This window comes from Duganella callida, assembly GCF_004614165.1.
Lineage (GTDB): Bacteria > Pseudomonadota > Gammaproteobacteria > Burkholderiales > Burkholderiaceae_D > Rugamonas > Rugamonas callida.
On record NZ_SPVG01000181.1, the window covers coordinates 1 to 43964 of the forward strand.

The 43964-nt window shown below is 63.6% G+C and carries 41 protein-coding genes; 19 read left to right on the top strand and 22 right to left on the bottom strand.

What is annotated here, in order from left to right; all coding sequences use genetic code 11:
• Both fliF and fliE read right to left on the bottom strand, forming a co-directional pair.
• Positions 1-1549 (bottom strand): flagellar basal-body MS-ring/collar protein FliF (gene fliF / locus E4L98_RS17905; RefSeq protein WP_135202910.1); only part of this gene is annotated, 1549 nt, incomplete at its 3' end.
• A gap of 21 nt (positions 1550-1570) precedes the next feature.
• Positions 1571-1918: a flagellar hook-basal body complex protein FliE gene (gene fliE, locus E4L98_RS17910; RefSeq protein WP_135202911.1), complete on the bottom strand. Its 348-nt coding sequence runs from the start codon at positions 1916-1918 to the stop codon at positions 1571-1573.
• Positions 1919-2517: 599 nt separating this feature from the next.
• Here fliE and E4L98_RS17915 point away from each other — a divergent pair.
• Genes E4L98_RS17915 through flhA form a run of 7 tightly spaced genes read left to right on the top strand, consistent with a single transcriptional unit; the run spans position 2518 to position 8834 of the window.
• Entirely contained in the window at positions 2518-3402 is an 885-nt protein-coding gene (locus E4L98_RS17915; RefSeq protein ID WP_135202912.1) for a FliM/FliN family flagellar motor switch protein, read from the top strand.
• A gap of 2 nt (positions 3403-3404) precedes the next feature.
• Positions 3405-3779, top strand: a complete 375-nt coding sequence (locus tag E4L98_RS17920; RefSeq protein WP_205746766.1) for a FliM/FliN family flagellar motor switch protein — start codon at positions 3405-3407, stop codon at positions 3777-3779.
• Positions 3776-4549: a flagellar type III secretion system pore protein FliP gene (gene fliP / locus E4L98_RS17925; protein WP_135202914.1), complete on the top strand. Its 774-nt coding sequence runs from the start codon at positions 3776-3778 to the stop codon at positions 4547-4549. Before E4L98_RS17920 ends, fliP begins: the two co-directional genes overlap by 4 nt.
• A gap of 9 nt (positions 4550-4558) precedes the next feature.
• Positions 4559-4831, top strand: a complete 273-nt coding sequence (fliQ, locus tag E4L98_RS17930; RefSeq protein WP_135202915.1) for a flagellar biosynthesis protein FliQ — start codon at positions 4559-4561, stop codon at positions 4829-4831.
• Positions 4832-4838: 7 nt separating this feature from the next.
• The gene (locus E4L98_RS17935) at positions 4839-5621 is read left to right on the top strand and encodes a flagellar biosynthetic protein FliR (protein WP_135202916.1); all 783 of its coding nucleotides are present in this window, start codon (positions 4839-4841) and stop codon (positions 5619-5621) included.
• Entirely contained in the window at positions 5614-6750 is a 1137-nt protein-coding gene (locus tag E4L98_RS17940) for an EscU/YscU/HrcU family type III secretion system export apparatus switch protein (protein WP_135202917.1), read from the top strand. The genes E4L98_RS17935 and E4L98_RS17940 overlap by 8 nt, the downstream gene beginning before the upstream one ends.
• Entirely contained in the window at positions 6747-8834 is a 2088-nt protein-coding gene (flhA, locus tag E4L98_RS17945) for a flagellar biosynthesis protein FlhA (RefSeq protein ID WP_135202918.1), read from the top strand. The genes E4L98_RS17940 and flhA overlap by 4 nt, the downstream gene beginning before the upstream one ends.
• 63 nt (positions 8835-8897) lie before the next feature.
• On the opposite strand, the gene E4L98_RS17950 is transcribed toward flhA, so the two are convergent.
• From E4L98_RS17950 to E4L98_RS17970, 5 genes are all read right to left on the bottom strand, one after another.
• Complete coding sequence (locus E4L98_RS17950; protein WP_135202919.1) at positions 8898-9659, bottom strand: class I SAM-dependent methyltransferase; 762 nt, start codon at positions 9657-9659, stop codon at positions 8898-8900.
• Positions 9656-11839, bottom strand: a complete 2184-nt coding sequence (locus tag E4L98_RS17955) for a tetratricopeptide repeat protein (RefSeq protein WP_135202920.1) — start codon at positions 11837-11839, stop codon at positions 9656-9658. The genes E4L98_RS17950 and E4L98_RS17955 overlap by 4 nt, the downstream gene beginning before the upstream one ends.
• Before the next feature lie 60 nt (positions 11840-11899).
• A complete protein-coding gene (locus tag E4L98_RS17960) occupies positions 11900-12853 on the bottom strand; it encodes a hypothetical protein (RefSeq protein ID WP_135202921.1) in 954 nt (317 codons plus the stop codon).
• A 99-nt stretch (positions 12854-12952) separates the two neighbouring features.
• Positions 12953-13849, bottom strand: a complete 897-nt coding sequence (locus E4L98_RS17965; protein ID WP_135202922.1) for a flagellin N-terminal helical domain-containing protein — start codon at positions 13847-13849, stop codon at positions 12953-12955.
• A gap of 243 nt (positions 13850-14092) precedes the next feature.
• Complete coding sequence (locus E4L98_RS17970; protein WP_205746767.1) at positions 14093-15769, bottom strand: electron transfer flavoprotein-ubiquinone oxidoreductase; 1677 nt, start codon at positions 15767-15769, stop codon at positions 14093-14095.
• Positions 15770-15945: 176 nt separating this feature from the next.
• Here E4L98_RS17970 and E4L98_RS17975 point away from each other — a divergent pair, with 176 nt between their 5' ends.
• The gene (locus E4L98_RS17975) at positions 15946-16722 is read left to right on the top strand and encodes an SDR family oxidoreductase (RefSeq protein WP_135202923.1); all 777 of its coding nucleotides are present in this window, start codon (positions 15946-15948) and stop codon (positions 16720-16722) included.
• Here E4L98_RS17975 and E4L98_RS17980 read toward each other — a convergent pair.
• A complete protein-coding gene (locus E4L98_RS17980) occupies positions 16719-17279 on the bottom strand; it encodes a PAS and helix-turn-helix domain-containing protein (RefSeq protein WP_135202924.1) in 561 nt (186 codons plus the stop codon). The two genes, E4L98_RS17975 and E4L98_RS17980, sit on opposite strands and share 4 nt — an antisense overlap.
• Positions 17280-17403: 124 nt before the next feature.
• On the opposite strand from E4L98_RS17980, the gene E4L98_RS17985 reads away from it, so the two are divergent.
• The 3 genes from E4L98_RS17985 to E4L98_RS30775 all read left to right on the top strand — a co-directional run bounded on the left by E4L98_RS17985 (position 17404) and on the right by E4L98_RS30775 (position 19626).
• Entirely contained in the window at positions 17404-18105 is a 702-nt protein-coding gene (locus tag E4L98_RS17985; protein WP_135202925.1) for a CoA transferase subunit A, read from the top strand.
• Positions 18106-18122: 17 nt separating this feature from the next.
• On the top strand, positions 18123-18773 hold the full coding sequence (locus tag E4L98_RS17990) for a CoA transferase subunit B (RefSeq protein ID WP_135202926.1): 651 nt from the start codon (positions 18123-18125) through the stop codon (positions 18771-18773).
• Positions 18774-18954: 181 nt separating this feature from the next.
• On the top strand, positions 18955-19626 hold the full coding sequence (locus E4L98_RS30775) for a PEPxxWA-CTERM sorting domain-containing protein (RefSeq protein ID WP_229257440.1): 672 nt from the start codon (positions 18955-18957) through the stop codon (positions 19624-19626).
• Here the strand turns inward: E4L98_RS30775 and E4L98_RS18000 are convergent, their stop codons facing one another.
• From E4L98_RS18000 to tssK, 11 genes are all read right to left on the bottom strand, one after another.
• Complete coding sequence (locus E4L98_RS18000; RefSeq protein WP_135202927.1) at positions 19627-21453, bottom strand: HAD-IIIC family phosphatase; 1827 nt, start codon at positions 21451-21453, stop codon at positions 19627-19629.
• A gap of 64 nt (positions 21454-21517) precedes the next feature.
• Positions 21518-22555, bottom strand: coding sequence for an HAF repeat-containing protein (locus E4L98_RS18005; protein WP_135202928.1), 1038 nt, complete (start codon positions 22553-22555; stop codon positions 21518-21520).
• A gap of 248 nt (positions 22556-22803) precedes the next feature.
• Positions 22804-23085 (bottom strand): hypothetical protein, encoded by a 282-nt coding sequence (locus tag E4L98_RS18010; protein ID WP_135202929.1) that lies wholly within the window; start codon positions 23083-23085, stop codon positions 22804-22806.
• Between the two features lie 35 nt (positions 23086-23120).
• Positions 23121-24008 carry a hypothetical protein gene (locus tag E4L98_RS18015; RefSeq protein ID WP_135202930.1) on the bottom strand — a complete coding sequence of 296 codons (888 nt, stop codon included), beginning with the start codon at positions 24006-24008 and terminating at the stop codon, positions 23121-23123.
• 94 nt (positions 24009-24102) lie between these two features.
• Complete coding sequence (locus E4L98_RS18020; protein ID WP_135202931.1) at positions 24103-24501, bottom strand: hypothetical protein; 399 nt, start codon at positions 24499-24501, stop codon at positions 24103-24105.
• A 2-nt stretch (positions 24502-24503) separates the two neighbouring features.
• Positions 24504-25127: a lysozyme inhibitor LprI family protein gene (locus E4L98_RS18025; protein WP_135202932.1), complete on the bottom strand. Its 624-nt coding sequence runs from the start codon at positions 25125-25127 to the stop codon at positions 24504-24506.
• A 70-nt stretch (positions 25128-25197) separates the two neighbouring features.
• On the bottom strand, positions 25198-25701 hold the full coding sequence (locus E4L98_RS18030) for a hypothetical protein (protein WP_135202933.1): 504 nt from the start codon (positions 25699-25701) through the stop codon (positions 25198-25200).
• Between the two features lies 1 nt (position 25702).
• Complete coding sequence (locus tag E4L98_RS18035; protein WP_135202934.1) at positions 25703-26563, bottom strand: hypothetical protein; 861 nt, start codon at positions 26561-26563, stop codon at positions 25703-25705.
• Positions 26560-29346, bottom strand: a complete 2787-nt coding sequence (locus E4L98_RS18040; RefSeq protein WP_135202935.1) for a type VI secretion system Vgr family protein — start codon at positions 29344-29346, stop codon at positions 26560-26562. The genes E4L98_RS18035 and E4L98_RS18040 overlap by 4 nt, the downstream gene beginning before the upstream one ends.
• The gene (icmH, locus tag E4L98_RS18045) at positions 29346-30110 is read right to left on the bottom strand and encodes a type IVB secretion system protein IcmH/DotU (RefSeq protein WP_135202936.1); all 765 of its coding nucleotides are present in this window, start codon (positions 30108-30110) and stop codon (positions 29346-29348) included. Before icmH ends, E4L98_RS18040 begins: the two co-directional genes overlap by 1 nt.
• Positions 30111-30118: 8 nt before the next feature.
• Positions 30119-31456: a type VI secretion system baseplate subunit TssK gene (gene tssK, locus E4L98_RS18050; RefSeq protein WP_135202937.1), complete on the bottom strand. Its 1338-nt coding sequence runs from the start codon at positions 31454-31456 to the stop codon at positions 30119-30121.
• A 201-nt stretch (positions 31457-31657) separates the two neighbouring features.
• On the opposite strand from tssK, the gene E4L98_RS18055 reads away from it, so the two are divergent.
• The 8 genes from E4L98_RS18055 to tssH are packed head-to-tail and all read left to right on the top strand — an operon-like array spanning position 31658 to position 40910.
• Complete coding sequence (locus E4L98_RS18055) at positions 31658-32260, top strand: tetratricopeptide repeat protein (protein WP_229257441.1); 603 nt, start codon at positions 31658-31660, stop codon at positions 32258-32260.
• Positions 32261-32270: 10 nt separating this feature from the next.
• Complete coding sequence (tssB, locus tag E4L98_RS18060) at positions 32271-32783, top strand: type VI secretion system contractile sheath small subunit (RefSeq protein WP_135202938.1); 513 nt, start codon at positions 32271-32273, stop codon at positions 32781-32783.
• Position 32784: 1 nt separating this feature from the next.
• Positions 32785-34266: a type VI secretion system contractile sheath large subunit gene (gene tssC / locus E4L98_RS18065; protein ID WP_135202939.1), complete on the top strand. Its 1482-nt coding sequence runs from the start codon at positions 32785-32787 to the stop codon at positions 34264-34266.
• Between the two features lie 36 nt (positions 34267-34302).
• Positions 34303-34794 (top strand): Hcp family type VI secretion system effector, encoded by a 492-nt coding sequence (locus tag E4L98_RS18070; protein WP_135202940.1) that lies wholly within the window; start codon positions 34303-34305, stop codon positions 34792-34794.
• 6 nt (positions 34795-34800) lie between these two features.
• Positions 34801-35289, top strand: a complete 489-nt coding sequence (gene tssE, locus E4L98_RS18075) for a type VI secretion system baseplate subunit TssE (protein WP_135202941.1) — start codon at positions 34801-34803, stop codon at positions 35287-35289.
• A 2-nt stretch (positions 35290-35291) separates the two neighbouring features.
• Positions 35292-37136 carry a type VI secretion system baseplate subunit TssF gene (gene tssF, locus E4L98_RS18080; protein ID WP_135202942.1) on the top strand — a complete coding sequence of 615 codons (1845 nt, stop codon included), beginning with the start codon at positions 35292-35294 and terminating at the stop codon, positions 37134-37136.
• Complete coding sequence (tssG, locus tag E4L98_RS18085; protein WP_135202943.1) at positions 37100-38185, top strand: type VI secretion system baseplate subunit TssG; 1086 nt, start codon at positions 37100-37102, stop codon at positions 38183-38185. Before tssF ends, tssG begins: the two co-directional genes overlap by 37 nt.
• A gap of 13 nt (positions 38186-38198) precedes the next feature.
• Complete coding sequence (gene tssH / locus E4L98_RS18090) at positions 38199-40910, top strand: type VI secretion system ATPase TssH (RefSeq protein WP_135202944.1); 2712 nt, start codon at positions 38199-38201, stop codon at positions 40908-40910.
• Positions 40911-41002: 92 nt separating this feature from the next.
• Here tssH and tssA read toward each other — a convergent pair whose 3' ends face one another.
• From tssA to tagF, 3 genes are read right to left on the bottom strand one after another with little or no spacing between them, the layout of a single operon-like run.
• Positions 41003-42091 (bottom strand): type VI secretion system protein TssA, encoded by a 1089-nt coding sequence (gene tssA / locus E4L98_RS18095; RefSeq protein WP_135202945.1) that lies wholly within the window; start codon positions 42089-42091, stop codon positions 41003-41005.
• Between the two features lie 24 nt (positions 42092-42115).
• Positions 42116-42880 (bottom strand): OmpA family protein, encoded by a 765-nt coding sequence (locus E4L98_RS18100; protein ID WP_135202946.1) that lies wholly within the window; start codon positions 42878-42880, stop codon positions 42116-42118.
• A 3-nt stretch (positions 42881-42883) separates the two neighbouring features.
• Positions 42884-43870, bottom strand: a complete 987-nt coding sequence (gene tagF / locus E4L98_RS18105) for a type VI secretion system-associated protein TagF (RefSeq protein WP_135202947.1) — start codon at positions 43868-43870, stop codon at positions 42884-42886.
• Positions 43871-43964: the final 94 nt, after the last annotated feature.

A 43964-nucleotide genomic window follows, 5' to 3' on the forward strand; every position in this document is an offset into this window, starting at 1 on the left:
CGCCCTGACCGTCGCGGGCGGCCGCTTCCTTGGCTTCGCGCGCGGCGGCCACGGCGGCCTGCTCGGCGGCGCGGCGTTCGGCGGCGATACGCTGGGCTTCCTGCGGATCCGGGGTGAAGCGCATGGTCAGCAGGCGCATCAGCGGACGCAGGATCAGCAGGTAGCCGAACAGCACTGCCAGGCCATAGATCACGTACTTGCTGATGTCGACGATATTGTCGCGCTCTTCCCACCAGGCCACCGGCGCGGCCTTCGGCGGGAAGTTCATGGCCGACACCACCAGCTGGTCGCCGCGTTCGGCGTTGATGCCCAGGCCGTTGCGCAGGATCTTGTCGATGTTGGCGATCTCGGCGGCGCTCCAGCCGGTCTTGGGCGTCGGCGCGGCGGCCTGGGCCAGCACCACGGCCACGCTCAGCTTTTCCAGCTGGCCGCGGCTGCGCTTGGTCTGGACGATGCTGCGGTCATACGCGTACTGGCGCGAGGTGGCGTTCTTGCGCGCGCTGCCGTCGGGCTGGCTGGCGTTCGGATCGGTGGCGCCGCCGGCGGTCTGCTGGGTGGCGGCGGCCGGGTTGGCGTTGGCCGGCGGCGGCCGGTTCGACAGCGTGCCCGGCACGCCCATCACCATGCGGTTGCGGTCCTGTTCCTCGCGCATGGCTTCGCTGGTGACTTTCGGATCGGCGCCGTATTTCTCGACGGTTTCCTCGACGCGGTCGTTGTTGACCGCGGCCGCCACCGACATGCGGAAATTGTCGTCGCCGATGACCGGACCGAGCAGGCCCTTGATGTTGGTCTTGACTTCTTCCTGGTAGCGCTTGCTCGCGTCGTTGCCGCTGGTGCCGGCGTCGAAGCCGTCGGCCAGGTCGATGTGCGCGGACAGCAGGTTGCCGGCCTGGTCGACCAGGCTGACGCGCTGCGGCGCCAGGCTGGCGACGCTGCCGGCCACCATGTTGACGACGGCGGCGATCGCTTCCGGCGTCAGCGTGGCGCCCGGCTTGAGCTGCACCACCACCGAGGCCGACGACTTGTCGCCGTCGGCCGAGACGAACGAGGTCGACTTGGCGATCGACAGGTGCACGCGCGCATGCGCGATCGCGTCCAGCGTCATGATCGATTGCGCCAGCTCGCCCTCGAGGCCGCGGCGGAAGCGCACGTCCTGCACGAACTGCGACACGCCCAGCGGGTCGTTCTTGTCCATCAGCTCCAGGCCGGCCGGCAGCTGCGCGGTCACGCCCTTGGCGGCCAGCAGCATGCGCACCTTGCCCAGCATCGAATCGGGCACCAGCACCTGGCCGCTGTCGGGGTGGATGCGGTAGGGGATGTGGTCGGCGTCGAGCACGGTCATCATGTCGGGCGCCGAGACTTTCTCGCGCGCGCCGAACACCGGCTTGTAGCTGGCCTGACTGTTCCACATGTACAGCATAACCAGCGCGGTCAGGCCGATCGCCAGGATCAGCAGCGGGTACAGGGTTTTCAGCAGATTGGGGGATAGCGCCAAAGCGCCCGGGTTCGAACGCCAGCGCTCGAAGGCGGACTTGATGGTATTTATCACGTTGTGTGCTTTCGCGTGGGCTTACAGCGGTAATTTGATCAGTTCGTCGAGGCCGCCCATCACCTTGTTGCGGACCTGCATCAACATCGAGAAGGACAGGCCGGCCTCCTGGCTGGCCAGCATGGCGCCGACCAGGTCGTCGCTCTTGCCGCTGTCGACGTCGGCCATTTTCTGGCCGGCCGCGGCATCCTGGGTATTCACGCCGTCGAGCGCGCTCTGCATGGCCTGGGCGAAGGAGAAGCCGGGCTGGGCGTCCTGCGCGCCGAACTGCTGGGCCGCCGTGATGCCACCGCCGTTGCTCAGGTTTTGCGCCGCGTTGGTCAGCGCGGCCAGGTCGGCCTGTATCAGGCTGGAGAATCCGTTGCTCATCTTGCTACCCCCGTTTTGCAGCGTTTGATACTGCGTTGAATCCAGATGATTACCTTAGCGAGATTGCCCGAAAGCAGCAAGTCTCCCGAAGGAATATGTGGCGACTTATACTCAAGGTGACAAAATTTCGTTGCTCTGTGTCACAGTCTTGTCAAAAAAATAGTGTAACGCTGTCAGACTGGCACCGACGCCGGACACCGTTTCTGGCGCCTTATTTGTTACGCAATATTTTCTTCATGTAAATTTTCTGCAGTGTGTCGCGGCGCTACGTGAAACTACGTTTTTTTAAAGCAAATGTCGTTATGAATCATTCACTAAGCGCAGTTTGTTAAGGTGTGTTGCAGAGCAATGTAGTGACTAGTGCGAGGCCTCTAAGCTTACCTCCTAGCAACATTATTGTAAAGTGGAATTTACCGTAGGAAAAATGCGGCGCCAAATATTGTGTATTAGCAATAATGTGAATTTTGAGGTATGCTGCTACCGGCATCATCCTACTTTACGTTAGGATTGCAAACCAAACCTGTAAATTGCGCTGGATGGAAGCTGCCGGATGGTGCGATGATGGAGGAGTGGGAAGAATTATCCGACCTGGCCTATACATGACGACGACAAAACAGACGCAACATCAAGTTCTGGATCCGAGCCTGCTCGGCCGTCCGGTGCATCTGCTGCATATCTTTGCGGCACAGTTGCGCGACGATCTGGCGCAGACCATGCGCCTGAATGTCAACCGCCGCTACTGGGGCGGCTTCCAGGTGGACGAGGTCGGCTTCAGCCGGCTCGAGGGCAATGAGATCCGCAGCCGCTGGCTGAGCTTTGCCGCGCCGGCCGGCCAGATCGCCTTTTCGCTCGAGCGCAAGGTGCTGCTCAGCGTGCTGAACTACCGCTACGGCAGCGGCGCCAAGAGCGAGGCCAAGGCCGACGGCACGGCCGCCATCGATGAAAGCACGGTGCGCGTCACCGCCACCGAGGAGCGCCTGGCTGTGGTGCTCGGGCAACAGCTGACCGGGGCGCTGGTCGGCCGCATCGAAGCCAATCTGCCGCGCAGCGACCGCGCGCCCGATGCGCCGGCCGAGGCCGACGCCGACGTCAAGGCGGTACCCGGCTCGCATCCGCCCAAGGGCACCTGGGCCATCACCGTCACCGTCAGCGAGGCGGCCGGCGGCGCGCCGGGGCGCTTCTGGTTCGCGCTCGACAAGAACCTGATGACCGACGTGCTGCGCGGCCTGCTGCGCGACCGCGACAACGGCAAGAAGCCCAAGCCGGCCGCGCCGCTGGCGCAGCGCCTGCAGGTGGGCCTGGTGGGCCGCCTGGCCAGCAAGGAAGTCTCGCTGGGCAGCCTGTACGATCTGCAGGTGGGGGACGTGATCCCGATCAGCCTGGCCCGAGCCGACGTCTTGCTCGAAGATTCGCGCCTGTTTACGGCCGCCGTGACCGAGCACAAAGGCAAACTGTGTTTAACCTCTTTTGAAGACGCCGAATAATGATGAACATGAACGTAGCCAACCCTAGCGACGCCTTGCTGGACGACTTGTCGGAAGAAATGATCATCGATCAGCCCGGCAACGAACTGGCCGAGGTGCCGGCCGTCGCGCCGCGCCGCGACCTGCCGGCGATGATGCGCAAGATCCCGGTCACGCTGACGCTGGAAGTGGGTTCGGCCCGGATCTCGCTGCAGGACCTGATGAACATCGGTCCCGACAGCGTGGTCGAACTGGACGTGCTGGCCGGCGAGCCGCTGGTCATCAAGGTCAACGGCACCGCCATCGGCCGCGCCGAAGTGGTGGTGGCCGGCGAGAACTATGGCCTCAAAGTGATCGACCTCGACGGCCTGAATCTCGACAACATGATGACTCCATGACCTGCCGCGTGACTGCGCAGCGGCGCCGCCGGTGGGCCGGCGCGGCCGCGGCGGCGGTGGTGCTGGGCATGGCGGGCTGGTGCGCGCCGGCCCAGGCGGTCGACCTGCTGGCCAATGTGGTGCCGGGGGCCAAGACCGAACTGACGGTCAAGATGCAAATCCTGATCATCATGACCTTGCTGGGCTTGCTCCCGGTGATGGTCATGATGATGACCAGTTTTACCCGCTTCGTGATCGTGCTGTCGCTGCTGCGCCAGGCGCTGGGTCTGCAGCAGGGCCTGCCCAACCGCATCATCACCGGCGTGGCGCTGATCCTGACGCTGCTGGTGATGCGCCCGATCGGCGAGCAGATCTGGACCGAGGCCTTCGTGCCCTACGACCAGGACAAGATCGGCCTGGACACCGCCCTGCAGATCGCGCAGAAGCCGGTGTCGCGCTTCATGCTGGCGCAGACCAGCAAGGCGGCGCTGCAGCAGATCGCCCACCTGGCCGGCGAGGATACCATCGCCAAGGCGGAAGACCACGCGTTCACCGTCAAGCTGGCGGCGTTCGTGCTGTCCGAACTGAAGACCGCGTTCCAGATCGGCTGCATGCTGTTCATCCCGTTCCTGGTGATCGACCTGGTGGTGTCGTCGGTGCTGATGGCGATGGGCATGATGATGCTGTCGCCGCTGGTGATTTCGCTGCCGTTCAAGCTGCTGCTGTTCGTGCTGGTGGACGGCTGGACCCTGACCGTGAACACGCTCGTGACGAGCATCCAAGCGTATTAGGAGCTGCGTATGCTGACCCCGGAAGTTGCCGTCGACCTGGTGGTCGAATCGCTGCACATCGTCATGCTGCTGGTGGTGATCCTGGTGGTGCCGGGCCTGATCACGGGCCTGCTGGTGGCGCTGTTCCAGGCCGCCACCCAGATCAACGAGCAGACGCTGAGCTTCCTGCCCAGGCTGCTGGTGACCTTGCTGGCCATCATCCTGGCCGGGCGCTGGATGTCCACCTACCTGATGGACTTCTGCGTCTCCATCTTCACCCGCGCCGCCACCCTGGTCGGCTGAGCCGCGCATGGAACAGGTCTTCGCCCAGCTGCTGCCGATGCTGACCGCCCTGTGGTGGCCGTTCTGCCGCATCCTGGCGATGTTGATCGGCGCGCCGGTGCTGGGCGAGGCGGTGACGCCGGTGACGGTGCGCATCCTGCTGGCGCTGGTGCTGGCGGTGGTGATGCTGCCGGTGACCGGTGCCGGCGCGCCGATCGACCCGTTCTCGCTGCACGGCGCGGTGGCGACCATGGAGCAAGGGCTGATCGGTTTCGTGCTGGGCCTGGCTTTCCACTTCAGCATGGCGGTGATCGGCGTGCTCGGCTACCTGGTGTCGTCGCAGATGGGCATGTCGATGGCGGTGATGAACGACCCGCTCAACGGCCAGTCGTCGGACGTCACTTCCGGGCTGCTGTCGGCGCTGGCCATCATCGTGTTCTTTGCCATCGACGGCCACCTGGTGATGACCAACGTGATCGCGCAGAGCTTCAAGGCCTGGCCGCTGGGCGCCGGCTTCGGGCCGCTGCTGATGCAGACCGTGGCCTACAATGTCGCCTGGATCTTCTCGGCGGCCATGCTGCTGGCGATCCCGGTGGTGTTTTCCACGCTGGTGGTGCAGATCGGCTTCGGCTTCCTCAACCGCGTGGCGCCGGCGCTGAATCTGTTCGCGCTGGGCTTTTCCGTGATCACCATCTTCGGCCTGATGATGCTGGCCGAGCTGGTGCGCTTCATCCCCGAGCATTACGCGCGCATGACCAATATGGTGCTGGACATGATACGCCAGCAGATGCAGGTGGCCCTCCATGGCTGACGACAGCAGCGGCGACAAAACAGAAAAGGCTTCACAGCAGAAGCTGAAGAAATCCCGCGAGGAAGGGCAGGTGGTCCGTTCGCGCGATCTGTCGACCGCGCTCGGCATCCTGGTCAGCCTCAAGCTGTTCGTCTACCTGCTGCCCGGCTACATGGACGAGTTCAACGAAATCTTTCACCAGAGCTTTGCGCCGCTGGACAGCGAGGGCGCGATCGACAACACCATGTCCACCGTGTTCAGCAGTTCGATGTGGCTGCTGATCAAGATGTTGCTGCCGCTGTTCGTGGTGCCGTTCTGCATCATGCTGGGCGCCATGATCCCGGGCGGCTGGGTGATGAGCACCAAGAACTGGGAACCGAAGTTCTCGCGCATGAACCCGGTGTCCAACATCGGCCGCCTGTTCAGCGCCAAGCACGGCACCGAGCTGCTGATCTCGATCGGCAAGGCCGGCGTGCTGATCGCCGTGCTGATCCACGTGGCCCGCGCCGGCGTCGGCCCCTACAACCAGCTGCAGCACATGCCGCTCGGCCAGGCCGTCGCCGGCGGCGCGGCGCTGATGCTGGACGGCCTGATGTCGCTGGTGGCGGTGTTCGTCATGTTCGCCCTGATCGACGTGCCGGCACAGGCGTATTTCTTCGCCAAGAGCCAGCGCATGAGCAAGCAGGATCTGAAGGAAGAGCACAAGTCGACCGAGGGCCGGCCCGAGGTGAAGGGCCGCATCCGCCAGCTGCAGCGCGCCATGGCGCGGCGCAGCGCGCGCAAGACGGTGCCCAGCGCCGACGTGGTGATCGTCAACCCCGAGCACTACGCGGTGGCGCTCAAGTACGACACCAACAAGGCCGAGGCGCCGTACGTGGTGGCCAAGGGCCTGGACGAGATGGCGCTGTACATCCGCCAGCTGGCCGTCGAATTCAGGATCGAAGTGATGGAGCTGCCGCCGCTGGCGCGCGCCATCTATAACACCAGCCAGGTCAACCAGCAGATCCCGGTGCAGCTGTACCAGGCCGTGTCGCAGGTGCTGAACTATGTGCTGCAGTTGCAAGCTTTCCGTGCCGGCCGCCGCAACGCCGCGCCGGACCGTCCAAACCAGGTAGAAGTGCCCACATCCATGAGCGAGGTTAAGCAGTGAATTTCATACAGACGCTGATTGCGGAGGCGCGTCGCCACAAGTTTGCCACCCCGGCCTTCCTGCTGGTGATCCTGGCGATGATCATCCTGCCGCTGCCGCCGTTGCTGCTGGACGTGATGTTCACGTTCAACATCGTGCTGGCGCTGATCGTGATCCTGGTGTCGGTGTCGGCGCGGCGACCGCTGGATTTCTCGGTGTTCCCGACGGTGATCCTGGCCACCACCATGCTGCGGCTGACCTTGAACGTCGCCTCGACCCGGGTGGTGCTGCTGCACGGCCATGAGGGCACGGCCGCGGCCGGCCACGTGATCGAGGCGTTCGGCCGGGTGGTCATCGGCGGCAATTACGTGGTCGGCATCGTGGTGTTCGTGATCCTGATGATCATCAACTTCATGGTGGTGACCAAGGGCGCCGAGCGGATTTCCGAAGTGTCGGCGCGCTTCACGCTGGACGCGCTGCCCGGCAAGCAGATGGCCATCGACGCCGACCTCAACGCCGGCCTGATCAATCAGGAAAAAGCCCAGCAGCGGCGCCAGGACGTGGCCACCGAGGCCGATTTCTACGGCGCCATGGACGGTGCCTCCAAGTTCGTGCGCGGCGACGCCATCGCCTCGATCCTGATCCTGATCATCAACATGGTCGGCGGCGTGGCGATCGGCTCGCTGATGAACGACATGTCGTTCGGCGACGCCTTCAAGCAGTACGCGCTGCTGACCATCGGTGACGGCCTGGTGGCGCAGATCCCGGCGCTGCTGCTGTCGGCCGCGGCGGCGATCCTGGTGACCCGTATCTCGGATTCGGGTGATTTCGAACAACAGGTGAGCAGCCAGCTGCTGGCGTCGCCGCAGGTGATCCTGAGCGCGGCCGGCGTGATGCTGATCATGGCGCTGGTGCCGGGCATGCCGTGGCAGATGTTCGGCACCTTCGCGGTGGTGCTGGCCTACGTCGGCTGGAAGCAGCTGAACCGGGTGGTCAAGCCCGACACCAGCAACCTCGACGCCATCGAAGCGGCGCTGCGCGACGAGCGCGCGCCCGAGCTCGACTGGCACAGCCTGCCGGCCGTGCAGCCGCTGCAGGTGGCGGTCGGCTACAAGCTGGTCAATTTGATCGACAAGGCGCACGGCGAACCGCTGACCAAGCGCATCCGCGGCGTACGCCAGAGCCTGTCCGAATCGATGGGCCTGCTGTTGCCGCCGATCTCGGTGCGCGACGACCTCGGCCTCAAACCCTCGCAGTACTCGGTGCTATTGTCGGGCAACGTGGTGGCGCAGGCGGAAGTGTTTGCCGACCGGCTGATGGCGATTCCGTCGCCCAACGTGTACGGCCAGGTGGACGGCATCCCCGGCATCGAACCGGCCTACGGCATGCCGGTGACCTGGATCGAAACCAGCGAGAAAGCCAACGCGCTGGGGCTGGGCTACCAGGTGGTGGAGGCGCCGAGCGTGGTGGCCACGCATTTGTCCAAGCTGATCCGCGAATACCTGCCGGAACTGTTCCGCCACGAAGACGTACCGGCGCTGATGGACCGGCTGACGGCGATGGCGCCCAAGCTGGCGGGTACGCTGGAAAAGGCGCTGACGCACACGCAGATCCTGCGCGTGATGCGGGTACTGCTGGCGGAAAACGTCTCGCTGAAAGACATCGTGCCGATCGCCACCACGCTGGTGGACAGCTCGGAAACCACCAAGGACCCGATCCTGCTGGCGGCGGAAGTGCGCTGCGCGCTGCGGCGCCAGATCGTCACCGGCCTGTTCGGACAGAAGACCGAGATGCAGGCGTTCAACCTCGGCGGCGACCTGGAGAACATGCTGCTGAGCTCACTGAACCAGGCGCGTCAGAGCGGCAAGGTGGTGCTGGACAACTACCCGATCGACCCGCATTTGCTGGCGCAGTTGCAGGTCAACATGCCGGTGGCGCGCGAGCAGATGAAGCAGCAGGCGACGCCGCCGCTGCTGCTGGTGCTGCCGCAGATCCGGCCGCTGCTGGCGCGCTACGCGCGCCTGTTCGCGCCGGGCCTGCACGTGCTGTCCTACAACGAAATCCCGGAAAACCGCGAAGTCAGCATCATCGGCACTGTCGGCTAACAGCGGGGACAGACCACGATTTTGGAATATTTCAAAATCGTGGTCTGTCCCCGATTCGGGGTTTTAAGCGCCGGTTAGCTTTGTCGCCCACGGCGGCAGGCGGTTGAACAGGCAGTGGGTGACGTTGTTGAAGCTGCCGAACTGCAGGCCGTGCCGTTCGGCCAGCACGATCAGGCTCTGTTTCGAGAACAGGCTGATGTGGCCATTGCGCGGCGCGGCGTACCACCAGGTGAGCCGGCGGTTCGGCTCGATATGCCCGTCCGACAGCAGGGTCGAGAAGATCACCACGCACTCGTCCGCCATCAGGGCGGTGATGTTCTGCATCAGCTCGGCCGGATCCGGCACGTGCTCGAACACTTCAAACGCGCTGATCAGGTTGAAGCGGCCCAGCTCGTCGAGCCGCTGGCCGTTGCGCGGGAACGGGTCGTAGGAGCTGGAGTCCCAGCCGTGCAGGCGCAGCGTTTGCGACAGCAGCCCGCTGCCGCCGCCATAGTCGAGGTGGCGGATCGCCGCCTTGCCGTCGCCAAACAGCCGTTGCAGGAAGTCGGCATTGGCCAGCGGCCGCTTGCTCACGTAGTCGGGGTCGATGTCGATGTAGCGCTGGTTGTAGATGTGCTGTTGAAATTCCTGGTCGCTCCAGCCGCACAGCTCGGGCGCCAGCGTGAACGCGCACGCCGGGCAGCGGTGATAATACACCGCTCGCCCCGACAGCGGCAGGAAATAGCGGCGCGCTTCCTCGCAACTCTTGTTGAAGTCGACCACGTCGTGGATCACGGTCGCGGCGCCGCAGACGGGGCAGGGATGGGCGACGGCCGGCGCGTTCATGCCAGCGCCCGCAAGCCGGCCTGCACGGCCGCGACCACCGGCGCCCAGTCGCCGATCTGTTGTTGGCGCAGCAGCGTGGCGCTTGGATACCACGGACTGCCGGCCCCATGCTCGAACCAGCGCCATTCGAACGGGGTCGGCAACATGATCCAGACCGGCTTGCCCAGCGCCCCCGCCAGGTGCGCGACGCTGGTGTCGACGGTGATCACCACGTCCATCAGGTCGCACAGCGCGGCGGTGTCGCTGAAGTCGCGCAGCAGGTGGCTGACCTGGCGCACCGGCAGCGTGTCGAGCAGCGCCTGGTCCTCGGGCCGGACTTCCTGTTGCAGGCAGATGAATTCGCAGGATTGCGCGAACACCGGCGCCAGGGTGGCCAGCGGCAGGCTGCGGTTGTGATCATTGCCGTGGGCGGCGCGGCCGCTCCAGACCACGCCGATACGCGCGCTGCTCTTCGGGCCGAGCAGTTGCTGCCATTGCGCCCGTTTGGCGGCGTCGCTGCGCAGATAGGCACCGGCGGCCGGGATGCTGTCGACGCGCGTGCCGAAGGCCAGCGGCAGGCTCAACATCGGGAGGTGGAAGTCGTAGGCGGGCAGGGCGCCGCCCTTGACGATGACCTGGTCGGCGTCGGCCATGCTGGTCATCAGCTGCGCCAGCGCCTCCTGTACTTCGAGGATCACGCGCGCGCCGCGTTGCCTGGCCAGCGTCGCATAGCGGCAGAACTGGATGGTGTCGCCCAGTCCCTGTTCGGCGTGCAGCAGCAGGGTTTTGCCCTGCAGCGGTTCGTTGCCGGTCCACTGCGGCTGCCGATAGCGGCCGGCATAGGGTGTCAGCGCCAGCTGGCCGACTTTCCAGCGCGCTTCGTAGCGTTGCCAGCCGCGTTCATAGTCGCCGCGCGCCAGCAGCAGCAGGGCACTGTTCCAGTTGGCCAGCGGCGAGTTGGGCGCGATGGCCAGCGCGCGCTCGAAGCTGGCCATGGCCTGGTCGCGCAGGCCCAGCCCCTGCAGCACGGTGCCCAGATTGACATGCGCCAGCGGATTGTCGGGCGCCAGTCGCGTCAGTTTTTCGAAGGCGATGCGGGCCTGCTCGACCTGCTGGTCGAGGTCGGCGTACGGGCTCTGCTCCGGCGCCTGCCGGTGCGCGCCGCGCTCCATTTTCAGCGCCAGCGCCCGCCGCAGGCTGGCCAGCACCTGCTCGTGCTGGCGGGTGTTGGCCAGCGCGTCGGCGTGCAGGCGGCGCAGGTCGGCGTTGTCGGCATCGAGCTCCAGCGCGGCGGCGTACAGCGCGGCCGCCGATTCGTAATGGCGCAGTTGTTCCAGTTCCTGGCCGCGCTGGCGGTAGGCGGCCACCAGCCGGGTTTGCAGCGTCAGCGCGGCCGCGTCGGCCTGTTGCGCGGCGTCGGGCTGGCCGAGCTGGCGCAGCACGGCCGCGCGCTGCCAGTGCGCCTGCAACAACTGCGGTTGCAGCCGCAGCGCCTGTTCCAGCGCCTGCAGGGCTTCCGCCTGGCGTCCGCGCGCCTGCAGCAAACGGCCGAGGCTGTAATGGGCCTCGGCGAACTCGGGCAGCAGCGCCAGCACCTGGCGGTAGCTGCGCTCGGCCTCGTCATCCTGGCCCAGCGCGTGCAGGATATTGCCGCGCTGGTGGTGGGCGTCGAGGTTGTGCGGATTCAGGGCCAGCGCCTGCTCGGCGTGGACCAGGGCCTGCTCGTATTGCCGGGCCTGGGCGAGCAGGGCGGCGCGGTTGCTCCATGCCTGGTCGTCGCCGGGCGCCAGCGTGAGCGCCTGTTCGTATCCCTGCAGCGCCTCGTCGATGCGCAGCAGCGATTGCAGCGTGACGGCGCGGTTGAAGTGGGTGTTGGCGTCAGCGGCGTCCAGCGCCAGCGCGCGGTCGTAGCTGCGCAGCGCCTCCTCCATCAGTTGCAGTTCGCGCAGTGCATTGCCGAGGTTGTTGTGGGCGGTGGCGTGTTCGGGGTCGACCGTCAGCGCGGAGCGGAAGAAGCTGGCCGCGGTGTCGAACGCGCCGCTCTGAAAGGCGGCGATGCCGGTGTTGTGCAGCGCGTCGAAATGGCGCGGCGCCAGCCGCAATACTTGCTCGTAGCCCTGCAGCGCGTGCGGCAACTGGCCGGCTTGGTGGAATTGCAGCGCTTGCGCGAACAACTGGTCAACGGTGGATGAAATTGCCATAGAAAGAAAATAAAAAGGGGCGGCGCACGGCCGCAAGAGCGCCGACCGGGCGTGGCGCGCTCATTGCAGTTCGTCGGCGACGGTGGGTTGCGACAGCAACACCGCCACTTCGGCCATGGCTTTGAACACGGCCTGGGTCAGGGTAGCGGTGTGCATGCGGCTGGGGTAGGCATGTTCGCCGCCGGCGGCCGGCAGTTCGCGGCGCAGGCGGCAGCGCAGGATGGTCAGGCCAGCGCGGCTGACCACCGCCGCCACCTGCGGCAGGATGTCGCGCATGTGCTGCATCACCGCGGTCTGGGCGGCGCCGATTTCCATCACCACGCCGTTGGCGCTGGCAGGTTCCAGCTGGATCACCACCCGTCCAAGGCCGGGCAGCGTCAGTTCCAGCCGCAGCGCCACGCGGGTGCGCTTGCGGCGGTTACGGTCGTATTCGTCATCGTCCTTGACCACCACCTTCAGCACCAGCCGCTCGGCGCCCCAGGCGTACACGGCGAAGCGCCACGGCTCCATCTCGGTCACCAGCGGCAGGCCCGGGCGGCCGTCGCGCAGGCTGGCCGGCAGCTGTTCGGTCATGAACAGGCTGGCGGGCAGGTGCTGGCCGCTGGCCTGTTCCAGCCAGGCGGCGCGTTGTTCGCCGTAGGTGCGTACCATGATTTGCCAGGAAGCCGCCATGGCCGAGGTGTCGGGCGGCTGCCAGACCAGCTGGCGCGACAGAAACACCTGGTTGGGGCGCATCGCGGCGGCATCGATGACATCGGCGGCTTCGGCCAAAGCGGCGGCCAGCGCCTCGGCATGCGCGGGGGACGCGGCGGTGTCGGGGCCGTCGAGGATGGCGCCGACGGAATTCGGACCGGTCGGACCGGTGGGCGCGGCCGGACCCAGCGGGCCGGTGGCGAAGTCGGGATCGAACGGCCCTTCGCTGCCGGGCACGCGCGTGACCTGCCCTGGCTGCGTCTGCGGCCGGTCCGGTACGCTGAGCGGACGGTTTGCTGGTCCGATACGATCTAAAGCCATCAGGCGCGCTTTCCGATAGTGCGGGTATAAAAAAGGCCAACCGGTTGTCCGGTTGGCCCTTGTTCAACCGGATACATTGGTATCCGGATAATACTACGATTACTGCAGCAGGGACATTACCAGCGACGAGGTGCTGTTCGACTGCTTCAGCATGGCGGTGCCGGCTTGCAGCAGCATCTGCGACGAGGTCATGTTCGACGATTCGGCGGCGAAGTCGGTGTCCATGATACGGCCGGTCGCGTCCTTGGTGTTGGTCGAGATGTTCTGCAGGTTGTTGTACACGTGGTCCAGACGGTTGGCCACCGCACCCAGTTGCGAACGCAGCGAACCGACCGCGTCGATCGCGCTCTTCAGCTTGTCGATCGAGCTGTTGGCCGCGCTGGCGCTGATGATTTCCGTACCGGCGCTGGCGCCACCGGCGGCACCGGCGGTGCCGTCCGACTTGAACTGGGTGGCGGCGCCGACCAGGGCGGTGGTCATGGTGCCGGTCGAGGTTTGCAGGTCGACATCCATTTTTTCGCTGCTCGAGGCGCCGATCTGGAACGACAGGGTGGTGCTCGAGGTGAAGGTGCCGGTGGTGTCGGTGAACAGCTTGGTGCCGCCGAACGAGGTGTTGCCGATGATGTTGGACAGTTCGTTCGACAGTGCGTCGAATTCAGCCTGGGCGGCGGTGCGGTCATCGTTGGTCGATGCGGCGTCCGACGACTGGGTCGCCAGATCTTTCATGCGGATCAGGATGTTGGTGGTTTCGTCCAGGGCGCCTTCGCCGGTTTGCAGCAGCGAGATCGAATTCTGGGTGTTGCGCATTGCCATGGCCATGCCGCTGGTCTGGGCTTTCAGGCGGGTAGCGATCTGCAGGCCAGCAGCGTCATCCATTGCCGAGTTGACGCGGAAGCCGGTGCTCAGGCGGGTCTGCGAAGTCGACAGCGCGGTTTGGGTGCGGGTGATCGAGTTCTGTGCGGAAAGGGCCGCGGTGTTGGTGTGAAGGCTCAGCATGAAATAACTCCTGGTAGGTGGATTCAGTTCGGAGCAAAGTACTCTTTGTGCTCTCCCAAGTACAAGACGACCGTATCTGGGAGGACATTAAATGCCTTAAGGAAATTCTTCAAAAAAATTGTAACAACGCCGCAAAGCCGCTGTTTACCGTGGTTTGCACCCGGCAAATTATGGACCGATGTGCGGCGCGAAGCAAGAAACCGGGCTGAACAAAAGAAAACGGCGCCGCAGCGCCGTTGTCATTTACATATTCGGATAGTTCGGACCGCCGCCGCCCTCCGGCGTCACCCAGACGATGTTCTGGGTCGGGTCCTTGATATCGCAGGTCTTGCAGTGGACGCAGTTCTGCGCATTGATCTGCAGGCGGTCGCTGCCGTCGTCATTCTTGACAAATTCATACACCCCGGCCGGACAGTAGCGCTGTTCCGGACCGGCGTACTGGCGCAGGTTGACGTCCACCGGCACACTGGCATTCTTCAGCGTCAGGTGGATGGGCTGGTCTTCGGCGTGGTTGGTGTTGGAAATAAACACCGACGACAGGCGGTCGAAGGTCAGCTTGCCGTCCGGCTTGGGATAGGCGATCGGCTGGAATTGCGAAGCCGGCTTCAGGCATTCGTGGTCGGCGTGCGCGTGGCGCAGCGTCCACGGCGCCTTGCCGCGGAACACGATCTGGTCGATGCCGGTCATGATCGAGCCCAGATACAGGCCTTTGCTCAGCCACGGCTTGACGTTGCGCGCCACGTGCAGTTCCTCGTGCAGCCACGACTGCTCGAACGCGGCAGGGTAGGCGGCCAGCTCGTCGCCCTGGCGGCCGGCGCCCAGCGCCTCGAACACGGCGTCGGCGGCCAGCATGCCCGACTTGATGGCGGCATGGCTGCCCTTGATGCGGCTCATGTTGAGGAAGCCGGCATCGCAGCCGATCAGCGCGCCGCCGGGGAACACCAGCTTGGGCAGCGACTGCAGGCCGCCGGCGGTGATCGCGCGCGCGCCGTAGGAAATACGCTTGCCGCCTTCGAAGAACTGGCGGATTTCCGGGTGGGTCTTATAGCGCTGGAATTCCTCGTACGGCGACAGATAGGGATTTTCGTAGTTCAGGCCGACCACGTAGCCGACCATGACCTGGTTGTTTTCCAGGTGGTACAGGAACGAGCCGCAATAGGTCTTGGCGTCCAGCGGCCAGCCGGTGGTGTGGATCACCAGGCCGGGTTGATGCTTGGCCGGGTCGATTTCCCACAATTCCTTGATGCCGATGCTGTAGGACTGCGGATCCTTGCCCTTGTTCAGGTCGTACCTGGCGATCAGCTGCTTGCCCAGGTGGCCGCGCGCGCCCTCGGCGAACAGCGTGTACTTGCCGTGCAGCTCCATGCCGAGCTGGAAGTCGGGGCCGGCTTCGCCGTCGCGCTTGACGCCCATGTTGCCGGTGGCGATGCCCTTGACCGAGCCGTCGTCGTTGTACAGCACCTCGGCCGCGGCAAAGCCGGGGAAGATTTCCACGCCCAGCGCCTCGGCCTGCTGGCCCAGCCAGCGCACCACGTTACCGAGCGAAATCACGTAGTTGCCGTGGTTTTCGAAGCATTTCGGCACCATGAAGTTCGGGGTCTGATACGCCTTGGTCTCGGTCAGGAACATCACGCGGTCTTCGCTGACGGGCGTGTTCAGCGGCGCGCCTTTTTCCTTCCAGTCCGGGATCAGCTCGGTGAGCGCGCGCGGATCCATCACGGCGCCGGACAGGATGTGCGCGCCGAGCTCGCCGCCTTTTTCCAGCACGACGACCGACACTTCCTGGCCCTGGGCCGCGGCCAGCTGTTTGATCTTGATCGCTGCCGACAAGCCTGCCGGGCCGCCGCCGACGATCACGACGTCATACTCCATCGCGTCGCGCGGGCCGTATTGTTCTACGAGGTTTTGTGGCTGTGTCATGGTTTGTAGTTATAGTGTGTGGTCAATGAAAAAATTTTAGCACGAGTGTGCTGTTTTTTGGTGCCGGATTGCGTGTGGCGCCATTGTCTTCGACATTATTAGACACCGCAATCTAATACTGGCGTTTTGTGTAATCATTATGCTTAGACATCCATTTCGTGATTCAGGAGCAGCCTGTGGGCATAGAAGTCAATTTTGAAGGAAAAATCGCGCTGGTCACCGGCGCCTCCAGCGGCCTCGGGGCGCGCTTTGCCAAAGTGCTGGCCCAGGCCGGCGCCCAGGTGGTGCTGGCCTCGCGCCGCACCGAGCGGCTGAAGGAGCTGCGCGCCGAGATCGAGGCCGACGGCGGCGCCGCGCACGTGGTCAGCCTGGACGTGACCGACTACGCCAGCATCAAGTCGGCCATCGCCCATGCCGAGACCGAGGCCGGTGCGATCGACATCCTGGTCAACAATTCCGGCGTGTCGACCACCCAGCGCCTGGTCGACGTCACGCCGGAAGACTACAACTTCGTGATGGACACCAATCTGCGCGGCGCCTTTTTCGTGGCGCAGGAAACCGCCAAGCGCATGATCGCGCGCGCCAAGGGCGACCCGAGCAAGAAACACCGCATCATCAACATCGCCTCGGTGGCCGGCTTGCGCGTGCTGCCGCAGATCGGCGTGTATTGCATGAGCAAGGCCGGCGTGGTGCAGATGACCAAGGCGATGGCGGTGGAGTGGGGCAAATACGGCATCAACACCAACGCCATCTGCCCCGGCTACATTTCCACCGAGATCAACGAGGAATACTTTGCCACCGAGCAGGGCCAGAAACTGATCGAGATGCTGCCGCGCAAGCGCCCCGGCAAGCCGGAAGACCTGGACGGCCTGCTGTTGCTGCTGGCCGGCGAGGATTCCAACTTCATCAACGGTGCCGTGATTTCCGCCGACGACGGCATGACCGCCACCTAGAGCTGCACGCCCATCAGCTTGTGCACCAGTTCGGACGAGGTGGCGGCGGAAAACTTGCGCATCAGCCGCGCGCGGTGCATTTCCACCGTGCGCGGACTGAGGTCGACCTGGCGGGCGATGGTCTTGCTGGTCTTGCCCTCGACCAGCAGGGCGGCGATTTCGCGCTCGCGCGGGGTCAGTTCGGCGGTGACCGGGCGTTTTTCGCTGACATCCTCGAACGTCCAGATGCCGGCGCCGAGCGGATCGCCGGCGCGCAGCGCGTGGCCGGTGACGTGGCACCAGAACAGCTCGCCGCTGGCGCGGCGCATGATGCGCTCGTCCGAATAGCGCCCCCTGGCGTTCATGATCGGGATGATGCGGTCGCCGGTGCGCAGGAATTCGTCCATGGTCGGATACAGCGCCAGGAACGACAGGCCGTTCAGCTGGCCGCGGGTATAGCCGAACATCCCGGCCAGCGCTTCATTCGAGGTTTGAATGACGCGATTTTCCGAAATGCACATGCCGACCGGCGCATGCAGGAAGATGGTTTCGTAGTCGATCACTGGCTGAAGGCTCATAGGCAGGACAGGTATTTCTACGGTATTGTACTTTTGATGTGCGTATTCTATGCTGACTCGCCTCATTGCTAATCGATTTAACAAGCTTGGCAATGCTTTAGCAACATAAACATAAGGGACATCCATGAACAAGATCTATCCGGACGCCGCCACCGCTCTGGCCGGCGTCGTGCAGAACGACCAGACCATCGCCGTCGGCGGCTTCGGCCTGTGCGGCATCCCCGAAGCGCTGATCGGCGCCCTGCGCGATTCCGGCGTGACCGGCCTGACGGCGATTTCCAACAATGCCGGCGTGGACGGCTTCGGCCTCGGCCAGCTGCTGGAAACGCGCCAGATCAAGAAGATGATCGCTTCCTACGTCGGCGAAAACAAGGAGTTCGCGCGCCAGTACCTGGCCGGCGAACTGGAACTGGAATTCACGCCGCAGGGCACGCTGGCCGAGAAGCTGCGCGCCGGCGGCGCCGGGATTCCGGCCTTCTTCACCAAGACCGGCGTCGGCACCATCGTTGCCGACGGCAAGGAAATCCGCGAATTCGACGGCGAGCAATATGTGATGGAACGCAGCCTGGTAGCCGATCTGGCATTGGTCAAGGCCTGGAAGGCCGACAAGGCCGGCAACCTGGTGTTCCGCAAGACCGCGCGCAACTTCAATCCGAACGCCGCCATGGCCGGCAAGGTCTGCATCGTGGAAGTCGAACAGCTGGTCGAGACCGGCGAGATCGATCCGGACCAGGTGCATCTGCCCAGCATCTACGTGCACCGTATCGTGGTCAACGCCACGCCGGAAAAACGCATCGAGCAGCGCACCATCCGCGCCGCCAACTAAAACATCGGAGATTGAACATGGCATGGACTCGTGATCAAATGGCCGCGCGCGCGGCCCAGGAACTGCAGGACGGTTATTACGTCAACCTCGGCATCGGTCTGCCCACGCTGGTAGCCAACTATGTGCCGCCCGGCATGGAAGTATTCCTGCAATCGGAAAACGGCCTGCTCGGCATCGGCCCGTTTCCGACCGAAGAAGAAATCGACGCCGACCTGATCAATGCCGGCAAGCAGACCGTGACCGCGCTGCCCGGCGCGGCCTACTTCAGCTCGGCCGACTCGTTCGGGATGATCCGCGGCGGCAAGATCAACCTGGCCATCCTGGGCGCCATGCAGGTGTCGGAGCAGGGCGATCTGGCCAACTGGATGATCCCCGGCAAGATGGTGAAGGGCATGGGGGGCGCCATGGACCTGGTGGCCGGCGTGAAAAAGGTGGTGGTGCTGATGGAACACGTGGCCACCGCCAAGGATGGCTCGACCTCGCACAAGCTGCTGCCGAAGTGCGACCTGCCGCTGACCGGTGTTGGCGTGGTCGACCTGATCGTCACCGACCTGGGTGTGATGGAAGTGACCGACAGCGGCCTGAAAGTGACCGAACTGGCGCCCGGCGTGACCAAGGACCAGATCCAGAGCGCCACCGGCGTGACACTGGACTTCTCGGCGCTCTGAACAGCGGGGACAGACCACGATTTTGCAACTTGCGAAATCGTGGTCTGTCCCGGTTTTGGTTAAATACCAACAGTGTGAAATTAAAATTTAACAAATCTTTATTTTAAACCTAAAGTTCGTTGTACTATAGGCATGCAATTTATGCATCGAATTGCATCGACAACTTACTTTGGGAGCGAACATGAAGAAAGCATTGCTTACCGTATTTGCTGCATTCTCTCTGCTGTCTACCTTGGCGCACGCCGATAGTTTCACCACCAGCGAAGATGTCTTCGGCCAGGCCGCCGCCGGCAAGGATGTCTGGCAAACCTTGTCTGATCCGTACGTCAGGTCCGGCAATACGTGGAGCTGGAACGATCTGTCGTTCAGCTGCGCCGGCCACTGGTGCGACACCGGCTTCGGCGGCTATAACGACCATTTCAATTTCCTGACCGGCAACTATGTGTATTTTGCCGGGCCTGATACCGCTACCATTACCTTCAAGCAGGCGGTGTCGTCGGTGGGCATGGGCATCTGGGGTCTGGGTCATATCCATGACGACAGCGGCTCCATCCCCACGCCGCTGACCGTCACCTATGCCGACGGCAGCCACACCTTCTTCACTGACGTGCGCTTCAACGGCGACGTGGCCAACGAGCGCAAATTCTTCGGCCTGTTCTTCGACAAGCCGGTAACGTCGATCACGTTCAGCAGCATCGTGCCGGACGATGGCCTGTTCTTCGACAACATCCGCTACACCGTGGCGGCGGTGCCGGAACCGGAAACCTGGGCCATGCTGGCCGCCGGCCTGGGCCTGGTAGGCGTTGCCGGCCGACGTCGCCGTCGTAACGCTGATAGCGCTATCGCCGGCTGATCAGGCCTCGATGGTGACATGCGCCGCGCGCACGCGCGGCGCCTTTTTGCGCAGCCAGTACAGGCCGCGCTGCGGACTTTCGCTGAAGCCTGCGCGCGGATAGACGTCGCGGCAAGGCGTGTTCAGCTCGGTTTCGACCAACGGACCCACCACCGCCTGCACCTCTTCCGCAAACAACAAGTCGGCGACGTGGTGCAGGGCGGCGATCTCGACATCCATGCCGAGGACCCGGCAGCTCATCACGAACTGGCGGATGATGCCTTCCGCCACCAGCAGCGCACCCACCGTGCCATAGTCGGAGAACTTGTCCTGCACCGCGAAGGCGTACACGCGGCCGCCCTTGTCGAAGAAGTTGACGAAATCGCCGCTGCTCCAGCGGATGCCGGTGGTATTGAACTGGTTGGTCTTGTTGACCAGCTCGCTCACGCGCTGGAAGCCTTCGTCATGCTGGCTGTGCATGACCTTGAACTGGACCTTGATGTCCAGGCCGGTGAGGAATTCCTCGCGGCTGCCGCTGCCGGCCTTGGCCTTGTCGCGCTGGATGATGTTGCGATAGGATTCCTCGCGCTTGGCGGTTTCCTCGTTGGAGTAATTGCGTTGGGTTTCCGCCGACCACAACAGCTGGCGCCGCGTCAGATAGGGATCGGCGCCGATCACGCGGATGCCGGGCACATTGGCTGCCACTTCGGCGCGTTCGACCGGGTTGTCGTCGACGAACACGGCGCTCTTCGCGGTCAGCGACAGCGCGGCCAGGGTGTCGCGGATGTTTTCCGACTTCGGCAGCCAGTTGACCTTGGGCAGCAGGAAGTCTTCGAACTTCAGCCACGGCAGCACCGCGCGCTCCCAGCGCGCGCGCACCACGGCTTCATCGTTCTTGGACACCAGCGACACCATGATGCCGCGCCGGCGCAGGTGGTGCACCGCTTCCCACAGGCCGACCGGCCAGTTGTGGATCACCGGCCATTCCTGCCCGGTCTCGTAGTGTTCGGCGATCTGGCCGCGCCACAGCGTGTTGTCGAGGTCAAAGAATACGATCTTGACCGTGTCGGTCTGGTTGGCCACCCGCACCATGTGTTCGATCTGGGCCAGCAGCAGCTCGCTGAATTCCATGGTCGCGAGGGCGTAGGTCTGGTTGGCGTCTGGCACCAGCTCGATGCGCGCCTGCTGGTTGCCGAGCCAGGCCGGATAATTGTCCATCTCGTCGACGTCGGCGGCGAAGATGCCCAGGTGGGCCTGGAACGCCACCGCGTCGTCCATGAAGCGGCGTTTGCCGAAGCTGCTGGCCATGCTTTCCACATCGGCCACGAAGGCGTTCTTGTACTCGGTGGCGATCAGGTAGTCGAGATGATCATTAAGGGCGCGTACCAGCCGGTTGAAGTCGCGCGGCCCGCCGCGCTCGGCAAGACTCGGCAGCAGACTGTTCTGCGGCACCATGAAATTGCCGACGATGGTCAGGATGCCATGCTCGCGGTTGTGACGCATGGCCTGGCGCAGTTTGGCTTCCAGCACGCCTTTTGCCAGCGGCTCGTAGGTGACGAAATCGAATTCCTGTTCGAACTCGGTGATCCGCACGGCATTGTCGCCCACGATGGTACGGAACGGCAGCTGGATGTACTGCACCTGGTAGCCGGCCACCTGTTCGGCCGTCATCGGCGTCAGCTCCAGCATGTTGTTGAACCACTCGAAGTCGAACTGGACTTCTGGCTGCAGGGCCTTGAAGTCCTTAAGAAAATGTTCAGTCATGCAAGAGCCGACAATAAACACTTTTTTCAGCGCGTAAGGGCTGACCGCCAGATCGCGCGGGAACAGATAATCGACCGTTTTCATCTTGGAAGCAAATTGCGATTGGGCAAAGTTGCATCATGATGCAAGCGGCCGGAAAGCGCAAATTTTAGAGCGCCAGGCGGACGCCTTTGTATCGCCGGCGGTAAAACATCACGCTGGTGGCCACCGTCAGCACCACGGCGATCGCCACCAGCATATCCTGGCCGCCGTGGGTGACCACCGCCGGCTGGCTGGATTTCATGGTCGAGGCGGTGAATTTCTTGCCGGCGTACTGGGCGCCGATCACCAGTTCCTGGCCGTTGATGGCGTTGACCAGGTACAGGCCGTAGCCGCCTGGATGGACGGTCATCTTGCCGTCGCGGTAGACGAAGGTGCGGCGTTCCTCGCCCAGGCGGATGGTGCCGACCACGTGGCCGGCGTTGTTGATGGCGGTGGCAAAGCTGTCGCCATAGCCGACCAGCGCGCCGAGGTCGGTCATGCGCCCGCGTTCCCAGACGAAGGCGTGCCAGCGCCGGTTCGGCATTTCCGAGGCGCCGACGATGACGCCCTGGTCATTGATGGCGGTGGCGCTGCTCTGGCGGCCGCCCAAGGTGCCGAGGTCACGCATGCCGGCGCCGGGCCGGTACAGAAAGGCGTGACGGTAGCCCTCGGCAGTGGCGGCGGTGCCGACAATGTGACCGAGGTTGTTGATCCCGGCCCCATAGCTGATCTTGCCGCCAAGTGCGCCAAGGTCGACCGGCGCATGTTCGCCGTCGCTGCTGAAGGCGCGGTAGTAACCGTCGCTGGTGTCGGCGAAACCGGCCACCTGGCCGGCGTTGTTGATGGCGGCGCCGTAGCTGCTGTTGCCGCCCAGCGTGCCCAAGTCGCGCATCGTCCCGCCGTACGGGACGACGAAGGCGCGCCAATGGCCATCCGCGTTGCGCGCCGCGCCGACCACATCGCCGGCTGCGTTAAGGCCGCGCGTGTAGCTGTCGCTGCCGCCCAGTGTGCCCAGTTCGACCGTGCGCCGGTCGTAGAGGACGGCGCGCTGGCCGCCGTCGTCGTCCTCGATGATGCCGGCCACCTGGCCGCTGGCGTTGATGTCGGTGGCGATACTCTGCTCGTTGCCGCGTGTTCCCAGAGGCAGGGTGGTCAATGCTGGCATGGTGTCTCCTTATGCAATGATGAAAGAGAACTGCAAGTCTTGTGCCACGCGATGTGGCGGCTTTTGCGCGGGTAAATCGTCCGGAAATGAACAGCGCTGGTGTCCGGTTCCGACCAGCAGCGTCCAATTGCAGGCTGCGCCAGTGGCCGTTGTGCGCGGCTTATTCCGGTTTTCTCATCAGCTTGATACGTGTCCAGATCGCATCCAGGTGTTTTTTGTACGCGCTGTTGGGCTGAAGCAGGGCTCGATCATACTGCTTTTTTTCCTGAATGGCCGCCCAGGGGCGGACAGTCGACCATGTCGCGCACCGACCATTCCGTCTGCCAGCGATCCTCTTTGCGGCCATAATACACGGCAGTGAGCTCGTGGTATTCCTCCTGGTCGGACGGCTGTGAAGGCGAACGCCCCGATTTCCGGCTCAACACCAGCAGGTGCTCGCCTGCCTTGTCCGTCACGCGTTGTGCATGTACGAGATCACCTTTCACGACGATGTGCTGGGCTGAAAGATATGCTGCGTCGATAGCGCCCATTGATAGAAATCGTTAGATTAAACAGTCTGCGTCCGTCAAGTCGCGGCGAGATGTTCCGGTACATCTATCTGCTCGACGTAAATCCACTGGCAAGGCCGCGTGGTGAAAGCATTCCGGGCGACCAGGCTCGAGGCCAGATGAGATTTGCCGGCGCTGTCAGTAAAGAATGGATCTTTGGTCAGGAGGGGATCATGCAAGCGCGTTTGTACGAAGGCGTGCATGCGATCGTCGTCGATCCAGAGATGCTGGCTGCCGACCGCTCGCCAGGCGTCCAGTCCCAGATCGTTAAACGTCGCGCATTCCAGAAGTTCGCCCGCTGGCGCGCCGGTCCAGCAAAACTGCGGCGTGCCAAGAGGATCGTCCAAGGGTAGATAGACACCTGTTCGCTCGGGCACCTTACCGCTGTGACCGGTGATGTCGGGTCGCAATCTCACGGCGGAAAATTTCGGTAAGGTCTGAACCACTTCTCGATAGCGAAGCGTCAGGTTGAAGTCGTTCCAACCTCCGCCGGCATGGTGCTTGTCCATCGTGTCATCGATGTTGCCGGCGTAGTGCAAAAGCTGTTCGAAGCGGGCGTCGAACCGGTCCTGTTCCGCGGGGAGAAGCCACTCCACGCCTAGCTCCGACATGCTACGGCCGCATTGGTACGCGCCAGTGATCGCGTACACTTGCGAAGCCCGCTTCGCAATCTGGCCTGCGACAGACGATTCAAACGCTTGCAGCACTGAGTGAGGATTGTGTAGCGAGCCTCTTGGAGCGCCGCGATTGGGGCGGGCGCTGCGTACTGGCTTGTCGGTCTCCGGATGCACCAACGCGTGCAAGCGCAGTTGCAGACCTTTTAAATAATCAAGCGAGGCAAAATGATAAAGCAGCGATACTTGTATCGTTTGCCTAACGCTGAGGGTCAAATCCGCCGGCATCATTGTCGATATTCTTTTGAATGGCCCAGGTCAGCTGATGATGCCAGATCAGGCGCGCGGTATCGCAATGGGATGAAGAGTTCAATCTGGCTGAATGTCACTTGATCGCCGTTTCTTTCTTTAAAATAGATTCGACACTGAGTTTGGTGTTGGGGTAGCTGTGATGGGCAATCGGTTTGAACAGATAGGCCGGGCCATCGGGAAAATCTTTGTCTCCCGTGGTAAGTTTATACCAGGTCGCCTTGATCCCTTTCTTGTCAGTAGTCCTGGAAGCGATGATCAGATAAATGTCATCACCCTGGGTACTGACCACGGCATCCTCCACGGTTGTTTCACCGGACGAGATGTTGAACCAGGTCAAAATCTTCTCCGTTTTTTCGACATCTTTTTGGCTGGCGAGCAGCGCCGTAACAGGTGCACTGTCCCGGTCCCAACGCTCCGGCCATGCCCGCCCAAGTGCCGCTGCGGTCGTCGCCGCGCAGACCCAAGGTAACAAAATTAAAAATCGTACTTTTTTGAGAAATTGAAGTTGTTCGACTTGGCCTCGTGAACATTTTGCCTGAACCGACTCAACTCATTGACGCGCTGCGCGGTCAGCGCAACGATGCATTCATCATGCGCGACGCCCGCGCACACACCGTTGTCGCAGTTGGCTTGCTGATCAACCTCGTCGCATTTGTCGAGCCGCCAGTCGAGCCAGCTTCTTTGCATCTTGCGCAGGACAGCCACATCGTCTTTGGACAGCGCCTTGATGAGTGCCTTGTATTCCTGGTTGAGCTCTTTATCTTCCTGAACGTAAAGGCGATAGCTTTCACACCGGCTCAGTGGTGTACCCTCGATGGGACAGTATTGATCATGCGATCGATTCTTCAGTCCGCTACACGCACGCTGTCTTCCACGGCCCTGGCCCAAGCCTGGAAGTAGCTGAATATACGGAGCCAGGCGGTGACCGAGCTGATTCGCTTGAGCCAGTAAAAGATCTGTTGCCGCTCCAGTTCGGACGGTAGCAGCGGTGAATTGCTGATGATGGATGGTTTCATGGATGGATGACGACTTCGTCGTTATGCTTGCTGGCCTGTTCACGGGCACCGACGCGGGCGGCTTGGGTGGTGCCGTGACCACGACTGCCCCCGCCCTACTGCGGCTTTCGGGCCTTTACCACCGGTGATTTTGGCCGTAGCAAAGAAAGCGTCTATTGAGGCGCCGAAAGGAGTAAATAGATCAGTAGGTGACTTGCATCCTCGCAAATAAAACCGCCCACAGGTTTGCCGGTTTTTCTCAACGAAGTTTGATATTTACGACAATTAGATAGTTGAGAGAGGTCGGCGTTGCTGTTCTTATTTTTCAGCAGTAGTTGTCGAAACGGCTCACGTAACCACAATCGACCAGCCTCCGGTACCACGTAATTGACACCGGCTGGCTCCTTGAGATTTTCTAACCAATGTGATTGCGATGATTCCAGCTCGGCAACCAGGGTAGTGTAATCAGTTGGCCCGGGAACGCCACCCTTATATTCCGGTGTACCGAAGATCTCCCAGCGACCAGAATTTGCAGGTATTTGAAGATTGACGATATCGCGCAATGCCGACAGGTTGTCGGATGGGGCTGGTACGGGGTCTTCCATTGAACATCCTTCCATAAATAGCGCACATGCAATAATTGCTATTGCTAATTTCAATTCTAATAGTGATTTCATATCAAATTTTATTCCTGAGACGTCGGCTATCCTGCGGCTTGCGCTGGCGGTCGGTGGGCGCGCCGGTCACCGTGCGCTTGTTCCAGCTACCCTCAGCCCAACTGACGTGTCGTGTCACTGTTGCGTAGTTGGTATATTGTTTGGCCAATCCAGTAATTTCAAACCTGCCATTGGCCGAATCGGGAATGCCGGTTGCTACATCCTGCATTCCAGGATTAAAGTTGTAGCGATCTTCCATATGAATTGTCAGGTCTGCCGAATAGATAATCTCTCCCTTGGCATTGGCTGAGGCTGTCACGTCGGCGCTCACCCAGAAAACATGCGCGCCGATGGCTTTTTGCCAGTTCGCCGTTGCAGGATAACTAGCAATTCCTCCCATGCCGACGCTATATGGGGTGCTCGTTACGGAAAACTTCACCCTGTCTTTGCCTATGACTTCCATACAGTGGACAAAATCATTCAACAGATTAGGCACAACTTGCTGCCCTGATGCGTCATCCTGTAAGAAGCGTTCGTAGTTAATAGTGCGGTCGGTCCCATTCCCAAATAGAAAATGTCGATAGGCGCCGTTCGCGTCGGTTAAGTCTTCGCCATGGCAGGCGGGGACGAATTTCGCGGTAGCGCCGCTGCATAAAGCTTCGGAACCCTCGAGCATGGCAACCCATTTGGCATATGCTAAACGGTCAGATGCGGTAGGCTCACGTCTGGGAAACGCATCCAGGAAGCCGTTATCATGTTTGATTGGTGGCCGCGTAGGTGGTCCGATGGTGTAGTGACCAGCCTGGTCGACCAACTTGACCGACGCTTCATGCGTATTGTCTTGGTTCGACGGCTGCAGCAGAATATCGAATGGGCTGGTCATGCTCTTCCTGCAAGTTTAGCGATTTCTTTCATGGCAGCGTGGCCAACCGATGTCTTGACGGATTCAGCGGCGTCGCCACGGATCACATCCGTATGGCCGTCTTGGTCGGTGATTCCATGATAAATCTGTCCGCTTTGTAGCCGCATGAAGTAGGGCGTTTCAGCCAATGGTAGTCCGGTTGTTGCATCAGTCAGTCGTACTTTGCGCTTAAACTGCGCCACAACGCTGCTAGGCAAGGGCGCAAATGATGCTTCCATCTTGCCGCCGCCATCAAACAGATGTTGCCCACCCTTGACCGTGAAATTGCCAGGGCAGGCAAACGTGATATCGCCGCCTTCCAGCGTGATCGACGACTGGCCCGCCTGCAGCACGATCTTATGACTGGCCTTGATCTCGATGCTGTCGTTGACCGAAATCACCTTGACCGCCTGATCGGCGAGTATCTCCAGCTGGTCGGTATGCGCCTGCAGCGACACCGGGCCGTTGGCGGCGATGGCCTGGATGCCGCCGGCGTGGCTGAAGTAGCCGGCCGCGTTGGCCGCCACCGACGACAAGGTGTACGCTGCCGTCATCTGCACGTCGCCCTGCGTGGTCCAGTGCAGCTGCTCGCCGGCGAACAGCACGGTCGATGCCGGCGTGGCCCAGTTGATGCTGGCCGGGGCGTCCATCAGCACCAGCGGATCGGCGAATTTTTCCACTGGCTGCGCCGCGTCGAGCGCACGCGCGCCATCCTGCGCCTTGCTGGCGTCCTGGCCATTGACCGCGCCATCGTGCTTGCCCTTGTCCTTGGGATCGATGCGCGCCAACAGATCCTGCTGCGCCTTGGCTGCGGCGGCGCTGGTCAGCGCCTGCTGCTGGGTGGCGGCGTCGCTGAGCACCTGGGCCAGCGCCTGGCCGCCTTGCAGCGATTTCACCGCCTCCGCCGCATCCATCTGTGTCGAGCTGACGCCACTGCCTTGCGCGGTGCGGGCGCTGGAGGTCAGCAGCACGCCTTCGCCGCCGCGCAGCACGGCCCAGGCGTCGGTACGCAGTTCGAAGCCGGCGCCGCGGTAGGCGCCGCGCTGGGCCGAGCCGGGCGACTGCGCCACCAGGTAGCCCAGATTGAGCTGGGTGGCGGCGCTGCTGGTGGCCAGGCGGGTGCGCACCTGGCCCGGCGTGTCGTCGAGCTGCCACTGGTTGTAGCCGCCGCCGTCGAAGTTGTGGCTGTGGATGCCGGACAGCGTGCCCGCATGATTGACGCCGGAGTCTTCGCCGGCCGCGTAGGGCGGCTGGTCGGAGCCGGTGTACAGCTGCGCCACCACCAGCGGCCGGTCCATGTCGTGATCGACGAAATCGACCAGCACTTCGGTGCCGATGCGCGGGGTGAATTGCGAGCCCCAGTTCGGCCCGGCCAGCGCCTCGGCCACGCGCACCCAGGTGCCGCTGCGGTCGTCGCCGGGCGCGCTGCCGGCGGCGTCGGTGTCGTGCGCCATGCCGCCGGCATTGGCGCCCTGGCCGCGCTGCCAGGCGAACTGGATGCGGATCTGGTGGTCGCGCGTGGTGGTGGCGACGGCATTGCCGGCGCCGACCACGATGGCGGTCTGCGGTCCCAACGCGGTGGCGGTGTGCGGCGCGGCGGTCGCACGCGGCACGATGGCCACCGCCTCGCGTACGCAGCCGAAGATGTTGCGGTAGGTGCCGGCTTCCAGCAGGTCGGCGGTTTTCTTCACCTGCGAGGCAAAGTTGTTGCGTGCTTCATGACGGACCCACAGTATCTTGAAGCGGTTGTCGTCCGCATAGCGTTCATGCTGGATCAGCGCGAAGGCGTGGCCGGGGGCCAACTGACGCACGGAGCCAGCGCCGTCGAAGGTTTTGTTATCGAGTTCCAGTGCCTGCAACATCAATTGGCTATGCAGATCGGGCACGCCGCTGTCGCTGGCGATGCGTTCGCCGCCGCCGTCGTACACCGGCAGTGTGGGCAGCTCGCCGGCGTCCAGCGACGATTGCTGTTCGGCGGACGGCGCCAGCAGCTGTGCCGGATCCCAGCTGCTGATCCCGACCGCATTGGGCTGTACCTGCCGCCGCGCCGCGAACTGGTCGATGGCATCGGCGCTGTCGGTGGCGCGCACGCCATGAAAGCGGACATCGGCGCCGCCGGGCATGTCTGGCGCCTCGGCCTTGCTGTCGAAGATCACCAGTTTGTGACGCGCCTGGCCGTCGGCCGCCTCCTGCTCCGGCTGGTCGTGCTCGAAACGCCAGCTCAAGCCTTCCGATGCCAGCAGCCGCGTGAAGAATTCAAGGTCGCTTTCGCGGTACTGGGTGCAGATGGCGCGCGGCGCCAGCGTTTGCGTGACGTCGAATTCGAAGCGCAGTTGCGGGTAGTCGGACAGCAGTTCGGTGACGATATCCTGCGCGTTTTTGTCCTGGAAGATGTAGCTGTCGCGGCGCAGGCGCAGCAGGGCCAGCGCCGGTTCCAGCAGCAACCGATAGCGCGCCGTGCCGCCGTCCGCGCCCAGCCAGGATGCCGACGTGCAGATGCCGTGCCAGGCGCGCCGGCTGCCGTCCGCCTGCAGCAGGGTGACGGTCAATTCCTCGCCGATGAACTGGTCGAGGTCCAGATCGGTGGAGGTGCTGAGCGCATCGACCTCGAACGCGTACAGTTCGTTGACGCCTTCGCGTCCGGCGAAGCGTTCGGCCATCAGCGCTTCCGGCAGCGATCCATCCTGCGCGCTGGCCAGTGTGATCAGGCGCGCATGCTGACTCAGTCCCGTGCCGAAGGCGCCCAGTACGGAAGCGATATCCATCAGGGCAGGGTGATGGTCAGGTTGGCCTGGCGCGGCGCCAGCTTGACCACGTCGTTATAGGCCGCCACCTGCTGGCCGGTATTGCGGTCGAGCGAGGTGCGCAGGCCGATATAACCGAGCACGCAAATCAGACCGAACACCGAGCACAGTACCCACAGCGGCAGGTCGCTGCGCAGCTTGTGGACGATCTGGTCGGGCCGCTCGGCGTGCGGCGCAAAGCCGCCGCGTTTGCCCTTCATGTGGGCGATTTCGTCGCCCAGGCGCGCGGTCAGGTAGTTGAGTTTTTCCGAGCCTTCCAGGATGTAGCGGCCCTGGAAGCCCAGCAGCAGACACATATGGAACACTTCCAGCGCCTGCAGATGGGCGGCGCCGCGCGCGCGCAGCGCTTCCAGCCGGTGGAAGAAGTTTTCGCCGGCCAGCTGCTCGCCGAACAGCGCCAGTTGCAGCGGCCGCCGTTCCCAGGCGTCGCGGATGGGGAAGTTGGAGCGCAGGATGATTTCATCGACGGCGGCGGCGAACGCGTATTTGGCGGCGTCGATGTCGTCCGGCGAGGCGCCGTGCTTGCGCGCGGCGCGGCCGAAGTCGTCGAGGAATTGCGTCATGCGCTGGGCGAATTCGGCGTTTTCCTGCGGGCCGCTGCCGTTCTTGAGCATGAACAGCGCGTAGAAGCCGTCGTACATCAGGTCCAGCAAGGTTTGCGGCGCGGTGCTGGCCGCCGGCGCCGGCGCGGCGCCCATCAGGGAAGGTGCGGTAACAGTATTCATGACTTACCTCAGGAGGTGACGGCGACCAGTTCCAGCTTCAGGTCGTGCATGCCGCCGGGGACGTAGATGGAGATCGATTGCGCCTGCAGCATGCGCTCGTACATCTGGCCTTTGGGCTCGATCGAGAAATACATGGCGTCCGGCCGCACCGGCACCGCGGCCGGCACCTGCGGCGCGTGCTGCAGGCGCACGCCCGGCATGGCCGACAGCACGAACTTGTCGACGTCGTCCGGCGCGCCGACCTTGAAGCGCAGCGGCACCACGTCCACCAGTTCGCTGGCCGGCATGGCCGCCGAGACGGCGATGTAGAAGGTGGTCTTGTCGTCGATCTTGCCCGAATCGAGCATGCCGTGGTGGTAGGACGGCTTGACCTCGCGCAGCGCGATGGCGAAGTAGCGCGACGAGATCACCGTATCCAGCAGCTCGCGGATGATCTGGTGCAGCGTGGCGAAGGCCGGGCCGGGATCGTTGTGCTGGTAGGGCGGCAGGTCGGTCAGGGTCCAGCTTTTCGAGAACGTCATCAGCGAGCCGGCAAGGCCGAGCAACTGCTCGTACAGCCGCTCAGGGTGCAGGGCAGGGTGCTGGAAGTAGTGCGTCAGCGAGGCGAACGCGGTGCTGGCCGTGTGCAGCAGCCAGAACGAGGACATGTCGCCCGAGCGGAATTCGATCACGTGTTTGCTCGGTTCGCGGTGATGGCCGTACAGCGCCGCCACCTTGGCCTGCAGCGCGTCCAGCAGGCGGCGCAGCTGCAGGAACAGCAGCGGCGCGGCGCGGATGCTCAGGCTGGGCGGCACGTAGGCCGCATCGAGCTCGAAGCCGCCGGTGGCCGCGCGACGCAGGCGCAACAGCGGAAAGTGGGTGTAGGAATCGCGCGGTTCGTGGTCGGCCACCAGCCGCAGCGTCTTCTTCAGGTAGCTCAGCTGGGCCGGCGCGGCCTGGGTGTACAGGTCCGGCGTTTCCTGGTTGTTCTGCAGGTAGCGCACGCCGTTGTTGCCGCTGCCGTCGCCGAAATTGCCGCCAAACGGCTTGAATGCCGGCAGGGCCGCGTAGTAGGTGACGGTCTGCTGCGACTGCGCCAGCTGGCTCAGGTCGACCGGATCGGGCAGGTCGTCGGCGCCCGGCGCGTCGTAGAACTCGCCGTCCTGGAAGCGCAGCGACAGCTCCAGCAGACGCAGGCTGTTGTTGGCCAGCGCGTCGCGGTCGATCTGGATCTGGTTCACGCCCCAGGCGTACGGGTGCAGCGCCTGCACGCTCTGGTGCAGGCGCTGCTCGTGGTAGCGGTCCTGCTGTTGAAAGTGTTGCGGGCGGAGGAAAAGCCCCTCGCCCCAGAGAATCTTGCTGCTCATACCATGGCCTTTTTTAAAAGTATCAGAACACTAACATTTCTTTTGTTAAAGGTGCGCACGGCTGAGAACGAACTATTTTCGGTGGGCTGGCGCACGCTTGAGTTCAATTGAACGCGGTCAATAATAAATTTCTGCTAACGTGGCGCCGTTTCCAGCATTGTTCTTTTGGTATTTATTTTTGATAGCGTTTTAGAGGTCCGCATGACTACCGTTTTCTCGATTGCCCGTTTGGCTGGCGCCACCTTGTGCGTGGCGGCGCTCAGCGCCTGTACCACCGCCCCACCGGCGCCGCCGCCGGTGGCCGTCAAGCCCAGCCTGCAATCCATGCTGTCCCAGGCCAGCGCCGCCTCCGGCAGCGGCCAGAAAGAGCAGGCCGTCACGCTGTGGAAGAAAGCGGCGGAAGCCTATCCGGCCGACAAGTCGCCGTGGCTCAGCATCGCCCAGACCCGGTATGAAGCCGGCCAGTACGGCGACGCCATCGTCAATGCCCAGGAAGTGCTGGTGCGCGATCCCAACGACACGCTGGCCAACAGCATCATCGCCATCAGTGGCCTGCGCCTGTCGACGCGGTCGCTGGCGGACCTGAGCCGCCAGAACAATCTGTCCGGATCGATCCGCACCGAATCGCAGGACCTGGCCAAGCTGCTGCGCGAGAGCCTGGGTGAAACCGTGCTGGTGCCGCCGGCGCCGGCGCCGGTGCAGCAGGCCGCCACACCGCCGCGCGGCAAGGCCGGCAAGAAGGCCCAGGCCAAGGCCAAACAGGAAGATGACAGCAGCGCCAATCCGTTCGGCGCATTGAAATAAGGGGAAAGCCATGTCGAAGAACACGAGTGTGCAGAAGAAACTGCAAAAAATCCGCCCGCCGCGGGTGCATATGACCTACGACGTCGAGATCGGCGACGCCATCGAGAACAAGGAACTGCCGTTCGTGATGGGCGTGGTCGGCGACTTCGGCGGCAATTCGGAAGTCGAGCAGAAGCGCCTGAAGGAGCGCAAGTTCGTCAACCTGGACCGCGACAACTTCGACGAGGTGCTGAAAGGCGTGGAGCCGCGCGCCAGTTACCGCGTCAAGAATGAGCTGAGCGGCGAGGGCGGCGAATTCGCGGTCGATCTGAAGTTCAAGTCGATGGACGACTTCCGCCCCGAGTCGGTGGTGCAGCAGGTGGAGCCGCTGCGCAAGCTGCTGGAAGCGCGCACCAAGCTGGCCGATCTGCGCAACAAGCTGGCCGGCAACGACAAGCTGGAAGACATCCTCAACGACGTCCTGCACAGCACCGAGAAACTGGCCGAACTGGGCCAGCATACCGCCGACAAGAAGGAGGCCTGAGATGTCCGCACAACTGACGCCAGGCGGCGCGCCGGCCGCCACCGAGACCACGCTGCTGGACCAGATCGTCGAGCAGAGCAAGGTTGCCAAGTCCAGCACCGAGCATGCCCGTGCCAAGGACCTGATCGCGGAACTGGTGAACCAGGTCATGGACGGCACCGTGGTGGTGTCCGACAACCTGGCCGCCACCATCGACGCCCGCGTGGCGGAGCTGGACCGGCTGATCTCGGCCCAGCTGTCGGCGGTGATGCACGCGCCGGAATTCCAGAAGCTGGAAAGCAGCTGGACCGGCCTGAATTACCTGGTCAAGCACAGCGCCACCGGCCAGAACCTGAAAATCAAGATGCTGAACGCCACCAAGCGCGAACTGGTGCGCGACTTCCAGAGCGCGCTGGAATTCGATCAGAGCACCATGTTCCGCAAGGTGTACGAGGAAGAATTCGGTACCTTCGGCGGCGCGCCGTTCGGCGCGCTGATCGGCGACTTCGAGATCACGCGCCAGCCGGAAGACATGTATTTCGTCGAGCAGATGTCGCACGTGGCGGCCGCCGCGCATGCGCCGTTCATCAGCGCCGCCTCGCCGGAGCTGTTCGGCCTGGAGAGCTACAGTGAGCTGGGCAAGCCGCGCGACTTGGCCAAGGTGTTCGACACCGTCGAATACGCCAAGTGGAAGTCGTTCCGCGAATCGGAAGACTCGCGCTACGTCGGCCTGACGCTGCCGCGCTTCCTCGGCCGCCTGCCGTACAACCCGGCCGATGGCGCCACCACCGAAGGCTTCAACTTCGTCGAGGACGTGGACGGCACCGATCACCAGAAATACCTGTGGTGTAACGCCGCCTATGCCTTCGGCACCAAGCTCACCGCCGCCTTCGAGGATTACGGCTGGTGCGCGGCGATCCGCGGCGTGGAGGGCGGCGGCCTGGTGGAAGACCTGCCGACCCACACCTTCAAGACCGACGAGGGCGAAGTGGCGCTGAAGTGCCCGACCGAGATCGCCATCACCGACCGCCGCGAGAAGGAGCTGAGCGACCTCGGTTTCATCTCGCTGGTCCACTGCAAGAACACCGACTACGCCGCCTTCTTCGGCGCGCAGTCGGCCCAGAAAGCCAAGAAGTACAACAGCGACGCCGCCAATGCCAATGCGGTGCTGTCGGCCCAGCTGCAGTACATCTTCGCGGTGTCGCGCATCGCCCACTACATGAAGGCCATGATGCGCGACAAAATCGGCAGCTTTGCCGCCGCCAGCAATGTCGAGGACTTCCTCAACCGCTGGCTGACGCAATACGTGCTGCTGGACGATAACGCCAGCCAGGAACAGAAAGCGCAGTTCCCGTTGCGCGAGGCTTCGGTACAGGTATCGGAAGTACCGGGCCGTCCCGGCGTGTACCGCGCGGTGTCTTTCCTGCGCCCGCACTTCCAGCTGGACGAACTGTCCGTTTCTCTCCGATTGGTCGCGGAGCTCCCGGCATCGACCAAAAACTAAGTCACGCTTTAACTATTTTCATTGAAAGGAATACCAATGGCAATCGACGTCTACCTGCAAATCGACGGCATCAAAGGCGAATCGGCCGACACCACCCACAAGGACTGGATCGAAGTGCAGTCGGTACAGTGGGAAGTGCTGCAGCCGAAATCGGCAACCGCGTCGACCGGCGGCGGCCACACCGCCGAACGCACCGAGCACAAGGACATTGTGATCAACAAGCTGGCCGACCTGGCCACGCCGCTGCTGCTGCAAAACTGCTCGTCGGGCAAAACCCTGCCCAAGGCCAAGCTGGAATTCCTGCGCGCCGACGGCCAGGGTGAGCGCATCAAGTATTTCGAGATCGAACTGGAAAACGTGCTGATCTCCAGCGTCGCGCCGACCGTTGAACAGGGCAATATCCTGAAGGAAGACGTGGCGCTGAAATACTCGAAGGTGAAGTGGAAGTACACCCAGCAGAAAGTGGGCGGCGGCTCCGGCGGTAACACCTCCGGCGGTTGGGACCTGTCGGCCAACAAGACGGCCTGATAGCGCATGAAGGGATTTACTCCGGGACTGTTCGATCGGCTGATGGAGGCGCCGTCCCACGGCGCCGGCGGCACCGTGTCGCGCCTGTCGATCGAGGACGTGAAGGATGCGGTGGCGCGTGATCTGGAAGCGCTGCTCAACACCCGCGCGGTCCTCCCGGAGGAACTCCTGAAACGTTTTCCCGAGTGCGGCAGTTCGATCGCCACCTATGGCCTGCAGGATTTTGCCGGCCTGTCGCTGTCGAGCACCGACGACCGCGCCTTCATCTGCCGCAGTCTGGAAAAGGCGATCGCCCGCCACGAACCGCGCCTGCGCAATGTGCAGGCATCGCTGGAATTGCGGGCGGACGCCGTCAACCGCCTCAACTTCGCCATTACGGCGCTGCTGGTGGTCCACAGCGCGCACGAACCGGTGAACTTCGACGCCGTCCTGCAGCCCTCAAGCCTGCATTACACCATCAGCAAAGCGCGCCGTGCCGCACCGCTGGGAGCCTGAGATTGGAACAATTATTACCGTATTACGAACGGGAGCTGGGATTCCTGCGCCGCTATTCGCGCGAATTCGCTGAACGCTACCCGAAAATCGCCGGCCGTCTGCTGATCAGCGGCGAGGTGTGCGAGGACCCGCACATCGAGCGCATGATCGAATCGTTCGCGCTGCTGAACTCACGCATCGCCAAACGGCTCGACGACGATTATCCCGAATTTACCGAAGCGTTGTTCGAGGTGCTGTATCCGCACTATCTGCGGCCGTTTCCTTCGTGCTCGATCGCGCGCATGGATTTCAGCGGCGCCGCGGCGCAGCTGACGACGTCCAGCGTGATACCGCGCGGCACGCAACTGTGCACCCGGCCGGTACGCGGCGCCACCTGCACCTTCCGCACCGCCTATCCGGTCACCGTGGCGCCGCTGGCGCTGACCGGCGCGCAGTTCGATCCTATCCTGTCGGCGCCGGAAGCGCTGCGGCCACCGCCGCTGGCCACATCCGGCATCAGCATCACGCTGTCCTGCACCGCGGAGCAGGTGACACTGGGCCAGCTGGCGCTGGGCAAACTGCGCGTGTTCATCGACGGCGAGCCGTCGTTCTGCGCGGCGCTGCGCGACGCCCTGTTTACGCGCGCGGTGGCGGCTTACGTGGAAGCCGACGGCAATGGCCGCTGGACGCCGCTGCACAAGATTCCCGTATCGCCCGCCGGCTTCGGCGAGGATGAGGCGCTGATCGACTTCTCGGCACGCTCGCACACCGCCTACCGGCTGCTGACCGAATATTTCTGCTTCCCGGAGAAGTTCAACTTCTTCGACATCGACCTGCACACCCTCAGCGGCGTGCTGCCGGCCGGCTGCCGCACGGTGACGCTGCACCTGGCGCTCTCCGGCCTGCGCACCGATTCCAACCTGGCGCGCATGCTGGCCACGCTGAGCACCAACAACGTGCTGCTGGGCTGCACGCCGGTGGTGAACCTGTTCCGCCAGCGCGGCGAGCCGATACGCCTGACCCACGCCTCCGCCAGCTATCCTGTGCTGGCCGACGCGCGCCGCGCCTTTGCCTACGAGGTGCAGGCGATCGAATCGGTGCGGCTGGTGCGTCAGACGCCGCTGGGGGAGAGCATCCAGGAATTCCGTCCGTTCTACTCGCTGCGACATGGCCAGACGCCGGAGAAGAACGGCCATTACTGGGTGGCCCGGCGCGACGAGGACATCGCCGAAAAGAGCCCCGGCTACGAAACGCAGATCTCCATCGTCGACATCGACTTCGATCCGGCCGAGGTGGAGACCGACACACTGAGCCTGGAACTGACCTGCACCAACCGCGATCTGCCGTCGCTGCTCAGCTACGGTTTGCGCGGCGGAGACCTGTTCCTGGAAGGCGGCTCCAGCGTGCGCGCCATCAGCTTCCTGCGCAAGCCGACGCCATCGTACCGCTTCGAACGCGGACGCGGTGCGCACTGGCGTCTGATTTCGCATTTATCGCTGAATCACTTGTCCTTGACCGGCGGCGGACTGGATGCCTTCCGCGAGATGCTGACGCTGTACGACCTGCCGCGCTCCCCGTCGTCGCAGCGCCAGATCGGCGGCATCGTCGCCGTGTCGCACAAGGCGGCCACCACCTGGCTGCAGGGGAATCCCTTCGCCTGCCTGGTGCGCGGCATCGAAGTCACGCTGACGGTGGATGAGGAAGCGTTTGTCGGCAGCGGCATACATGCTTTCGGCCAGATCGTCGAGCGCTTCCTCGGCCTTTACGTACACGCCAACAGCTTTACGCAGCTGGTCATCAAATCGAATAAAAACGGAGAGGAACTGCTGCGATGCTTGCCCCGAAGCGGCGATTTGAGCCTGCTGTAATCGAGCGACTGTTTGCGGAGCCGCACCGTTTCGAATACTTCCAGGCGGTGCGCATGCTGGAGCTTTGGCTAAAGCGCCATGGCGCGCCGCAGGAAGGCGCGGTGGCCAACTTCCTGCGCTTCCAGAATTCGACCTCGCTCAGCTTCCCGGCCAGTCAGCTGGAGGCGCTGCTGCCGGAGCCGCGCAATATCGCCACCACCGCGTCCAGCCTGGGCGAAGCGCTGCAGACGGCACAGCTGCGCTACGTGCGCATCACGCCAGCCTTCATGGGGTTTTTGGGCAGCAGCGGTACGCTGCCCGCGCACTACACCGAGCGCATCGCCGCCCACATGCTGTACCAGAAGGATGACGCGCCACGCGCCTTCCTCGACACCTTTTCCAACCGCGCGCTGGCGCTGTTCTACGAAGCCTGGCGCAAATACCGGCTGGAGCTGAAGTACCAGATCGACGGCAAGGACGGCTTCCTGCCGCTGCTGCTGTCGCTGGCCGGCATGCACAACCCGTCGCTGCGGCGGCGCCTGTCCGACGGCGGCGATGGCGTGCTGGATGAATCGGTGGCGTATTTCGCCACCGCGATGCGCCAGCGACCGGCATCCGCAGTGCAGATAGCGCGTGTGCTGTCGGAGTATTTCGGCCAGCCGGTGCGCGCCGAACAGTTCATCGGTTGCTGGTACGCGGTGCCGCGGGAGCAGCAAACCATGTTGGGAATGACCAACGCGGTGCTGGGTGGCGGCGCGATGGCGGGGGAGCGCGTGTGGCAGCGCGACCTGCGCGTGCGGCTGGTGATAGGCCCGCTGGACCGGAAAGGCTACGCATCCTTTCTGCCCGGCGGTAAAGCGGCGCGCGCGCTGCAAAGCATGCTGACCATGTTCACCGGCGTCACGCTGGAGTACGAGGTGCAGCTGGTGCTGCGCGCTGAAGATGTGCGGGGCGCGGCGCTGGGCGATGCGGGCAGCGGCGGGCGGCTGGGCTGGGACGGTTTCCTGGTCACGGAACCGCAGCAGCAGGACCGCGCCGACGTGCGCTACGAAATACACGCAATGACATGATAAGGATAAGAAGATGAGCATCAATCTGAAAACGCTGATCGGCAAACTGAATGACACCAGCCGCGCCGCCGCCACCCGCGCCGCCAGCCTGTGCGTGTCGCTGGGGCAGTACGAGGTCGATATCGAGCATCTGTTCCTCGCGTTGCTGGAGCAGCCCAAGAGCGACGTGGCGCTGATCGCGCGCCAGAGCGATATCAGCATCGGCCAGCTGGAAGCCGATCTGCGCGCGGAAGTCGGCCGCTTCAAGAACGGCAACACGCGCACGCCGGTGTTCTCGCCGCGCCTGCCCAAGCTGTTCGAGAACGCCTGGCTGATCGCCTCGCTGGACATTCAGGACAACACGCATGTACAGATCCGCAGCGGCCATCTGCTGCAGGCGCTGCTGACCGATACCGAGCTGTCGCAGCTGGCGGCGCGCAGCTCCAGGCTGTTTGCACGTTTCGAGCTGGAGCAGATCAAGCACAATCTGGACAAGATCACGGCCGGTTCGGAGGAAGTGCCGGTGACGCCATCCGCTCCGTCGGGCGAGGGCGGCGATCCGGTCGGCGAACTGCAGGCGCGCGCCGCCACCAAGACCCCGGCGCTGGACCAGTTCACCACCAATCTGACGCAGCGTGCGCGCGAGGGCAAGGTCGATCCGGTAATCGGCCGCGATCAGGAAATCCGCCAGGCCATCGACATCCTGATGCGCCGCCGCCAGAACAATCCGATCCTGACCGGCGAGGCGGGCGTCGGCAAGACCGCCGTGGTGGAAGGGCTGGCGCTGCGGATCGCCCAAAACGACGTGCCGGACGTGCTGAAAGGCGTGGAGATCCACACACTGGACATGGGCCTGCTGCAAGCCGGCGCCAGCGTCAAGGGCGAATTCGAAAACCGCTTGAAGAACGTGATCGACGAAGTCAAGAAAAGCCCGCACGCCATCATCCTGTTCATCGACGAGGCGCACACCATGATCGGCGCGGGCGGGCAGGCGGGCCAGAACGATGCCGCCAACCTGCTGAAGCCCGCGCTGGCGCGTGGCGAATTGCGCACCATCGCCGCCACGACCTGGGGCGAGTACAAGAAGTATTTTGAAAAGGATGCCGCCCTGGCGCGCCGCTTCCAGGTGGTCAAGGTGGAAGAACCGAGCGAGGAACTGGCCTGCGCCATGTTGCGCGGCATGGCGCCGCTGATGGAAAAGCACTTCGGCGTGCGCGTGTACGACGAGGCGATCACCGAAGCGGTGCGGCTGTCGCACCGCTACATCATGGGGCGCCAGCTGCCGGACAAGGCGATCAGCGTGCTGGATACCGCGTGTGCGAAAGTCGCGCTGGGCCAGAACGCCACTCCCTCGCGCATCGAGAATCTGGCGCGGCAGATGGAGCGTATCGATGCCGAAGCCGTGGCGCTGGAGCGCGAGCAGACCGAAGGCGGACCGTCCCGCGACGCGCGGCTGCAGGAATTGAAGAATGCGCGCACGGCGGCCGATGAGCAGCATCGTTCGCTGTCGGAGCGCTGGGAGAAGGAGAAAGCGCTGACGGCACAGATCATCGACGCGCGGCGTACCAGCGCCACTCCCGCCAGCGCCGCAAACGGTGCCGACGCCGCAGGCCCGGAGGCCACAGGTGCCGGCGCGCCAGCTTCTGGTGCGGTCAGCCAGGCGCGCGACATCCAGGCGATGCTGGCCGAACTGCGCGAACTGCAGGGCGAAACGCCGATGGTGCCGGTGCAGGTGGATGGCCACGTGGTGGCCGAAATCGTCGCCGGCTGGACCGGCATCCCGCTCGGCAAAATGGTCAAGGACGAAATCAAGACCGTGCTGCGGCTGAAGGACATGCTGGAACAGCGTGTACTGGGCCAGCCGCACGCCATCGAAGCGGTGGCGCAGCGCGTGCGGACTTCGCGCGCCAACCTGGACGACCCGAACAAGCCAAAAGGCGTGTTCCTGTTCGTCGGTCCATCGGGTGTCGGCAAAACCGAAACCGCGCTGGCGCTGGCGGACGTGCTGTATGGCGGCGAGCGCAAGCTCATCACCATCAACATGAGCGAATACCAGGAAGCGCACAGCGTCTCCGGCCTGAAAGGCTCGCCGCCGGGCTATGTCGGCTATGGCGAAGGCGGCGTCCTGACCGAAGCCGTGCGCCGCAATCCCTACAGCGTGGTGCTGCTGGACGAGGTGGAAAAAGCCCACCCGGACGTGATGGAACTGTTCTTCCAGGTCTTTGACAAGGGCGTGATGGACGATGCCGAAGGACGCGAGATCGACTTCAGGAACACCATCATCATCCTGACCTCCAACATCGCCTCGGGCGCGCTGATGCAGGCTTGCCTGAACAAGACTGAAGAGGAACTGCCGTCGGTGGAGCAGTTGGAAGAACTGGTGCGCCCGCAGCTGATGAAGCAATTCAAACCGGCGTTCCTGGGCCGCCTGAAAGTGATACCGTTCTACCCGATCCCGGACGACGTGCTGGTCGAAATCATCAAACTCAAACTGGGCAAAATCGAACGCCGCATCGCCGCCAACCACAAAGCGGAATTCAGCTACGACGAAGCGCTGGTGGAAGCCGTCCTGGCGCGCTGCACCGAAGTGGACTCGGGTGCCCGCAACGTCGACAACATCCTGAACGGCACGCTGCTGCCGGAGATTGCGGAAGCCGTCCTGGCGCGCATGGCCGAAGGCGCGGCCATCGCCAAAATCAAGGTCAGCGCCAACAAAGCCGGCCAGTTCAAATACACCGTCAAATAAACTCCGGGGTCAGGTCTTCCATTGCGTCACGGGCTCTGCCGTAGCGATCGCTACAGCAGAGCCCGTGACGCAATGGAAGACCTGACCCCGGATTATTCTGCGGGGGGGACGCCCAGAAGTTCTTCGATGTGGGCCAGGGAGCTCTGGTCTTTGACCACGGAGCGCAGCCAGGTGTGCAGGTCTTGCTCGGCTGCGGCGGCCGCTTTTTCGGCAAAATAGGAGGCGGGGCTGTGCGGTTCGGTGCGGCGGAAGAAGGCCGCCACCGCGCGCAGTTGCGCCACCGCTTGCGCGCGGTTGCCGATGACGCCGGGCTGCCCGCCGCTGTTCTGGTTCGACGGCACTCCGGTGGCAGTTTGGCCAGCGCCGTCCGCCGCCAGGCTTTCGGGGACCGCACCGGCCGTGCCGCCAGCCCAGTCGCCGCTTGCTGCCCCAGCCGCGCTGGATGCAGCGCCGGCCGTTGCGGCCGGCGCGGGGACCGCGTGCAGCATGTTTTTTACCGCGTCGCGCGCGGCGGCGAAGGCGGGGGATTCGTCGCCGAGCCTCGCTTCAGCCACACGCTCCAGTTGCTCCAGCGCGTCGATACAGTACTGGGCGTCGGCACGGAAGGTAGCCGCAAATTGCGCCGAGTTGTTGCGCTTCGCCGTTTCGATGTCGGCCAGCCGCGGTGTGCGATTCTGCAGTTCTTCGTTGCCGCTGCCGGCGCGCTTGCGCGCTTCTTCGATGTCGATGGTGGAGTAGTCGCCGTTTTCCGTCAGGCCGATTTCACGCACCAGTCCAGGAGTGCGCGACAGTATCCAGCGCAGGTTGCCGGTGCGCTGGTCGTTGTCGCCGTCTTCGGCTTCCGGGTACAGTCCCTTGTCCCAATATTGGTCGCACAGGCCGGCCAGCACCAGATAGCCTTCCCCCAGCCCGCGCAACTGGTGCATGCGCGCGCCGGCTTCGGTCAGCCAGACGGCCAGGCGCAAGTCCTTGCTGGTGTTTTTCAGCAGGTGCGCGCAGCGGTCGATGACGAATGGCCAGTCGGCCTCCTTCAGGTCAGTCACCCATTCGCCCTGGTCCAGCGAGGGGTCGTCGAACTTGCGCGCCTGGGCGATGGCATCCAGTTCGGGGGAAAACGACAGGTCGGTGCCGGCCGGCTGGTTGCCGCTGATCGGTTCTAACAGCTCTTGTGCGGAATACATGTGTGGTCCTTGTTCGATATGCGCTTACTGCGCCATGCGGAATTCGATGCGTCGGTTGCGCGCGCGGCCTTCCGCCGTGTCGTTGCTGGCCACCGGACGATCCGGTCCCTGGCCGCTGGCGCTCAGCAGGTCGCCGTTGATGCCGTGGCTGGCCAGGTAGGCTTTCACCGCCTCCGCGCGGGCCTGGCTCAGGCCCTGGTTGGTGGCGCGCAGGCCGGCACTGTCGGTGTGGCCGATGATTTCGACCTTGCGGTTGTTCAGCTTGCGCAGCGCGAGCACCATTTCGTCCAGGATTGCCTTGCCGGTCGGCGTCAGCTCGGCCTTGCCGCTTTCGAATTCGACGATGCGGTTGGCCAGGGCGCTATCCAGCACACCCTGGTCGGCCGCCGAGACGCGCAGGCCGTTGTTGACGGTGTAGGTGGGATTCAGGCTGGTGGCGATGTTGCTGGCGATTTTCTGCCGCACCGCTTCGTTGCCGACTTCTCCACGCAGGCTGACGGTGCTGCCGTCGATCTTCAGTTGCCCGCGGCTGATCTGTTTCAGGTCCGCCGTGATCAGCTTCTGCACATAGCCGTTCCAGTTGGCCGGCGTCGCCACCTTGTCGATCGAGATCTGGTCCACCACCTTGTCGGCGCCGTACACTTCGCGCAGTTTGGCGAGTACGGCGGCCTTGCTGGCTTCGTCGGGCAGGGTGCCGCTGGCCAGTACCTGGCCTGGTTGCGGCGCCGGCGTTTGCGCATGGACGCCGCCGGCCGCCAGCATCAGAATGCCGAGAATGAGAGTACGCATGGTTCAGGTTCCGATAAACGCCGCGCTGACCGAATCCAGCGCGGACTTGAGTGACAGGGTAGGCTGCGACAGGTAGGTGGACAGCTTCTTGATCGCGTAATCGCTGTCCGCGTGTTCCTCCACCCAGTCCAGTTCTTCAAACGCGATATGCTGTTCGCGCGCGGCCTGCGGGTCCATGATGCCGTGCAGGGTGGCCGGCGAGGCGCCGCTGAAGCCGACCAGCAGCACCGGCTGCTCGCGCTGGCGCGTGACGAACAGCGCCAGTTCGAAGTCGGCGCGCGCCAGGAACGGCGTGATCAGGTGCAACCAGAATGCCGCCACCAGGTTGCGGTACATGGGGTCCTGCGGCAGCGGCAGCAGCAGGGTTTTATCCAGCCGGCTGGAACTGCTGGCCAGCACCGGCTGCAGCAGCATGCCCAGCGCCAGCAGCACCTGGCGCGACGATCCTTTGAAGCCGGCCTGCGCCAGCAGGCCATCCAGCCCGCCGATGGTCTGCAGTTCGAGAAAATCGTCGAAGCTGGCCTGGTAGGCGGCGCTGCGCAGATCGAGCTCGATCGCTTCGCTGGCCGCCAGTTGCAGCGGCACGGTGGGATCGCCGGCGCCGACCACGCTGCTGCTCAGCGTCGCCAGCCGGTTCCACAGGCGGTTGAATACCAGCGGCGCGGTCGGCACGAAGCTGCCCGGCTCCGCGACTTCCACGCTGCTGGTCATCAGGAACGGGAAACGGCGCTGCGACTGGTCGCTGCTGGCGATGATATGACCGGCGATCGCATGCCGCCGGCGCGGGCCGACGAAGGCGAAGTGCAGCGGCGCGACGGCGTCGTAATTGAGCTTCCAGCGCGCGTCGGCGCTCATCAGGTCCATGGCCTGCGCCAGCCAGTCGTCCAGCACCTTGATCAGTGCCGGGCTGTCGCCGCCTTTGACGAAGTCGCCGCGTCCGGGGACTTTGCCGAAGTAGCCGATGGTGGCGGTGGTGGCGTTACGGCTCATGGCTGCGCTCCTGCGGTGCGGATCACGCCGGTCGGCGCAGGGGCCGGCATGGTGGCGGGGGCGGGGACTGGCGCACGCGGCGCCGGTGCTGTCA

Coding starts and splice junctions, on each gene's coding strand:
- E4L98_RS17940 (WP_135202917.1), top strand. CDS start 5,614: ATGGCTGACGACAGCAGCGGCGACAAAACAGAAAAGGCTTCACAGCAG.
- tssH (WP_135202944.1), top strand. CDS start 38,199: ATGAGCATCAATCTGAAAACGCTGATCGGCAAACTGAATGACACCAGC.
- fliE (WP_135202911.1), bottom strand. CDS start 1,918: ATGAGCAACGGATTCTCCAGCCTGATACAGGCCGACCTGGCCGCGCTG.
- E4L98_RS17955 (WP_135202920.1), bottom strand. CDS start 11,839: ATGGCAATTTCATCCACCGTTGACCAGTTGTTCGCGCAAGCGCTGCAA.
- tssB (WP_135202938.1), top strand. CDS start 32,271: ATGTCGAAGAACACGAGTGTGCAGAAGAAACTGCAAAAAATCCGCCCG.
- E4L98_RS17985 (WP_135202925.1), top strand. CDS start 17,404: ATGAACAAGATCTATCCGGACGCCGCCACCGCTCTGGCCGGCGTCGTG.
- E4L98_RS17965 (WP_135202922.1), bottom strand. CDS start 13,849: ATGCTGAGCCTTCACACCAACACCGCGGCCCTTTCCGCACAGAACTCG.
- E4L98_RS18030 (WP_135202933.1), bottom strand. CDS start 25,701: ATGAAATCACTATTAGAATTGAAATTAGCAATAGCAATTATTGCATGT.
- E4L98_RS18070 (WP_135202940.1), top strand. CDS start 34,303: ATGGCAATCGACGTCTACCTGCAAATCGACGGCATCAAAGGCGAATCG.
- E4L98_RS17980 (WP_135202924.1), bottom strand. CDS start 17,279: ATGAGCCTTCAGCCAGTGATCGACTACGAAACCATCTTCCTGCATGCG.
- E4L98_RS17960 (WP_135202921.1), bottom strand. CDS start 12,853: ATGGCTTTAGATCGTATCGGACCAGCAAACCGTCCGCTCAGCGTACCG.
- tssA (WP_135202945.1), bottom strand. CDS start 42,091: ATGTATTCCGCACAAGAGCTGTTAGAACCGATCAGCGGCAACCAGCCG.
- E4L98_RS18040 (WP_135202935.1), bottom strand. CDS start 29,346: ATGGATATCGCTTCCGTACTGGGCGCCTTCGGCACGGGACTGAGTCAG.
- E4L98_RS18005 (WP_135202928.1), bottom strand. CDS start 22,555: ATGCCAGCATTGACCACCCTGCCTCTGGGAACACGCGGCAACGAGCAG.
- tssG (WP_135202943.1), top strand. CDS start 37,100: ATGCTTGCCCCGAAGCGGCGATTTGAGCCTGCTGTAATCGAGCGACTG.
- E4L98_RS17920 (WP_205746766.1), top strand. CDS start 3,405: ATGAACATGAACGTAGCCAACCCTAGCGACGCCTTGCTGGACGACTTG.
- E4L98_RS17935 (WP_135202916.1), top strand. CDS start 4,839: ATGGAACAGGTCTTCGCCCAGCTGCTGCCGATGCTGACCGCCCTGTGG.
- E4L98_RS17915 (WP_135202912.1), top strand. CDS start 2,518: ATGACGACGACAAAACAGACGCAACATCAAGTTCTGGATCCGAGCCTG.
- tssE (WP_135202941.1), top strand. CDS start 34,801: ATGAAGGGATTTACTCCGGGACTGTTCGATCGGCTGATGGAGGCGCCG.
- tssK (WP_135202937.1), bottom strand. CDS start 31,456: ATGAGCAGCAAGATTCTCTGGGGCGAGGGGCTTTTCCTCCGCCCGCAA.
- fliP (WP_135202914.1), top strand. CDS start 3,776: ATGACCTGCCGCGTGACTGCGCAGCGGCGCCGCCGGTGGGCCGGCGCG.
- E4L98_RS18100 (WP_135202946.1), bottom strand. CDS start 42,880: ATGCGTACTCTCATTCTCGGCATTCTGATGCTGGCGGCCGGCGGCGTC.
- tssC (WP_135202939.1), top strand. CDS start 32,785: ATGTCCGCACAACTGACGCCAGGCGGCGCGCCGGCCGCCACCGAGACC.
- E4L98_RS18035 (WP_135202934.1), bottom strand. CDS start 26,563: ATGACCAGCCCATTCGATATTCTGCTGCAGCCGTCGAACCAAGACAAT.
- E4L98_RS18010 (WP_135202929.1), bottom strand. CDS start 23,085: ATGGGCGCTATCGACGCAGCATATCTTTCAGCCCAGCACATCGTCGTG.
- E4L98_RS18015 (WP_135202930.1), bottom strand. CDS start 24,008: ATGATGCCGGCGGATTTGACCCTCAGCGTTAGGCAAACGATACAAGTA.
- fliQ (WP_135202915.1), top strand. CDS start 4,559: ATGCTGACCCCGGAAGTTGCCGTCGACCTGGTGGTCGAATCGCTGCAC.
- E4L98_RS17990 (WP_135202926.1), top strand. CDS start 18,123: ATGGCATGGACTCGTGATCAAATGGCCGCGCGCGCGGCCCAGGAACTG.
- E4L98_RS17950 (WP_135202919.1), bottom strand. CDS start 9,659: ATGAACGCGCCGGCCGTCGCCCATCCCTGCCCCGTCTGCGGCGCCGCG.
- E4L98_RS18055 (WP_229257441.1), top strand. CDS start 31,658: ATGACTACCGTTTTCTCGATTGCCCGTTTGGCTGGCGCCACCTTGTGC.
- E4L98_RS18000 (WP_135202927.1), bottom strand. CDS start 21,453: ATGAAAACGGTCGATTATCTGTTCCCGCGCGATCTGGCGGTCAGCCCT.
- E4L98_RS30775 (WP_229257440.1), top strand. CDS start 18,955: ATGAAGAAAGCATTGCTTACCGTATTTGCTGCATTCTCTCTGCTGTCT.
- E4L98_RS17970 (WP_205746767.1), bottom strand. CDS start 15,769: ATGACACAGCCACAAAACCTCGTAGAACAATACGGCCCGCGCGACGCG.
- tagF (WP_135202947.1), bottom strand. CDS start 43,870: ATGAGCCGTAACGCCACCACCGCCACCATCGGCTACTTCGGCAAAGTC.
- icmH (WP_135202936.1), bottom strand. CDS start 30,110: ATGAATACTGTTACCGCACCTTCCCTGATGGGCGCCGCGCCGGCGCCG.